The organism is Pelagibius litoralis (assembly GCF_011683915.1).
Lineage (GTDB): Bacteria > Pseudomonadota > Alphaproteobacteria > Kiloniellales > Kiloniellaceae > Pelagibius > Pelagibius litoralis.
The window spans coordinates 1-55,569 of the sequence record NZ_JAAQPH010000005.1 but is presented as its reverse complement, the minus strand read 5'-3'; the positions used below and the strand labels follow the sequence as shown (position 1 = coordinate 55,569).

The following is a 55,569-nucleotide window of genomic DNA, read 5'->3' as shown; positions in this document are numbered from 1 at the left end:
TGGTGGAGCTTGAGTATCAGGTGCCCGGCAGCTTTTATGTCAACGCCCTGGCGGTTTTCCCGCAATACAGGGGGCGGGGCATCGGCCGCGCCCTGCTGACCACTGCCGAAGAACGCGCCAGGGCCGCCGGCTGCGACAGTTTGAGCCTCCAAGTCTTCGCGGAGAATGAACGAGCCCGCCTTTTCTATCTGCGCCACGGCTATGGTGTCGTGGACCGCCGGCCGATCGTCGCCCATCCCTGCTATCCCTACAGCACCGAGGTGCTGCTGCTGACCCGCTTGATTACAGGCTAAGTCGGGCACTGCTTGACCGGGCTGGGCTTGACAGGGCCGGTCCCCAGCGCCCATTCTTCCCGCATATCTCAACGGGGTGCCCGAAAGGGGCTGAGAGGCGGTCGCACCGCCAACCCGCGGAACCTGATCCGGTTTGTACCGGCGTAGGGATTTGAGAAGCCTTCCGCGAACAGCGCCAAAAGCTTCCCGATCTTCGCCACTACGAACCGGCGGAGAAGGAAGGGCTGCAGGCGTGATGACTTCGGATTCGGTTTATTCCGGGTTTCTGGACCTCAGGGTCTATTTCGTGATCGGTCCGGGCCACGCGGGCGACCGCCCGGTCGTCGATCTGGCAGGGCAGGCGGCAGAGGGCGGCGCGACCGCCGTGCAACTGCGCGACAAGGCCGGCGATACGGCCGCGTTGGTGGCGCGGGCCCGCGCGTTGAAGGCTGTGCTGTCGCCGCTTGGCGTTCCCCTGATCGTGAACGACCGCGTCGACGTCGCCCTGGCGGCGGAGGCCGACGGCGTCCACATCGGCCAGCGCGACATGGCCGCTGCCGATGCGCGGCGCCTGCTGGGGCCGGATCGTATCCTCGGCCTCACCGTGCAGTCCGCCGCCGAGATCGCGGCGATGGACCCGGACATCCTGGACTATGTTTCCATCGGCGGCGTCTTTGCCACCGCCAGCAAACAGAACCCTCATCCGCCGATCGGCCTGGACGGCCTGGCGCGTTTGGCGGTGGCCGCCGCCGAGAAGGCCCCGGGCCTGCCGGTCTGCGCCATTGCCGGAATCACGGCGGAAACCGCGGGGGCGGTCATCGCCGCCGGTTGTGACGGGGTGGCCGTCGTTTCCGCCATTGCCGCGGCGCCCGATCCTGCGGCGGCGGCGCGGGGCCTGGGGGCTGCCGTCGACCGGGCTCTCGGGCAGCGGAGGGCGCGGGCATGACCATTCCCATCGCACTGACCATCGCCGGTTCCGATTCCGGTGGCGGGGCCGGCATTCAGGCGGACCTCAAAACCTTTTCGGCACTGGGGGTCTACGGCGCCTCGGTGATTTCCGCGCTGACCGCGCAGAACACGAAGGCGGTGACGGCCATTCATGCGCCGCCGCCCGGCTTTATCGTCGCCCAGCTCGATGCCGTCCTCGACGATCTGCGCATCGATGCCGCGAAGATCGGCATGCTCGGCGGCGCGGCGACGATCACGGCGGTCGCGGCCAAGCTTCGGCAGAAACCAACAATCCCGCTGGTGCTCGACCCGGTCATGGTGGCCAAGAGCGGCGATGTTCTGCTGGCGCCGGCGGCCATGGCGAGCCTGCGGCGGGAACTGCTGCCGCTCGCCGATGTCATCACGCCCAACCTGCCGGAAGCCGCCGCCCTGCTCGACGGCCCGGTGCCGGAGGACGAAGTCGCCATGGCTGCGGTGGTGCGGGCGCTGCACAGCCTCGGCCCCCGCGCGGTTCTGTTGAAGGGTGGGCACCTGTCGGGCGACGAGAGCATCGACCTGCTTTTTGACGGCGAGACGCTGCACCGTTTTGCGGCGCCGCGGATCGCCACCAAAAACAGTCACGGCACCGGCTGCACACTTTCCGCCGCCATCGCAGCCGGACTCGCCAAGGGCCGGCCCCTGGCGCAGGCGGTGGCGGACGCCAAGGCCTATCTGACCCGGGCCCTGGCCGCTGCCGACAGCCTGGGTGTCGGCGCCGGGCACGGGCCGGTCCATCACTTCCACGCGCTGTGGCCCGACGAGGAGCAGGCATCGTGAAACCCTTGAAGAACAGCCGGCGGCAGATCCTGACGGGGGCTGCGGGCCTGGCGGGCGCGGCTGCAGGCTTGTCGGCTGGGGGGTTGTCTGCGCCGGCTGTCGCCCGCTCGGCCCGGCTCTGGCGCATGGCGACCTCCTGGCCGAAGAACAGCCCCGGCCCGGGCAGGAGCGCCGAGCGTCTGGCCGAACGCATCACCCTGATGAGTGGCGCTGCGCTGCGGGTCGAGGTCTTCGGTGCGGGTGACCTGCTGCCGCCGCTTGAAGTTTTTGACGGCGTTGCCGGGGCAACCGTGGAGATGGGGCACAGCGCCGCCTTCTTCTGGCGCGGCAAGATGCCGGCCAGTGTGTTTTTCACCGCTGTGCCTTTCGGCCTGACACCGGATGAGCATGCCGCCTGGATTACCCAGGGCGGTGGTCAGGGGCTCTGGGACGAACTCTATGGTGCATCGGGCGTGAAGCCCTTCATGGCCGGCAATAGCGGCATCCAGATGGGCGGCTGGTTCACGCGCGAGATCGGCTCGCTCGCCGACCTTCAAGGTTTGAAGTTCCGTATTCCCGGCCTTGGCGGCGAAGTCTACCGGCGTCTTGGGGCGACCGCGGTGGTGGTGCCGCCGGGCGAGATCTTTGCCGCGCTGCAGTCGGGCCTGGTGGACGGGGCGGAGTTCCTGGGGCCGTGGAGCGACGCCGCCTTCGGTTTCTACAAGGTCGCGCCCTACTATTACTGGCCCGGATTCCACGAGCCCAACGGCACCGGGGAATGCCTGATCAACAAGGCGGCCTTTGACGCGCTGCGGCCGGACCTCCAGGCCATCGTCACGGTTGCCTGTGCGGCTGAAGCGGCCTTTGCGCTGGCCGAGGCGGACTGGCAGAACGCCCAACGCCTGAAATGGCTGGTGGAAGAAAAGGGCGTTCAGCTTCGCGCTTTCCCGCCCGATGTTGTCGACAGGGCCCGGATGGAGACGTCGGCGGTGTTGGACGATCTCGCGGCGCGCGATCTCATGTCTGCAAAGATTCTGCCGTCCTACCGTACTGCGCTGGCCCGGGCGAAAGAGTGGAGCCGGGTCGGGCGCGGTGCCTATCTGGCCGCGCGTGACGGATGAGCCAAAGACGATGACCCAAAAACGATGACGGGGCAGGCGCCATCGGTCCGGCTGCGCGGCGCGGCCTTGCGTTTCGGCGGGCGCGCGGTTTTCTCCGATCTCGACCTGGATCTGCCGGCGGGGCGCTGGACCTGTCTGCTGGGTGAAAGCGGGATCGGCAAGACGAGCCTGCTGCGGCTGATCGCCGGTCTCGGTTCGGCTGACGAGACGCGGGGGCATCTGAGCTGCAGCGACGGGCTGCCGCTCGCGGGCCGGGTGGCTTACATGGGCCAGCGCGATCTGCTGTTGCCCTGGACGACGGTGCTGCAGAACGTGGTCCTGGGTGCGCGCCTGCGCGGCGGCCGCGCGGCGGCACGGGAAACCGAAGGGCGGGCGGCGGCGCTGCTGAGGGCCGTAGGTTTGGCAGGCCGGGAGGAAGACTTGCCGGGCAGCCTTTCCGGCGGGATGCGCCAGCGCGTCGCGCTGGCCCGGACACTCTTTGAGGACTGTCCCGTTGTCCTGATGGATGAGCCGTTTTCGGCCCTCGATGCGGTGACCCGGCATCGCTTGCAGGCCTTGGCGTCAGACCTGCTGCGCGGCTGCACGGTTTTCATGGTGACCCACGATCCGCTGGAGGCGCTGCGTCTGGCCGACCGGATCGAAGTCCTGGCCGGATTGCCGCCGCAGCTTCGCCCGGTCTTTGAACCGGCGGGGCAGGCGCCGCGGCCCCTTGACGATCCTGCCCTTGCCCAGCAGGCCGGGCGGTTGATGATCGTCCTCGGCGATGGTGCGAGGGCGGCATGAAGCTGTTCCGGGTTCTCGTCGTCGCGGCAGGGTTGCTGTTGCTCTGGGAAGCGCTGGTGCGCCTGACGGCGGTGCCACCCTTCATCCTGCCCGGTCCCCTGGCCGTCGCCCTGCGGTTTCTGGCGCAGTTCGATCTGCTGTTGCATCACGGCTGGGTCACCGCCGTGGAGATCCTGCTGGGCCTCTTCTGCGGCACGTTGATGGGCATGGCCTCGGCGTTGCTGATCGTGGCCTCGCGCCCGGCGCGCGCCTGGTTGATGCCGTTGCTGGTGATCAGCCAGGCCTTGCCGGTTTTCGCTTTGGCACCGTTGCTCACGCTCTGGTTCGGTTACGGCCTGGCATCCAAGGTCGTGATGGCCAGCCTGATCATCTATTTCCCGGTCGCAGCGGCCTTTGTCGACGGACTGCGCCGTGCCGATCCCGGCCTGATCGACCTGGCGCGGGTAATGGGCGCAAGCCCTCTGGCCATCCTGCTGAACCTGCGCTTGCCCGGCGCCTTGCCGGCGCTGGCGTCCGGCCTGCGGGTCGCTGCGGCGACCGCACCGATCGGCGCGGTGGTGGGGGAGTGGGTGGGCTCCAGCCGGGGCCTTGGCTACCTCATGTTGCATGCCAACGCACGGCTGCAGGTCGATCTGATGTTTGCCGCCCTGGCGCTGCTCGCGCTCTTTTCGCTCACTCTCTACTTCACCCTCGATGCGGCCCTGCGCCGCCTCACCGCCTGGCAGCCGGAAAGCGATTCGGTTTCCGCCGCCGGCTTTTCCCTGTTGCCTGAAAAGGGGCCTTCCTGATGCGCAGATCTTTGCTTGCCGCCTTCGTTTTCCTGTTGGTCCTGGCCCGCGCCGATGCCGGCCAGGCGGCGGAGCGCATGACCGTGCTGCTCGACTGGTTCGTCAATCCGGACCATGCGACCCTGATTGTGGCGCGCGACGGCGGCTTCTTCGAGCGCCACGGCCTGGAGGTCGAACTGATCGCTCCGGCCGACCCCAACGATCCGCCCAAGCTGGTCGCCGCCGGCAAGGCCGACCTCGCCGTTTCCTACCAGCCGCAACTCCACATGCAGGTTGCTGCCGGTTTGCCGCTGCTCAGGGTCGGCACCCTGGTGGCAACGCCGCTGAATAGCCTGGTGGTGCTGCGCGACGGGCCGATCCAGGGCCTCGCCGACCTGAAGGGCCGCAAGATCGGCTTCTCCATCGGTGGCTTCGAGGAGACCCTGTTGCAGACCATGTTGGGTGGCGCCGGTGTGGCACTGGACGAGGTCGAACTGGTGAACGTGAACTTCTCCCTCTCGCCCGCCTTGATCGCCGGCCAGGTGGATGCGGTAATCGGCGCCTTCCGCAATTTCGAGCTGAACCAGATGGACATCGTCGGCCGCCCGGGCCGTGCTTTCTATCCCGAAGAAGAGGGGGTGCCGCCCTATGACGAACTGGTTCTGGTCGCCAAGGCCGACACGCTCGATCGGGCAAAGCTGGCGCGTTTCCTTCTGGCGCTGGAGGAGGCGACCACCTTTCTGCTGAACCATCCGCAATCAGCCTGGGCGCTTTTCATCGCCAGCGACAAGGCCCTGGACGATGAGTTGAACCGCCGGGCCTGGACCGACACCCTGCCGCGCTTCGCCCTGCGCCCCGCTGCCCTGGACCAGGGCCGTTACGCCCGCTTCGCCACCTTCATGGCCGAGAACGGCATGATCGGGGAGGCCGGTACCGTTGCCGACTATGCGATTGACGTGAACGCAGACTAGGGATGAGCCTTCGCAATAAGCCGGTTTTCATAGGAATTTCCTATCAAAGCGCCTGCTGCGGGTTCGTTGCAAAGCCGGCCCCCGTCGCTACCTTATGAACGCGAAGGGCGTATCTAACGATCCTGGATGAACGGAGACAATGAAATGAAGAAAACGATTATCGCCGCTTTGGTGACGGGCATGACCGTGTCGGTCGCCCAGGCCGCGACAATCACCGAAGACGAAGTGCTGGCGGTGCAGCAAACCTGGGCCGACGGCATTGTCGGGATCGGGCAGGCCTATCTGGACGAAGGCGACTACAAGGCGGCCGCCTCACAGCACATCAGGGATCTCTATGCCTACGAGCAAGGCGGGGTTCTGTTCAAACCGACCCTGGCATCAGAAGACCAGTTCCGCGAGACCTTCGATCAGGCGCTGTCCTACTTCGTCGGCGGTGATATCGCGGAGGACGGCGGCTTCGCCATCAAGCCCTGGCGGCAGGTGCGCTTCGGCGAGCGGCAGATTGTTCTTAACGGTGAAACAGCCTTCGCGATGGGCAACTATTATTTCACGCCCGCCGATTCCGATGAAGAGACCAAGGTCGAATACACCTTCGGTTACATCAAGGACGACGACGGCAAACTGCGCATCAACGTTCACCATTCTTCCCTGCCCTTCCAGCAATAGCGTCCGGGCAAAGAAAAGGGGCGGCCCCGAGGCCGCCCCGCTTCTCAGATAACCCTTGCGGGATTTCAGGCCAGACGGCGAAACAGGGCAACGAGCCTGTCTTCGATCGAGGGCCGGGCAAAGGCCGCCGGCACCGGCGCGCGCGCCGAGCGTTGAGCGAGGCCGAACTGGCCCAATACCTTGCTGATATCCTGTAGCATGTCGCTCTCCAATTCGCTTTTCAGTGTTCCGTGAGCTTGACTTGACTGTCCGCTCAACGCCCATTTGCGCCTTTATCGGACAGGCTTCAACGCCATAAAATTCAGGGCCGCCGCGCGTTTTCTGCATAGCGGAAAAGACGCGGTAGAGTGGGTCTTACGCTAGCCGCCGGTCGTCTCTTCTCCGCCGCCCACAAGGCCTTCGCTGACGTTGGTCCAGGTGCTGCCCAGGTGGCTGCGCAGGATCTTTGACAGGGCGGCGGCGTCGCGCTCGCGCAGGGCGGCGAGGATCGCCTCGTGCTCTTCGATCGCCACGTCCCATTTCGTGTTGCGGCTGTTGGAGCGATAGCGGACCCGGTAGAGCCGGGCATTGATGCGGGCATGGGTTTCGATCAGGCTGGCATTGCCGCTGATCGCAACGATGGCCTTATGGATCTGCTGGTTGACCTTGAAGTAGGTGAGGCGGTCCTTGCGCGCATAGGCGGCCAGCATCTCGTAGTGCAGGGCCTGAACCTCGTCCAGGTCCTTTTCCTTGGCCCGGGCGCAGGCCAGCTCGCCCCCCAGACCCTCCAGGACCCCCAGCACCTGGAGGAGATCCTGCACCTCCGTCGGGTCAGGGTCGGAGACCACGGCGCCGCGGTTGGGGAACAGTTCCACCAGCCCTTCGGTGGCGAGCACCTTCAAGGCCTCGCGCAGCGGCGTGCGGGAGACCTGCAACTGCTCCGCCAGCGCGCGCTCGCGAATACGCTCGCCTGCCGGCAAGGCGTCCTGGGCGATCATATCGCGCAGGCGGTTGGCGACGCTCTTGGTCAGCGGTTCGGCCGGTTCCGGCTCGCCCATAGGCAGGTCCCGGGCCGCTTCAAGGGATAGCGATTCGGCTGTGTCGTCCTCGTTCATGGTCCTCCGATTGCCAGGTTCCTCATCGCCGATTTCAGGCGTCCGTTCTAGAGGCTGGGCGCGGCGGCGTCTATCGACTTTAGAAATGGTATGCCATTTTGAGAATGATGTCAGGAAATACCTTGAAGCGCGAGTCACGTCAGTTTTTCTCAGAACGCGTTAGTCATTAATACATTGATAATAAATATAAAAATTGGCGATCGACATTGATTTTGACTCCAAGCTGTCCGCGAAAGTTGACAGAACGATCCAGATCATTTTGTATACCATCCATAAATCAATAATCCGATCACTCGGAAATATGGGAGGAAGGCTATGAAGCCGCTCAAGCTATTTGGGCCTAAGTCACTGTGTTGGGGCGCCGCCGCCCTGGCGCTGGTGACCGTTATCAACGCCGCGCCGGCGCAGGCCGAAGAAGAGATCATCTTCGGTATCTCCGCGCCCGCGGGGTCCCTACAGCAGTTGACGTCCGCGGAGTTCACCCGCCTCGCCAACAAGCGCCTGGCCGGCAAGGCGACGGTGAAGCTGTTCGATTCGGCCCAGCTCGGCAAAGACAAGGAGCTGATGCAGAAGCTGAAGCTCGGTTCGGTGCACATCGCCCTGCCGTCGTCGATCATGTCTTCGGTGGCCGACGAGTTCGCGTTGTTCGACATGCCCTTCCTGGTGAAGGACCGCGCTCATCTGGCGCGCATCGAGAACGAGGTCTTCTGGAGCGACGTTGCCCCCACGGCGGAGGCCAAGGGCTACCAGGTGCTGGCCCTGTGGGAAAACGGTATTCGCCACATCAGCAACAATCTGCGCCCGATCAATACCCCGGCCGATCTGAAAGGCGCCAAGATCCGCACGCCGAAGTCCAAGTGGCGGGTGAAGATGTTCACCGAGTGGGGCGCCAATCCGACACCGATGTCCTTCTCGGAAGTCTTCGTCGCGCTGCAGACCGGCGTGATCGAGGGGCAGGAGAATCCCTACACCAACATCTGGTCGGCCAAGCTGTCGGAGGTGCAGAAGTACCTCTCCGTGACAGGCCATGTTTATTCGCCGGCCTACCCGACCATGGGCAAGGCCGTCTATGACAAGATGGACCCCGCCATCCGCGATGTGCTGGAGCAGACCGCCAGGGACGTGGCGGTCTGGGCCCGCTTCACCGGTGCCGCCGGCGACGCTGATTTCCAGGAAAAGCTGGTCACGGCCGGCATGACCATGAATGTCGCCGACCGCGCCTCTTTCGTGTCCGCGTCGAAGCCGATCTATGCAGAGTTCGCCTCGGAAGTACCTGCCGGCCAGGATCTGATCGACGCAGCCCTGGCACTTGCCGAATAACTGAGCCTTTTCCCTGAGGTTGCCCCCGGCCCCTTAGAAAGGGCCGGGGTTTTTCTCTCGAGTGTTCTCTAAAGAGGGGCACCATGTCTCTGGCTGGCCGCGCGCTGCAGCGCTTGCTTGAAATCATTACTATCGGCCTGCTGGTTGTGCTGGCGCTGCTGGTGGTTACCGCGGTCACCTTCCGCTATGGCCTGAATTCCTCGCTGCCCTGGTATGACGAGGTGGCCTCGGTCCTGCTGGCCTGGATCACCTACTACGGCGCCGCACTGGCGGCCCTGCGCCGCGGGCACCTGGGTTTTTCCGGCCTGGTGCTGAGCCTGCCGCTGTTGCCGCGCCAACTGCTTTTCATCTTCGCCGAACTGGTCGTCTACGCCGTTTTCATCGCCATGGCCTGGGCCGGCTGGGTGGTGCTGCAGGTGATGGCCGGGGAGAACCTGGTATCCCTTGACTGGATTCCTCTGCAGTTCACCCAGTCGGTGGTACCGATCGGCTGCGTCCTGTTCGTCCTGGCACAGATCCTCTCGACCCCGGCGGCCTGGGCCCGCTGTCTCGCCGGGCGCGATACCGAGGCCGAGGAGATCGAAGCCGAAATCGCCAAAGCCGAGGAGGGGGCCCGTCAATGACCGCGCTGCTCATTTTCATCGGGCTTCTGGGCCTGATCCTCATCAACGTGCCGATCGCCGTGGCGATCTGCGCCGTGGCCCTGGTGGGCATGGTGGCGATGAGCGGCGAGCTCGGCCTTTACAATGCTGCGCTCACGCTTTTCGACGGCGCGACCTCCTTTCCGCTGATCGCCATACCGCTGTTCATCCTGGCTGGTGCTCTGATGAACACCGGCGGTATCTCCCGCCGCCTCATCGCCTTCGTCTCGGCGCTGATCGGCTTTGCCCGCGGCGGCCTGGCCATGGTGAACGTCGGGGTGTCGCTGTTCTTCGCCGAGATCTCCGGCTCTGCCGTCGCCGACGTGGCGGCGATCGGCTCGGTCCTCATTCCGGCGATGAAGGAACGCCGCTACAAGCCGGCCTTCGCGGCGGCGGTCACATCGTCCTCGGCCTCGCTGGCGATCATCATTCCGCCGTCGATCCCGATGATCCTCTACGGCGCCATGGCGGATACCTCGATCGTGCAGCTCTTCGTGGCCGGGGTCGTTCCGGGCCTGCTCGGCGGCTTTGCCATGCTCTGCCTCTGTTACTGGTTTGCCCGGCGCTACAATCTGCCGCGGGAAGAGGCTTTCTCCCTGCCGCGCCTCGGCAAGGCGGCGCGCGAAGCCTTCTGGGCCCTGCTGCTGCCGGTGATCATCCTGGGCGGCATCTTCGGCGGTATCGTGACGGCGACGGAAGGGGCGGGCCTGGCGGTGGTCGCCGCGCTGCTGATCGGCGGCCTCATCTACCGCGAACTGAAACTGAAAGAACTTTACAACGCCCTCGTCGAGGGCGTCACCCAGACCGCGGTGGTGATGCTGCTGGTCGCCACCTCCGCCGTGCTGGGGTTGCATCTGACGGAAATCGAACTGCCGCAGAATCTGGCCCGCGCGATTACCGAGGCGACGAGCAACAAGTATGTCGTCCTGATCCTGCTGAACATCCTGCTGCTGGTGATGGGCATGTTCCTGCACGGCGCGGCGGCGATCATCCTGGTCGTGCCCATCGTGCTGCCGCTGATTCACGCCGTCGGCATCGATCCCGTGCATTTCGGGATCGTCCTGACCCTGAACCTCGCCATCGGGCAGCAGACGCCGCCGGTGGCCAGCGTGCTGGTGACGGCCTGCTCCATCGCCAAGACGGACATCTGGGAGACGACCAAGACCAACCTGCCCTTCATCGGCGTTTTGCTGGTGATGGTGTTGCTGGTGACCTACGTGCCGGCCGTTCCCATGACCCTCGTTGAAATCTTTTACCGATAGGACCTGACATGAAACCCAAGATCGCCTTGGTGCAGGGAGACGCCACGGGTATCGGCCCGGAACTGATGGCCAAGCTGCTGGCCCGGCCGGAAGTGCGCGAAGCCGCCGATATCCTGGTGCTCTCGGATGTCGGGGTCTTTGCTGTCGGCTGTGCCGTGGCCGGCGAAGACATCGTCTTCCGCCGGATCACGGCGACGGAGGAGGCGGATTGGACCGAAGGCGAGATCAATCTGCTCGATCTGCCGAGTGAGGCTCTGCAGGATGTGACGCCGGGGGCGGTCTCAACCATCGCCGGACAAGCGGTGCTGAAGGGTTTCGGGCTTGCGCTCGATCTTTGCAAGGCGGGCACGGCGGATGGCCTCTGCTTCATGCCCTTCAACAAAGAGGCGATGCACCTGGCCGGCCTGGGCGAGGAGGACGAAACCCAGTGGGCCCGCACGCGCATCGGTCATCGCGGCCGGGTCAGCGAGTTCAACGTCATCGACGGGATGTGGAATGCCCGGGTGACATCGCATGTACCTTTGAACGAGGTCTCCGGGCGCCTGTCCGAGGAGGAGATCGTCGCCTCGGTGAAGCTGGCCGACCAGACCTTGAAGGCAGCCGGTTTTGCCCGCCCGAAGATCGCCGTGGCCGCGCTCAACCCCCACGCCGGCGACGGCGGCAAGATCGGGCGCGAGGAGATCGAGATCATCGCCCCGGCGGTGGAGCGGGCAAGGGCGCTGCAGATTTCCTGCGACGGGCCGTTCCCCTCCGACACGCTCTACATCAAAGTGCGCGACGGCGATTACGACTGCGCGGTCAGCATGTATCACGACCAGGGGCAGATCGCGATCAAGCTGCTCGGCTTTCACATGGGCGTGTCGGTGCTGAGCGGCCTGCCGTTTCCCATGACCACACCGGCGCATGGCACCGCCTTTGACATCGTCGGGCAGAACAAGGCCAACGTCGAGCCGGCGCGCCGCGCCTTCATGATGTGCGCCGAGATGGCCGCCAACCGCCGCGAAGACGCGGCCTGAGAGTAGATGCCCCGATGAAGATCACCAAGGTCCGCACCCGCGTGCTGCAGTGGAACGGCAAGACCGTGCCGCCGCAGGCCAACTTCTGCACCAATGCCTCGGACGCGCTCTACGAGCGCGGCGATGCCATGGGCTCCTTCCGCTTTCACGAGTGGCTGGTCTGCGAAATCGAAACCGATGACGGCCTGGTCGGCATCGGCAATGCCGCCCTGGCGCCGCAGCTGGCCAAGCAGGCCATCGATCTCTACCTGGCGCCGCTGGTGATCGGCGAAGACCCTTTCGACTACGCCTATCTCTGGGAGAAGATGTACCGCCGCACCCTGGCCTGGGGCCGCAAGGGTGTCGGCATGACGGCGATTTCCGCCGTCGACATCGCGCTCTGGGACCTGATGGGCAAGGCGACCGGCAAGCCGGTGTTCAAGCTGCTCGGCGGACGCACCAAGGAGCGGATCCCGGTCTACGCCTCCAAGCTCTATTCCGACAGGATCGAGGTGATGCAGGCCGAAGCTCAGAGCTATGTCGACCAGGGCTTTTCGATGATGAAGATGCGCTTCGGCTGGGGGCCCAAGGACGGCCCGGCAGGCATGCGCGAAAACATCAAACGCGTGGAGGCCCTGCGCGAGGTGATCGGCTACGACTGCGACCTCATGCTGGAATGCTACATGGGCTGGAGCCTGGAATACGCCAAGCGCATGATCCCGCGCCTCGCGCCCTACGATCCGCGTTGGCTGGAGGAGCCGGTGATCGCCGACGACATGCACGGCTATGCCGAGCTGAACGCCATGGGCATCCCGATCTCCGGCGGCGAGCACGAGTACACGCTGTTCGGATTTCGCCAGTTGCTCGACCTCGGCGCGGTCAGCGTGATCCAGTACGACACCAACCGGGTCGGCGGCATCACCGCGGCACAGAAGATCAACGCCCTGGCCGAGGCCTATCAGGTGCCGGTCGTTCCCCACGCCGGGCAGATGCACAACTATCACCTGACCATGGCCAACGTGAACTGCCCGATCTCGGAATTTTTCCCGGTCCATGACGTCGAGATCGGCAACGAGCTGTTCTACTATGTCTTCCGCGGCGATCCGGAGCCGGAGAACGGTTTCATCGACCTTGCCGACGACAAACCCGGTCTGGGCCTGGAGATCGCCGAGGACTCGCTCGGCGACTTTACGGTAATCGAATAAGGGAAGCGGTCATGCGGTTGGTTCAGTTTATCTCCCGGCAGGGTCAGCGCGCGGTTGCGATTGCCGACGACGCGGGCGTGCAGCTGAGGCTGCTCGACGGCGTCGGGCGAGTCTACGATCTGGCGCAGAAGGCAGCCGAAAGTGGCGAGGGCCTGGCGGCGCTGGCGGAAAGTTTAGCCGGCGACGCGCGCGAGGACTACGAGGCCGTGGTGGCGGAGCGCCGCCTGCTGTCGCCTGTCGATCATCCGGACGATGCCCACTGCCTGATCACCGGCACCGGCCTGACCCACCTCGGCAGCGCCGATGCCCGCGATTCCATGCACAAGAAGGTCGCGGCAGGCGGCGAGGCGGCGCTCTCCGATTCCATGAAGATGTTCAAGTGGGGCATCGACGGCGGCAAGCCGTCAGGCGGCGGCATCGGGGTGCCGCCGGAATGGTTCTTCAAGGGCGACGGCGGCATCGTCGCAGCGCCGGAGCAACCCTTGGCAATGGTCGACTTCGCCGAGGATGGCGGCGACGAGGTGGAACTGGTCGGGCTCTATCTGATCGACCCCAAGGGGCAGCCGCGCCGCCTCGGCTTCGCCCTGGGCAACGAGTTCTCCGACCACGTGATCGAACAGCAGAATTATCTCTATCTTGCGCACTCGAAGCTCAGGCCCTGTTCCTTCGGGCCGGAATTGCTGCTCGGCGCCGCGCCGGACGACATCCGGGGCACGGCCCGGGTCAGGCGCGGCGGCGAAGTGATCTGGGAGAAGCCCTTCGGCACCGGCGAGGCCAACATGAGCCACAGCATCGCCAACCTGGAACACCACCACTTCAAGTACCCGCAGCACCGCCGCCCCGGCGACGTCCATGTACATTACTTCGGCGCCGCGACCCTCAGCTTCAGCGACGGCATCCGCGCAGAGGCGGGTGACATTTTCGAAATCGAGTCACCGCCTTTCGGCCGCCCCCTGCGCAACCCCTTGGCTCTTACGGACAGCGGTTCGGCTGCGGTGGTGCCGCTCTAAAGGCCCATCTGGCCCTTCGGCAGTTTCACGTCGAAGGCGGCGCGGACGGCGGCGTCGATGTCTTCGGGCACATGGCGCGGGAAGACCTCTTTGAGGATGCGTTGTTTTTGCTCGATCGCGCGGGCCAGCAGCTCGGGGCGGCCGTTGGCCTCCCACTCCTTGGGGGTGGAGCGGTCGCCGAGTTCGGGATAGACGTACTCGCTCTGCATCAGGCCCAGGGTCTGGCTGTGGCCCAGGTAGTGTCCCGGGCCTTCCAGGCAGACCTGGCGCATGGTCTCGACCGAGACCGTGTCCTCGGTCACCTCGATGCCGCGCACGCAGCGCAGGCACTGGCCGATCATGTCGTTGTCGATGATCAGGCTCTCGAAACAGAACCCCAGGAGAGAGCCGTGCATGCCGACGGATTCATAGACCATGTTGAGCCCGGCGAGGCCCGCCATGACGTCGGTGATGCCCTTTTCGTAACCCGACTGCGCATCGGGCAGCTTGGCATCGGCCATGCCGGCGGCGGACCCCCCGGGCAGGTCGTAGAACTGCGCCATCTGGGCGCAGGCCGCGGTCAGCAATCCCTGTTCGCCGGAGCCCCCGCACATGGCGCCGGTGCGCAGGTCCGAGACGAAGGGCCAGGTGCCGAAGATCGCCGGATGGCCGGGCGCGATGGCATTCACGTAGACCAGGCCGGCCAGGCATTCGGCCACCGCCTGCGTCACCGCCCCGGCGATGGCGGCGGGCGCGGTCGCCCCGGCCTGCCCGGCGGAGAGCAGCAGCACCGGCATGCCGCCGCGGATGCAGACCTCCATCACTTCGCAGGATTCGGTGGCGAACTTCAGCGGCGGCACCACGAAGCAGTTGGTATTGGAGACGAAGGGCCGCTCGCGCCAGGCGTCTTCCCCGCCGGCGAAGAGATGCAGCATCTCCAGGGCCTTTTCGGCGCGCTCGACCGAGGTGAAGGAGGTGCCGATGTGTTTCGTCGTGCCCTGTACGCAGGCGTAGACGGTGTTCAGGTCCAGGTCGGTGGGGTCGGGCAGGTCGCGCGCCACCATTGGCCGCTGGAAAAAGTGGATGTTGTCCAGGCCACCGGCGATCCTTGCGGCGTCGTAGATGTCCTGCAACGTCGATTCACGGTACTCGCGTCGTTCAACGTCGACCAGATGCACGGCGGCGCCGGCGGTGCCGTAGTAGACCCGCTTGCCGCCGGGCTGGATATCCTGTTTGGGGTCCTGGGCGCAGAGGGTGACGCTGCGGTTGGCCATGGCCAGGGTGTCCTCGACCAGGGCGGCGGGAAAGCGCAGCCGCCCGTCGTCGCCCAGGCTGGCGCCGGCCAGGGTCATGACCTCGATGCCGGAGGGCGGGGCGTCGGCCAGGCCGATTTCCGCCAGAATCTGCAGCGCCGCCTTGTGGATGCGCTGCATCGCGGCGTCGTCCAGCGGTTTGAAGCGGCCGCCCTCCATGCCGCCGCGGATCGGCTGGATGTCGTCGGCCAGGGGGGCGGCGCGCAGGGCTATGCGCGCCTCGCGGCCACCGGCGCGGCGGCTGCGCCGCGGGCTCTGGGGCGTCTCGCCTGCTGATCCGGTCATGGCCGTCACTTCCTCTCGGGTTGGTTTCCTCTGCGCAGCGGCCGTTCTGGCGACGGCTTGTCCCGAAACGCGGATCTGAAATTTTAGGCAGAATTTTCACCGGAACGGAAGGCTTGAACGCGCCGAAGGTTGTCGTTTTTGGACTTATTGCCTGTCTGTGGCGGTGGCGCGTTCCACTTTGCCGGGGCGGCGGCTCAGCCGCCGTCTTTCTGTGGCGGCGCCGGAACAGAGTCGCAGGCCACCGCAAGACCGCCGTCGCAGGCCTGCCGGATCAACTGATTGGCCCGTGTCTGGTCCCGCTCGATGCCCTCGCCGAGCTGGTACTTGGCGCCGAGATCGTAGCAGCCCGCCGCGGAGCCGCCCTCGCAGGCCCGCCGATAGTAGTCGACGGCCTGCTCGAGATCCTCGTCGACGTCATAGCCGTGGTCGTAGCGCGCACCGAGGCGATAGCAGGCCTGCATGTCGCCGGCCTCGCAGTCCTGCTGAAGCTGCGAGATAGCGTCTTCGGGCGCGTCCTCGGGTTCCGGGCCACCGGCGGTGGCGGCCTGCGGACCGACAAGGGCGAAGACGGCGGCGGCGAACAGGACCTTCATGCAGATCTTTGTCATGGATTTCTTCCGATCAGTCGCGGGTTTGCGGACCCATGGCTGGGTCGGATGCCGGCGCGAAAGGGTTCATCAGCGGCCCGGGCCGCCGGCAGTCTACTGAAACGCGGTTTCGGTGAAGGAGCGCAGTTTGCGCGAATGCAGCCGCTCCGGCGCCATGGCGCGCAGCTTTTCCATGGCCCGGAGGCCGATCTGCAGGTGCTGGTCGACCTGGCGCTTGTAAAAGGCCGTCGCCATGCCCGGCAGTTTCAGTTCGCCGTGCAGCGGTTTGTCGGAAACGCAGAGCAGGGTGCCGTAGGGCACCCGGAAGCGAAACCCGTTGGCGGCGATGGTGGCGCTTTCCATGTCCAAGGCGATGGCGCGGGACTGGGAGAAGCGCTGCACCGGCTCGCGGTGGTCGCGCAGTTCCCAGTTGCGGTTGTCGATGGTGGCGACCGTACCGGTGCGCATGATGGATTTCAGTTCGTAGCCTTCCAGCCCGGTAATCTCCTCGACCGCTTCTTCCAGGGCGACCTGGACCTCGGCCAGCGGCGGGATCGGCACCCAGCTCGGCAGGTCGGCATCCAGCACGTGGTCTTCGCGTACATAGCCGTGGGCCAGAACATAGTCGCCCAGCGCCTGGGTGTTGCGCAGGCCCGCGCAGTGACCCAGCATCAGCCAGGCATGGGGCCGCAGCACGGCGATGTGGTCGGTGATGGTCTTGGCGTTGGAGGGGCCGACGCCGATGTTCACCATGGTGATGCCGCTGTTGTTGCCGGTCTTCAGGTGATAGGCGGGCATCTGGGGCAGGCGCTCCGGCGGCGTGCCGGCATCGGGTGCGGCGGCGCCGCGCGGCGTGATGACGTTGCCGGGCTCGACGAAAGCCACGTAGTCGCCGTCGCCCCTGGCCATGGCCTCGCGGCCCAGGCTGCAGAAGGCATCGACGTAGAACTGATAGTTGGTGAAGATGACGAAGTTCTGGAAGTGCGCCGGCGCCGTTGCGGTGTAGTGCGCCAGGCGGTGCAGGGAGTAGTCGACCCGCGGTGCCGTAAAGGGCGCCAGCGGCATGGGGCTGCCGGGCGCCGGTTCGAAGGTGCCGTTGACGATGGCATCGTCGGTGACCGAGAGGTCGGGCACGTCGAAGAGGTCGCGCAGGGGATGGCCCAGCCGGTCGACCAGCGCGCCTTCCACATGCATGCCGTCGGGAAAGGCGAAGTGCAGCGGGATCGGCGTATGGGAAGGCCCGATGGTGACCGGCACGCCGTGGTTCTTCATCAGCAGGCCGAGCTGCTGCGTCAGGTATTCGCGGAACAGATCCGGCCGCGTGATGGTGGCCGCGAAATGGCCCGGTGTCGGCAGATGACCGTAAGAGAGGCGCGAGTCGATATGGGCGAAGCTGGAGGTGGTGATGGCCGCCTGCGGGTAAAAGGCGCGCAGCCGCTTGCTTGGCTTGGCCCCGCCCAGCAGCGCCTCGAACTGGGTACAGAGGAAGCTGGTGGCCTCGTCATAGAGCATGGACAGCCGCTCGAAGGCGGCTTCGGGTTCGGTGAAGCTCTCCGGGGCGGCAGGCGCCGGAGTCTGGATGCTGTGCAATTCGGTCATGATGGGGGGAGAACCTAAGCCAAGGCGCAGCCGGGGTCCATGGAGATTTCCGTCTCCAGCCGTGCCCGCTTCGTTTCCCCCGCCGGAACCTTTCACAAACAGGCTTTGGCGGCTTCCCCCGCGAGGCGTTCCAGGTCGCGCAGCGCGGGCCGCAGGATGGTGTCGTCGCTGTCCATCATGGCCGCGCAGAGGTCGTCGCAGTGAAAGGCGACGCGCAGCTTGATCAGGAGCCCGCCCATCCCGGCGGGCCGCGCCCGCGCCAGGGCCTCGGCGCAGCGCAGTTCGTGGGCGCAGAGCGCTTCGTAGCGCGCGCTGTACTGCGGTTCCTCATAGGCGAAGGGGCCGTCCCGCCCCTCGGCCAGGGCGATCCAGCCGGTCAGGGCGGTGGCGGCGCGGCGGTAGTCCGCGGCCAGCCGCGCGACTTCGCGGTCGCCGCCGTCCGCCAGCGTGCGGGCCGGATGTGTGGCGGGGGAAAGCGCGGTGGCGGGAAGGGCGGCCAGCATGGTGCGGCGCGAAAAGGATGTGCTAAAGCTAAAAGCAGCCATGACCGGACTCCTCTGAAGTCGGGTTGTGGTCAGGCGCGGGGCGGGTGTTCGCGCACCCCCTCGTGCCGTTTGGGGAGCAGCTAAGTTGCTCTATAGCGGCTCGTAAACTACCTTAGCGTTTCATGATCGGCCTATCAATCACAAATTTAGACCTTTGTGTCCCCTTAGGGGAATTTTTTCCGCTATGAGCCTCAAGACGCGGGCCCAATTGCGCGCCGCCCGGGCACTGCTCGACTGGACGCAGCAAGATCTAGCCGACCGTTCTGGCATCTCGTCGCGGAGCATCAAGCGCCTGGAAACCGGTGAGGGCCTGCTGGCCATCCGCCTGGACACCCTGGAAAAACTCCAGGCGGCCCTGGAGTCCGCCGGCGTCCTCTTCATCCCCGCCAACGGCGGTGGCCCCGGCGTCCGCACAAGGGAGTAGGGGGCGGTGCGCCCCAGGGCCCGCCGCGTCACACAGCCAAAAATGAAAGGGCAGGCCGGAGCCTGCCCTTCGATTTTGTGCAATCCAATCGCCGAAGCGAAAGGCTTGTTAACGACCGGATCGCGATTCTCTCAGTGCTACCCCTGAACGTTGACACGCATCGGGCCAGCCTGCAACATCTGATTGAATAAGAAGAAAGAGTTTTTCAGGGAATGCGATAGATGGATTACCGCCTGGGCCTCGATCTTGGCACCAACTCTATCGGTTGGTGCGTCGTCGATCTGGACGGCAAGGGTCGCCCGGTGGATATCCGTGATTCCGGGGTTCGGATTTTCTCCGACGGCCGCAATCCGAAAGATAAAACCTCTCTGGCAGTGGCCCGGCGTATGGCCCGTTCCATGCGGCGCCGGCGGGACCGTTATCTGCGCCGCCAGAAGAAACTGTTGAGCGCGCTTGCCGCAGCGGGGCTGATGCCGGACGATCCGGTGGCCCGCAAGGCGCTGACCGGTCTGGACCCTTACGCGATACGCGCCGGGGCCTTGGACGCGGCGGTTCCGTTGCATCATCTGGGCCGCGCCTTGTTTCATCTGAACCAGCGCCGGGGCTTCAAGTCCAACCGCCGGACCGACGGCGCCGAGGATGACGAACGCGGCAAGATCAGGCAGGGCGTCAACAAGCTGCGCGATGCCATGACGGCGCAGGGCGCGCGCACGCTGGGCGAATTCCTGCACCGGCTGCAACAGGGCGGCGGCAGCGTCCGGGTCCGCCTCAAGCCTGAATCCACCGACAGCGGCAAGACGGTCATGGCTTACGAACTCTATCCCGACCGGGCGATGGTTCTGGAGGAGTTCGAGGCGCTGTGGGATGCCCAGGCGCCGCACCATCCGGCCATCCTGACCGCGCAGGCGCGCGAGAAACTGCGGGACATCATTTTCTTTCAGCGCCGGCTAAAACCCGTACGCCCCGGCAAGTGCACCTTCAATCCCGAGGAGGAGCGCCTGCCCCGGGCGCATCCCCTGTTCCAGCGCCGCCGGATTTTCCAGGACGCCAATACCCTGGCGGTCATCGGCCTGGACCAGACGTCGCGCGGCCTGACCCAGGACGAACGGGACAAGGTCGCGCTGGCCCTGCTGACCACCGCGAAGCGGACCTTCGGCCAGATCCGCCGTCTTTTGAAACTGCCGCCGGACAGCCGGTTCAATCTGGAATCGGAAACCCGCAAGGACCTGAAAGGCGACGAGACGGCGGCGGCGCTCGCCAAGGACGACCGCTTCGGTTCCGGCTGGCGGGCGCTGCCTCTCGAAACCCAGGCCGCCGTCGTGGAACACCTGCTGGAGGAGGAAGAGGAGGAACCCCTTCTTGCCTGGTTGACCGCCGAACAGGGCCTCTCCGCCGAACGGGCGGAAAGCGTGGTGCGCGCGGCCTTGCCGGATGGTCACGGTGAACTCGGCCTGACGGCGACCCGGAAGATCCTGACCGAACTGGAGCGCGGCGTTGTGCCCTACAGCAAGGCTGCGGAACTGGCCGGATACCACCACTCCGACTTTCGCGACGGCGTGATCCACGATGCCCTGCCTTATTACGGGCGTGTCCTGGAACGCCATGTGGCCTTCGGTTCCAGCGATCCCGGCGACAGCGAGGAGGTCCGTTGCGGAAGGATCGCCAACCCGACGGTTCATATCGCGCTCAATCAGCTCCGCCGTCTGATAAACGCTGTTATCGCACGGCATGGCCACCCGGCGGAAATCATCGTCGAGCTTGCCCGCGAACTGAAACTGAGCAGGCGCCAGCTCGACGAGGTCGAGAAAGGCATCAAGGACAACACCGCGCGCGCCGAGCGCCACCGCGAAATCCTGGCCGGCCTGAACCTGCCCGACCGGGGCGAAAGCCGGATGCGGCTGCGTCTTTGGGAGGAACTGAATTTCGACGATCCGCTTGACCGGCGCTGTCCTTATACGGGTGAGCCGATCTCGCCGCAGCGGTTGTTTTCCGCCGAGGTGGAGATCGACCACATCCTGCCGTTCTCCCGCACCCTGGACAATTCGGCGGCCAACAAGACGGTCGGCCTGCGCCGCGCCAACAGGGAAAAGCGCAACCGCACGCCCTTTGAGGCCTTCGGGCACCAGCCCGGCTGGGACGAGAACCTGGAGCGGCTCGCGGCGCTGCCGCGCAACAAGCGCTGGCGCTTCGGGCCGGACGCGATGGAGCGTTTCGAGACGCAGGAACGCGACTTCCTGGACCGTCAACTGACCGATACCCAATACCTCTCGCGGATCGCGCGGGAATACATGACGGCGGTCTGCGACCCCCGCAAGGTCTGGGCCACGCCGGGCCGTCTGACGGAACTGCTGCGGCGCAGTTGGGGCCTCAACGACCTGCTGCCCGATCACAACATCGTCGAGCGGCAGGACCGGAAGAACCGCCTGGATCACCGGCACCATGCGGTCGATGCGGCCGTCGTCGGGGTGACCGACCGCGCCCTGCTGAACGCGGTTTCGCGCGCGGCGGCGCGGGCGGAGGAACAGGACCTGACCCGTCTGGTCGATGGCATGCCGCTGCCTTTCGAGGGGTTCCGCGACCGCCTGCGCGCGACGCTGGAGCGCATGACGGTGTCGCACCGGCCCGACCGCGGCACCCCGGCGGTGCCCGGCAGCGCCAATCCGCGCGGCAGTTCCGCCGGGCGCCTGCACAACGATACGGCCTATGGCCTGGCCGGGGCGCCGGACGCGCGGGGCGCGCGGCTTGTCGTTCACCGCGTGCCCCTGGACAGCCTCAAGGACCGGGCGGCTGTGGAACGGGTCCGCGATGCCGGCCTGCGCCAGGCCCTGCTGGACGCGACCGAGGGCTTGTCCGGCAAGGACTTCGCCGCCGCCCTGGCGGCCTTTGCGGCGCGCGACGGCATCTACAAGGGGCTGCGCCGTGTGCGCGTGCTGGAACGGCTGAAGGTCATTCCCGTCTGCGACAAGGCCGGCCGGCCCTACAAGGCCTACAAGGGCGACGCCAACTATCGCTTCGATGTATGGGAGCTGCAGGACGGACGATGGAAAGGCGAGGCCGTTTCCATGTTCCAGGCGCATCAGCCGGACTGGCGCTCGACAGTGAAAGACGAGTCCCCGACGGCCCGCAAGGTTCTACGGCTGCACAAGGGCGACCTGCTGGCGACGGAGACGGGCAAGGATCGCGTGATCCGCCGGGTGGTGAAGTTTTCGGCCAACGGCTCCATCCAGTTGGCGGCCCACAACGAGGCGGGAAACCTCAAGGCCCGCGACGTCAAGCCGCCGGCGGAGGACTATTTCAAATATATTAACACTTCCGCGTCAGGGTTGAAGAAGTTGCGGGCGCGGCAAGTGCGCGTGGACGCGACCGGGCGCCTGTTCGACCCCGGTCCGCGCGGCTGAAGCCGATGCCCGCCAAGCGCGGGTGCCATGGATCGAATTGTCGATATTGCTACTGATGGCCGTCACCTATCGGCCTATCGCGGCTTTCTGAAGGTGGAGGAGGGTGGCCGGGAAGTCGGCCGCATCCCCTTGGACGATATCGCGGCTGTGGTGATCCATGCCCACGGCATTACTTATTCCAACAGTCTTCTGGTGGCATTGGCGGAAAAGAACTGCTGCCTCGTTGTCTGCGGCCGCAATCACGCACCTGTATCGGTTGCTTGGCCCTTGAATGGGCACCACCGGCAGGGCGCGCGCATGCGTGCACAGTGGCTTGCTGGCAAACCGCTGCAGAAACAACTCTGGCAGCGTATCGTAGTCGCCAAAATCGAAAATCAGGCGGCGATACTTGAAGCTGTTGGCGGCCGTTCCGGTGGCGTTGCCGCCTTGGCGGCCAAGGTCCGGTCCGGCGATCCAGAGAACGTTGAGGCCCAGGCGGCGCGACGATATTGGCCCTTGCTTCTCGGGGTTGATTTCCGGCGTGACCGGACGGGCGGGGCGCCGAACGCGATGTTGAATTACGGCTACACGGTTATACGGGCGGTTACGGCCCGTGCGGTTGTTGCTGCCGGGCTGCATCCGACTATTGGCCTGCACCACCGCAATCGGGGCAATGACATGGCCCTGGCCGACGATCTGATGGAGCCTTTCCGGCCTTTTGTCGATGTCTGTGTCAAGCGCCTTGTCGAGCAGGGGGCTTCGCAGGTTACTCCCGAAGTAAAACAGGCCCTGGTTTCACTGACGGCCTTTGATGTTCCGACCAAGGACGGGGTGAGCCCGCTTGCAGTCTGCATCCAGCGGCTCGCGACCGCCGTTGGACAATCCTTTGAGGAAGGCAAGGCCTCGCTCGAATTTCCACTGCCGCCCAAGTCGCTCGATCTCGGCTCTTTGGTGACCGGCTGGCAGGTCAAGTGACGGCCCGAACGCTTGATGGTGGATATTTGAGTGGATACCGCCTTATGTGGATAATGGTCATGTTCGATCTGCCGGTCGATACCAAGGAACGGGGCAAGGCTGCGGCTAAATTCCGCGAGTTCCTCTTGGATCAGGGGTTCGAGATGAGCCAGTTCTCGATTTATCTGCGATTTTGCAGCGGCAGGGAGCAGTTCGAAGCCTTCTCGCGCCGGATTGAGCGGAATCTGCCTGAGTTCGGCAAGGTTCACATCCTTGCCTTCACCGACAAGCAGTACGAGAATATCGTTCGATTCAACGGAAGAACCCGGGCAGCCACGCGGAAAAACCCTGGTCAGCTAGCCCTTTTCTAAGTGTAGTGGAGCATTTCGGCATGAACGATAACCGCTCAATTCCCATGAATTTCAAGGGATTGAGCGGTTATCTAGTGTAGCACTCAGAGAATCGCGATCCAGCCGCAACGACGCAGCGTCACACCAGTCTCAATCCCGTAGTGTAGCACTCAGAGAATCGCGATCCAGCCGCAACCTGTTCGCCTTGTGCCGATGCTTCGCCAAAAGTGTAGCACTCAGAGAATCGCGATCCAGCCGCAACGGCGCTTTCATGGGGCCATGAAGAACAAGGAGTGTAGCACTCAGAGAATCGCGATCCAGCCGCAACTGTATGCCCTCCCGCATAGCACCCACCAGAAAGTGTAGCACTCAGAGAATCGCGATCCAGCCGCAACTTGATACGTCAAGGCCTTTCGGATTCCAGAAAGTGTAGCACTCAGAGAATCGCGATCCAGCCGCAACCTGCCCGTCGCGTAAGTGATGTAGCCAATCAGTGTAGCACTCAGAGAATCGCGATCCAGCCGCAACCCCTTTGCGGTGCGGCCGGCATCGATATGGAGTGTAGCACTCAGAGAATCGCGATCCAGCCGCAACGGGCGAAAACCCTTCGCCAGGATCAGCCGGAGTGTAGCACTCAGAGAATCGCGATCCAGCCGCAACTCTGACGGTTCACCGTCGGGGGTGCGAGGCAGTGTAGCACTCAGAGAATCGCGATCCAGCCGCAACTTACCGGATGGTCCAGATGCGTTGCGAGAGTGTAGCACTCAGAGAATCGCGATCCAGCCGCAACACGGAAGCGTTGCTTCCGCTGACGGCGTCAAGTGTAGCACTCAGAGAATCGCGATCCAGCCGCAACGCAAGGCCTCCAAGTGCGCGCCGGTAGCCTAGTGTAGCACTCAGAGAATCGCGATCCAGCCGCAACGAACTTGATCGGGTCCGCAGACTGCGTTGAAGTGTAGCACTCAGAGAATCGCGATCCAGCCGCAACCAGTATACCCGGCAGGTTACGGGCGATATCAGTGTAGCACTCAGAGAATCGCGATCCAGCCGCAACTCAACTTCACTGCTGGCTATTCCACAGAAGAGTGTAGCACTCAGAGAATCGCGATCCAGCCGCAACGTGTTGCTCTTATGCCAGTTGAACCGCGGCAGTGTAGCACTCAGAGAATCGCGATCCAGCCGCAACCTGCACCGCTCGCACCGTCGGCGCCGGCCAGTGTAGCACTCAGAGAATCGCGATCCAGCCGCAACCGGTCATCGGGTCGGTGAAGCCGAGGATCGAGTGTAGCACTCAGAGAATCGCGATCCAGCCGCAACATGGTCTCTTCGCGGGTGTTCCCCGGCAAAGTGTAGCACTCAGAGAATCGCGATCCAGCCGCAACCAAAGATGTCTTGGCGACCCTTATTCCGGTAGTGTAGCACTCAGAGAATCGCGATCCAGCCGCAACTTTGTCATCTTTGGCTTCCAAACGCCAGCCAGTGTAGCACTCAGAGAATCGCGATCCAGCCGCAACTTGCCGGGCGGCCGCCTCGGCTTGCGACAAGTGTAGCACTCAGAGAATCGCGATCCAGCCGCATTGTGCCTCCATGTTGCCGCGCCGCCGCCCCGCATGCCAAGCTGGCGATCATGCCCGAGCTGCCTGACATCATGGTTTACATCGAGGCGCTGGAAAGCCGGGTGCTGTATCAGCGGCTGGAGAAGGTGCGTCTCGCCAGTCCCTTCCTGCTGCGCACCGCCGTGCCGCCGATCAAGTCGGCGGAGGGACGCAAGGTGGTGTCGCTCAGGCGCCTGGGCAAGCGCATCGTCTTCGGGCTGGAAGGCGATCTCTGGCTGGTGCTGCACCTGATGATCGCCGGGCGCCTGCAGTGGAAGCCGCCGGGCGCGGCGTTGCAGGGCAAGGTGGGGCTTGCCGCCTTTGACTTCGCCCACAGTGACGGATCTGGCGGCAGCCTGACCCTGACCGAGGCCGGCTCCAAGAAGCGCGCCTCCCTGCACCTGCTGGAAGGCGCGGAGGCCCTGGCGACGCTGGACCCCGGCGGGCTGGAAGTGCTGGAGGCCGATCTGGCGGCCTTCACCACGGCGCTGACGGCGCGGAACCATACCGTCAAGCGGGCGCTGACCGATCCGCGCATCTTCAGCGGGATCGGCAATGCCTATTCCGACGAGATCCTGCACCGCGCCGGCCTGTCGCCGGTGGTCATGACATCGAAGTTGGGCGCGGCGGACATCGAACGCCTGCACGCGGCGGTCTGTGCGACCCTGGATGACTGGACCCGGCGCCTGCGCGACGAGGCGGGGGCGGACTTCCCCAAAAAGGTAACCGCCTTTCGCAAGGAGATGGCGGTGCACGGACGTTACGGCCAGCCCTGCCCGGTCTGCGGCACCAAGGTGCAGCGCATCCGCCATGCCAGCAACGAGACCAACTACTGCCCGCGCTGCCAGACCGGCGGCAAGCTGCTGGCCGACCGCTCGCTCTCGGCGCTGCTGAAAAAGGACTGGCCGCGCAGCATCGAGGAACTGGAACAGCCGCGCGGTAAGGGTTAAATCCCAGTCCCGGAAACCTTGGCGTCCCGTTTCCAACGCCCGCCAACTGAAAATGTCTTCTTTGTGAAACCGCTGTGGGTGGTGTGACCCAGAAAGGACGGGAGAGGTGCCGGGCGGGAGTATGAACATGTTGAGCGTCAACCCCGGGCTAGCTCTCGCACGAGTTCGTCTGACTCCGGACGTGACGGCTGATGTCGGAACCGAATGGCAACAACCTGTCGTGCTATCCCAACGCCATCAAGTGGGCGCGATACGAGACCGGCATCGTTTGGGATCGCCGTAGCAGGCAGCACCACCGCACCAGCACCGCGCCGTGCGAGTTCAAGCAGCCAGTCCACACGGTTCGAACGATAGGCCGCGTAGAGCGCGTGTCCCCGCTCAGCGCAGGTCCCGTGCAGCACATCGCGCATTTCGCAGTTTGGCCTGTCCAGCAAGTCGGTGCCGGCAAGAAGTTCCAGCGGGACAGTCGCTCGAACGCTGAGAGGGTGATCAGCCGCTACGACTACCCGATAATTCTCGTTGTAGAGTGGATCGATCCGGTAAAGATCGGCGCTCACCTCTGCAGACATGATTGCAATATCGAAGCGCCCTTCCCGTAACCCTGCGAGCAGAGCCTGCTGATCGTCTATGATCAGCTCGATATCCGCCTGCGGTAAGCGTTCGCGATAGCGCGAAATGATTGCTGTAATCTTCCCCTGCCCAATCGTCTCTCCAATCCCTACGCTGATCGGGACGCGATCCAATCGAATATGCCGGATGGCCTCCGCTTTCGCTTCGCGCGCTTCTTCGTGCACCTTTGCCAGACGTGGACGCACAAGATTGCCCAGAGGCGTCAGTCGGCAACCTGCGCGGTCCCGAAGAAAGAGTGGACCGCCAAGTTCATCTTCCAGCTTTTTGATCGCCGTCGTAAGCGACGGCTGTGAGACGTTCGACGCCCGCGCCGCGTGAGTGAAATTGCGATGCTCACAGACGGCGAGGAAGTATCGAATCTGGTTCATCTCCATTCAAATACCTTTGCTGCGTGAAAGTCCGGACACCTGTGATGCGGCCCCGATACATCTAATAGCATAGTCTATGTCTATCGTAATATAGAGTTTCGGAATTGGTGAAGTCTTCATTTTTCAAGAAATATGGGCCTGCGCAATCTCGTGCGAAAAGGAAGAAGCTATGAAAACTTCACTCTCTGTCATCGCGGCCGGTCTCGTCACTATCGCTGCTGCCGGTACCACTGCCGTTGCCCCCGCCCATGCGCAGGAAAACTGCCTGCCGGTTTCCGGCGGCATCAATGTCACCATCGTCGACTCAGAACCGCTGCGCGTGCTTGGTCCGGTGACGGGCACACTCTCAGGTGCCACGCAAGCGACTGTTCTGTCCCAGGAGCAACAGGGCGACGGGACCATCAAGCTTGACGTCACACACGACTTCGTAACAGACGATCGATCCTCTCTCACCACAAAAGACGTCGTCATCTGGACACCTGTGCCAGGGCACGAGGGCGTGTTTCGGATGCAGACAACCTATACCGTTGTCTCGGGGACGGGCCGCTTCGCCGAAGCACATGGCTCTTTCCAAAACCACGGTGAGGTCGTCGCGGGCGAGGGCCTGGTCACGCTGTCATATGGCGGCGAAATCTGCGGCGTTAACTGACGAGGCGGTGAGGGCGGGATCGACTCGATAACGATCTCGCCCAGCCTCACTTCTCTCGCTCGCTATCAGATATTCAAAAGAGAACGCTCCCCTGCGAAAAAACGAATGCAGCCATCGGTGCGCGCAGAGGCGCCGTCAAAACGTGAAAGAGTCTAGGCTTCGCCCCGGGCGGCGATCTCTTCGACCAGGCTGCGGATCTGATCCGGCATGAAGGGTTTCTCGATGCAGGGCCGGCCGGTCTTTTTCAGGAAGCGGCCGGTGCGTTCGTTCAGCAGGTCGCCGGTGATGAAGACGAAGCGGTCGAGCAGGTGGGGCTTGGTTTCGCTGACCGCGCCATAGAGGCCCGGTCCGTCCAGATGCGGCATGCGCAGGTCGCAGATGATGGCGGCATAGTCCTGGCCGGCCAGGTTGGTCAGCGCCCCCTGGCCGCTGGATGCCACATCGACGCTGTGACCCGCCGCTTCCAGAACCTCGACCAGGAAACTGGTGATGTCGGGTTCGTCGTCGACCACCAGGATCTGGCGCTCCTGGCTGTGGAGCCGAGGCGCGGCCACCTCCGGCTCCTCTGTCTGGATCATGCCGCCGGCGGGCAGCAGCACGGTAAAGGCCGCGCCGCCGCTGGCCGCGTTCTCAACCGAAATACTGCCGCCGTGGGCGGTGACCATGCCGTGGCAGACCGAAAGCCCGACGCCGGTACCGTGGCCCACCGGTTTGGTGGTGAAGAAAGGATCGAAAATGCGGGAGCGGATTTCCTCGGGGATGCCGGGACCGCTGTCGCGCACCAGAATCCGGATCTGCCGGCTGGCGGCCAGATAGGAGGTGGTGATGACGAGGCGGTGTGGCAGCGGCGTGTTGAGCATCGCCTGCTGCGCGTTGATGAAGAGGTTGACCAGGATGTGGCTCAACTGGTCCGAGTCGCCGGCGACCAACGGCAGGTCGGGGGCCAGATCGCAGGTGATCGTCACATCCGTGGTGTTCAACTGATAGGTCACCAGGTCCAGGACGTCGGCGATCAAGTCGTTGATCTGGATCGCCGAGCGCGCCGCCGGCCGCTGGCGCGCCATGGACAGGAAGGTCTTCACGATCTTGGCGCAGCGGTCGGCGGCGTTGCGCACCTTCATGGCCCGCTCGGCCAGGGCGCTGTCGGGGGCCATGCTTTCCAACAGGGCCGCCTGGCCGATGACCACGGAGAGCGGATTGTTCAACTCATGGGAAACGCCGGCCAGCAGGCCGCCCAGGGCGGTCAGCTTTTCATTCTGATAGATTTTCTCACGCTGGCGCTGCAGCTCGCGTTCGGTATGAACCCGGTCGGTGATGTTGTTGTAGGTCGACACGATGCAGCCGTCGGGCAGGCGCTGCTGGCGTATTTCGATCACCCGGCCGTCCGCCAGGGTGCGTTGGTCCACGCTGCGGGTGACCCGCGCGATAACGGCCAGCCGTTGCTCGACGAAGGCGTCTTCGCCACCGGCCGCTTCCACCTCGGCACGGGGATAGTGCTCGTTGCGCAGACCCTGGCGCACGAACTCGGAAACATGAACGCCGGGGCGGCCGAGTTCCCCGGGAATACTGAAGATGTCGAGGAAGCCCTGATTGACCAGCAGGACCCTCATGTCGGGTGCGGTCACGGTAACGCCCTGGGCAATGTTGGCGAGAATGCCCTTCAGCTGGGCCGAGCGCTCGGCAAGCGCCTGCTCCAGCCGGCTTTCCTGGTCGCGCAGGGCAAACTCGGCGCGCTTGCGCTCTGTGATGTCGCTGCGCACGCTGACGAAACCGCCGGAGCGGGTGTGCTGTTCCTTCACCGTGTCCCAGCGCCCGTCGGGCCAGGCATCCTCGCTGACGCAGGCTTCGTTGCTCAGCCGGTCGGCGATGAAGTCGGCAATGAATTGCTCCCGGTCGCGCCAGACGCGCGGGTCGGTCACGACGTTGTTGGCGACACTGGCCTCCACCAGTTCCTGCATCGGTTTGCCGGCGATGGCCTGCTGGGTCGGCAGAAAGGGGAACAGCTCGTGAAAGCGTCGGTTGGTCAGCACCACCTTCAGGTCGGAATCATAGAGAACGAAGCTATCCGACAGATTGTCGACCGCTTCGCGCAGCATCAGTTCCGAGCGGCGCATCTGCACCTGTTCGGTCACGTCGCTCAAGGAAACCAGAACCGCCGCCTCACCGCGCCAGAGGATGCGCTTTTCCGCGGCTTCGACCCAGAAGGGCTCGCCCTTGGCGGTCAGGCAGCGCAGCACCCTGGCCGGGCCGGCTGCGCCCTCCGCCAGGATGCGCCGCTGTCGCCGCAGGGCGCGGTTGTGCAACTCGACGGGCAGGAAGGGCAGCAGTGTCGGTTCCGCCAGCAGGCCCGCGCTGCCGTCAAAGCCGATCCGCCGGGCACAGGCTTCGTTGGCATAGAGCGGTTTGAAATCGCGGTGGACAAGGACGCCATTGGGGAAGCCTTCGACCAAGGCCCTGAAGTCGGCCTCTTCTCCGGTATCCGGTTCTTTTATGCCCAGCCCCTTGGTACCCGGTCGACCGGGGCTCGTCTTACGACGACGCTTCCCGGGTTTTTCCGAGGCGGTGTCTTGAGGCGCTGCTTGATGGATCACCAGCCAATGTTGCTGCTGCCCTTTCCGGTCGAACAGCGGGCGGATGTCGATGCGCTCGCTGTTGCAGTCCGACAGGCGCTTGCCTTTCACATCCGCCTTGGCCCAGCCGCTGGCCAGGACAAAGGCCTGGTTGGCGCCCAGCAGGGTCGGCTCGGCCGTATCGTCAGCAGCGGTGGCGATGGCGACGGCCCCCTGAAGCGCCTCCAGGATGGCGTCAAGGTTCCGCGCAAAGCGGTTGTTTGGGCGCAGAGGGTTGGACATCACGGCAACTTGCTTGAACCAGTCGATAGAGTGACCCCGCCCGGACGGCGGGCGCAAGCCCGGATCCTGCGCCGTCCGCAGGCCGATTTCGCGGCTGTCTTCGGCTGGCATGACCCTGCTATGGGATTGTTTCAATCGCATGTGGCGGCGGCGGGAAATTGGTTTCGATTGTTCACACTGCTGACCTACGTAAAAAACCGGCTTCGGGTTGCGGCGTCATGCTTAGGTGCTGAAAAGCATTGCTTTTTCAAGACGGTCGAGGTGTCGTCGGCTCTTTCGGCGGCGCGGTTTAGGCTGTCGCAGACTTGTAATAAATCTGTCATAGTTAAGGCATCATGCTGTTGTAGGGTCTCGCAACCCGCCAGCCAAAAACAGCCGCGAAAGCGGTGTCCACCCGCATTAGGAGAGGCACCTGAAATGCAGAAAAACGACGAATTTGCTTCGAAGGGAGCAGCCTTCGAAGCTTCCGAGGACGTCCCCACCAATACCAATCTGGCCAATACCTTCGGCAAGATCGCAGAGCGGCGCTACGGCCGCCGCGACGTGATGCGCGGGGCCCTCGGGCTGGCCGCGACCACGGCGCTGAGCGGTACGCTGGGGACCCTGGGTGGGATCAAGACGGCAGAAGCCGCCGACGGCCGCTATGTCTGGACCGAAATCGAGCATGGTGTCGACGAGACCCATCATGTCGCGCCGGGCCATACGGCGGACATTCTGATTCGCTGGGGCGATCCGATTTTCGCGGATTCCCCGGAATTCGATCCGATGAAGCAGACCGCCGCGGCCCAGGCCAGGCAGTTCGGCTACAACAACGATTTTCTCGGCTATGTCGGCCTGCCCTTCGGCTCGGACAACCCGGACAACGGCCTGCTCTGCGTGAACCACGAATACACCAGTGAGGAGGTCATGTTCCCCGGCATCGGGCGCCAGGACAACAAGGGCTTCCCGGACATGACCGCAGAGCTGGTCGACATCGAGATGGCGGCCCACGGCGGCTCGGTCATCGAAGTGAAGCGTGAAGGCGAAAAGTGGTCGGTCGTGAAGGACAGCCAGTACAACCGCCGCATCACCGCCAATACCACCTATATGGAGCTGACAGGCCCTGCGGCCGGCCACGATCGGCTGAAGACCTCGGTCGATCAAAACGGGACCACTTGTATCGGTACCTTCAACAACTGCGCCGGCGGGATCACGCCCTGGGGCACCTATCTGATGGCGGAAGAGAACTTCCACGGCTACTTCGGCGGTGCCGTCGATGGCCATCCGGAAGAACGCAACTACAAGCGTTATGGCGTGCCCGGCGGCTGGTACGCCTGGTCGAAATACCACAAGCGTTTCGACATCAATGCCGAGCCGAATGAGGCCAACCGCTTCGGCTGGGTGGTCGAAGTGGACGCCATGGACCCGACCTCCACGCCCAAGAAGCGCACCGCCATGGGCCGCTTCAAGCACGAGGGCGCAGAGCCGATCGTGAACGGCGACGGCCGGGTGGTGGTCTACATGGGCGACGACCAGCGCTTCGACTACGTCTACAAGTTCGTCTCCGAGCGCCGCTACAATCCGGACGACCGCGCAGCGAACATGGATATCCTCGATGACGGCACGCTTTTCGTCGCGCGCTTCAACGAGGACGGCAAGCTCGACTGGTTGCCGCTGATCTACGGCAGCGGCCCCCTGACCGCCGAAAACGGCTTCCACAGCCAGGCCGACGTTGTCATCGAGGCGCGCATTGCCGCCGACCTTCTGGGCGCGACCCCGATGGACAGGCCGGAGGACATCGATCCCAATCCGCAGACCAACAAGGTCTACGTGATGCTGACCAACAACTCCAAGCGCAAGGCCGATGCGGTCGACGCGGCCAACCCGCGCGGGCCCAACGACTTTGGCCAGATCGTTGAGATGGTCCCGCCCAATGGCGACCACGATGCCCTGCAGTACACCTGGGACCTGCTGGTGGTCGCCGGCGATCCCAGCAAGCCGGAGGTCGGCGCGAAGTACCATCAGGCCACCTCGGAAAACGGCTGGTTCGGTTCGCCGGACAACTGCACCGTCGATGCGGCGGGGCGGCTGTGGATTTCCACCGACCAGGGCTCCGGCTGGTCGAAGACCGGCAATGCCGACGGTCTCTACGGGCTGGAGACCGAGGGTGAGATGCGCGGCTACAGCAAGATGTTCTTCCGCACGCCGATCGGTGCGGAACTCTGCGGTCCGCGCTTCACCCCGGATGTGAAGTCGCTGTTTCTGGCGGTCCAGCATCCGGCGACCGACGGAACGAAGGACTTCCCCGGCTTCGAGCGCAACTCGACCTTCGAGGACCCCGCCACCCGCTGGCCGGACTTCACCGAAGGTATGCCGCCCCGGCCCTCGGTCGTGGTGGTTCGAAAGGACGACGGCGGCGAGATCGGCACCTGACCACCGACGATCGTTTGGATGACATGGGGGGCGGCTTCGGCCGCCCCTTTCTTTTGGTCCGAATGGTTGTTCTGGCGTTTCGGTTTCGACCGCAGAGCGCTGTCCGCAGGCCCCTGGGAAGACCGGATTACCCCTGAATCGCGATCTTTCTCCGCCGGTGTGATTTTCCTCACAGAGCCGGATCAGGCGCCCGGGGCATCTTGCCAGCATGCAATGTGCAGTGAGGGGAGCATGATGGCTGGCCGGCAAGATGGTGCGAAAGCTGAAAGTGATTTGCGGCATTCCGTGAATTTTCCTTGTGATTTATTTCCCACAGATGTGCCGTTGGACGGCCGTTCGCGGCGCCTGATCGGCTTGGAGGGCTTTACCCTGCTGGATGCCGAGAACCTGCACCCCTCCAACGACCCCGCTGACGGGCAGTGTGCGGAAGCCGGAGCCATGGACATGGCCGAGGACTGCGAATTCCAGAACCGTCAGCTTGCCGCTGATCTCGGGTCTCTGGGGGCCTCGCCCGCTGCCGGCCAAGATGCCGGCCGGCAACAGCATGAAGACGCGGAGGACTGTTTCCACCGTGGCCTCGCCCGGGCCGAAGCCGGGGACCATCAGGGGGCGGTCGTGGAGTTTTCCGCGGCCCTGGCCGGCGATCCGCACCGGGGTCAGTACTTCCTGGAGCGTGCCTACAGCTATCGCCACCTGGGCTACACCTACCTGGCCATCGACGACTTCGAGCAGGCCGGTATTCATGGCGCCAGCTGGGCCGCCGCCCACAACGGCAAGGGCATGGTGCGCCGGGAGAAGGGCGATCTCACGGGCGCGCTCTGCGATTTCGACGCTGCCATTCGCAGCGATGCCCGCTTCGCCGCCGCCTATTCCAATCGCGGGCTGTGCCATCTGGAACGGCATGACTATCTGAAAGCCATTGCCGATCTCACCATGTCGATCGATCTGGCGGGCGAGCAGGTTGTCACGCTCTATCATCGGGCTGCAGCGCTTTGCCGCCTGAAGCGCTATGCCGAGGCTGAGGCGGATCTGACCCGTGCCGAAGCCCAGGCCCCCGATGAGGCGAGTATCCTGAACCGTCGTGGCGTTGCGCGCGAAGGCCAGGGCAAGCTTGAACTGGCGCTGGAAGACTACGACAGATCCATCGCGCTCGATCCGACACTCGCGCCGGGCTACGCCAACCGTGCCCGCCTGCGACAGCGCCGGGCGGACTATCGCGGTGCCATCGACGACTACACCCGTGAACTGGAGTTCGAGCCCGGCTCCTGGCAGGCGCATGGACGCCGGGGGCAGTGCTACGCCCGCCTTGGCGAACCGCGCCGGGCGGTGCTCGACCTCAACGCCGCCCTGGCGCGAGAGGACGGGAAGGCCTTTCTTTTCGTTGAGCGGGCCCAGTGCTACGGCGCCCTGAAGAATTTCTCCCGGGCCGTTGCCGACTGCGATGAGGCTTTGGAGCGCGCGCCGCGCTGCATCGCGGCCCTGCTGGAACGCGCCCGTTGGCGTGAGCGGCTGCGTGACACCAAGGGTGCCCTGACCGATCTTGACCGGGTGGTGGATCTGGACGGCGACCATCCCCGGGTTTTCAACCTTCGTGGCCGCTATCTGCTGCGTCAGGGCAGCCTCGACGCGGCGCAGCGCGACTTCGAAAAGGATATCGCCCTGAACCCGACGGAGCCCTGGGCCTATATGGGGCGCGGTGACTGCCGGGCGCGTCTCGGTGAGGTGATGGCGGCAGCGGATGACTATCGCCGGGCGGCGGCGCTCTTTGCGGAGACCGGGCGTGAGGGCGACCGGGCTTCGGCCCTGCAGCGGATGCACCAGGTGCTGGTTGCCTGAACACGGCGCGCGTAGGGGGCACACAGGCTTCTCACAGCGCGTTCGGGGCCTTCCGGGCTTTCTAGAGCAGATTCACCCGGTCGATGGATCGCCTCCGGCGATTCCATCCGACCAGGATCTGCTCTAACTGTTTGATGGTGATCGGATTCACATGTTTTGGCGCAACCACGAAGTGGTTCCGTCAAAACATGATCCGATCTAGCCTTCCAGAACGAATCACGTTTGGCCGGAACCACTTTGTGGTCCCGGCCAAACGCATGAATCGGCACCCGTCGTTTTGAATCCGAACTTTGCTTCACCGGACTCCGGGCCCGGATCGCTGCGACCTTAACACGGCGTTGGCGGGTTCCCGAAGCCATCGACAGGATACGCTGCAGATCGGTCGAAGGGGGCTTTGAGGGCGTTGTGCCAGAAACAATCAATACAATTTCCCCTGCTTTGCGAAAACAGCCTGAAACATAACGCTGCCACAGTCCCTCCTGCGTGCGGTGCTGGGAACCAGGTTTGTAGTGGGTTCCATGCTCCTGCGGCGGTTCATGCGGCGACTCCGTCGTGGGGATATGACCAGGATTCACTGCTGTCCTGTATCCTGCACTGCACGCGCAAGTTCCTTGCATCCATTGCCGCCCGGCGCGGCGGAGTCTGCAGGAGTCCTGTCATGAAGCGTGACGTGCCTCACATTCGCGTGGCGAAACGCGACGACATTGCCGCCATCGAGGCCATGCACCTGCTCTCGGTTCAGAAGCTGGTCAGCCGCGACTACAGCCCCGACCAAATCGACGCTTTTGTCAGCCACCTCGGCACCTACGACCCCTCCTTGATCAATGACGGCACTTACTTCGTGATCGAGCAGGAGGGCGCCGTTATTGCCAGTGGGGGCTGGTCCTGGCGCCTGCCTCAGTTCGAAGCGGCGGGCGCCGGCAAAGGTGACGGGGGTAAAGGCGAAGGGGGCTTCGGCTTATCGCCGGACTCGGCGAAGATCCGCTCGATATTCGTCCACCCGCAGCACACCCGCCGGGGGCTGGCGTCGCGCCTTGTCCGGTTGTCGGAGGAGCAGGCGGCGGTTGCCGGCTGTTGCCTTCTGGAGCTCTGGGCGACCCTCACCGGGGTGCCGCTCTATCTCAGTCTTGGCTATGAGGAGGTCGGGCGTGTGGCTCTGGAGGCGCCGGATGTTGCGCCCCTGGTTTCCGTGCATATGGCCAAGCCGCTGTCCGTCGACGCGCCAGAGATAAGCGCCGCCTGACGTTTGGCGTCACTGCCTATCGCGCCGGACAGGTCCCCGCGCGGCTCGCCCTTAGCAAAGCCGGTCGGCAATGATCCCTGGGATTCTTCAGAAAGCAATAAAGCGGGCAGGACGCCCGCTTTTTCGGCGCGACGGCGATGCCGTCCGCGCTCTACGTTCCCCCCGCAGGCGCGCTGTTTTCAACACAAGCGCGCCGCGGGCAACCGCTTTCTAGAAGCCTTCGCGCTCCATCCGCTTGCGCAGAAGCTTGCGGTAACGGCGCACGGCTTCGGCGCGCTCGCGCTTCTTGCGGGCGGAGGGCTTTTCAAAATTGCGGCGGAGTTTCATCTCGCGGAAGACACCCTCGCGCTGCAACTTCTTCTTCAGCGCACGAAGGGCTTGATCAACGTTGTTGTCTCGAACCTGAACTTGCACAGACGCTCAGTGCTCCTATCTGAAGCCGCGAAAAGCTCGCATCCCGGCGAACCTTCGGGCTGATTTTCTTGGATATTGAGGCAAAACTAACTCTCTCGCGGCATCTGTGCTGCGAGTGATGAGCGGTTGGTATCATAGGGAAGCGCGAAAAGGAAGGCTTTTCTCAAGGGTTTTGGCCCTTTTTTCTGCCGAAACCGTCCGGAACTCTCCCGGGAGTCCTTCCTGGTGGATATTTGGGAAAAGTGCCGGAATTTCCTACTTTCCCGGCTAGGGCGCGGCGCGCCTTTACCCCTTCGTGTGCTGTGCCATATTAGCCTCATGGCCATTTTGAAGATTGCCCGCATGGGGCACCCGATCCTACGCCGCCGGGCCAAGCCCGTAGGCGATCCGACGGCGCCGGAAATTCACCGCCTGGTGCGCGATATGCTGGAAACCATGGACGATGCCGGCGGTACCGGCCTGGCTGCGCCGCAGGTCCATGCACCGCTCAGGGTGGTCGTGTTTTTCGTCACCGGCACCCGTGCCGCCCGGGAGGGCGACGACAGCCCGGACGAGCGTGCGGTGCCTCTGACAATCCTGGTCAATCCGGAGATTGAGGTTCTCGATGACACCCCATTTCTGGGGCCGGAGGCCTGCCTCTCGGTGCCCGGCCTGATCGGCCAGGTGCCAAGGCCGAGATGGATTCGCTACCGCGGCTATGATCTGGAGGGTGAGCCGGTTGAACGCGAAGCCACGGGTTTCCATGCCCGGGTCGTCCAGCACGAGTGCGACCATTTGGACGGTATTCTCTATCCCCAGCGGATGACAGACTTGTCGCTCCTGGCCTTCACCAGCGAGGGATCGCGGCGCCAGCCCGGTGAAAACCTGCCGGAGACCTCCGGCGGAGAACCCCCAAGCGAAGATGAGGTTTTGCAAAGCCATGACCGATGACAAGCAAAGACTGGCGCTGCTCGATCAGACGCTGCGCCATGTGCCTTTCGACGGTTGGACGTGGCAGGCCATCGATGCTGCCGCCCGCGACCTGGAAATGGATCTTGCGGAAGCCCGGCGGCTTTATCCCGGCGGCCCGGAGGAGATGATCAGGACCTTCAGCAACGAGGCGGATCGCCAGATGATGGCCGGGTTGGAGCGCCTGGATCTGGCCTCCATGAAGGTGCGCGAGAAAGTGACGGCCGGTGTGCGGCTGCGCCTGGAAGCTCTGGCCGCCCATCGCGAGGCGGCGCGCCGCGCCCTGGCCTTCTTTGCCATGCCCCAGAATGCGGCGGGCGGTCTGCGCTGTCTCTATCGCACCGTGGATGCCATCTGGTATGCGGCCGGTGACACCGCGACCGACTACAACTTCTATACCAAGCGGGCACTGCTCTCCGGGGTCTACACCTCGACCCTCCTGTACTGGCTGAACGACAAGTCGGACGACTACACCGCCAGCTGGGCCTTTCTGGACCGCCGCATCGCTGAGGTGCTGAAGGTCGCCGGCCGCCTCGGCAAGGGGGTGAGCGCCGCCATGAACCTGCCGGACCGCCTGTTTGAGCGCTTTGCCGAAGCGGGGGGCGGCCTCACCCGCAGCAGGAGCGGTCGCCTGCGCAGCACCCGGCGCTGAATCCAGCACTGAAGCCAAGGGCGCGCCACGCGCCCGGCAAGCAAAGCCGCGGTAACCAAGGGCGGGATTCGGCGACTTTTCCGCCATCGCTCCGGCGGATACATTCTTGCCTAGAGCAGATCCCGATCGGATGGAATCGCCGGAGGCGATCCATCGACGGGGTGAATCTGCTCTAACTGTTTGATGGCGATCGGATTCACATGTTTTGGCGCAACCACGAAGTGGTTCCGTCAAAACATGATCCGATCTAGACGAAGACGGCTTTCCCCAGACGGGGCGGCAGGAGAGGCCGCTGTTTACATGAATTGCAAGATTTCTTGCATTTGTGTCATCTTCATGCAATATAACCCGCATAAGATAGCTCTCGTGCCAAACGGGACTGGGGAGGAAGCACCGCGATGTCCATTGTCGTCCGCATGAAAGATGCGGCCGGCCGGCTGACGCCGTCCGAGCGCAAGATGGTCCAGGAAATCGTTGCCAAACCGCGCGATGCGGCTCTGGGAACGGCTGCTGACCTGGCCCAATCGATCGGGGTACACGAAGCCACCGCATCGCGGCTGGCCCGCAAGCTGGGGTTCGACAGCTATGCCGGTTTCCGCGCTGCCCTGCGCGACGAATTCATCGCCCGCACCGATCCGGCCGTTCGGGTGCGCAACACCCTTGAAGAGACCCGTGGCGCCGACCTGATTGCCGAACTGGTGGCCCAGGAAACGGCGGCCCTGGGGGCCTTGCCGGAGTACCTGTCGATCGAGCGCATCGCGCAGATTGCCGATGCCCTTCACAGCGCCCGAAAGATCTTTATCTTCGCCCGCGGCAATGCCGAGACGCTTGCCGTGATGATGGAGCGTCGCCTGCGCCGTTTCGGCATGAGTGTTGTGCGCCTGCGCGGCGACGGCCGCGACCTTGCCGAACAGATGGTCGAACTGACATCGGCCGATACCGTGCTCGCCTTTGCCTTCCGCCGCCAGCCGCGCCACTACGGCGCCGTTGTCGAATACGCGCAGCTTCGCGGGGCGGCGACCATCGCGATTGCCGGGACTGTCGGGCCGACTTTGAGCCCGGCCGTGGACCACCTTTTGTCCGCGCCGCGCAGCGGCGGCCGCGAAGGATTTCAATCGCTGATCGTTCCCATGACGATCTGCAACGCCTTGGTTCTGCAACTGGCGCGGCGCGACGAGAATCGCTCGCTCCGCGTCTTGGAATCTCTTGGTGAGCTGATCAAACGCTTTGACGCCTGATGATGACAGAGGCACTGAGCCTCAAACCAATAGGGGAGACCGGAACATGAAGAGACTGTTTCAAGCGGCCGCTTTTTTGACGGCCGGTACGCTCGCATTGCCGGCACTGGCCGACGATATGAACACGAAGTCGCCGGAAGAATTGCTGGCGACCGCCAAGGCTGAGGGCCAGGTGGTTGTCTATTCCTTCACCAGCCGGATCAAGAAGGTCGAGGCGGCCTTCGAAGCCGCCTATCCGGGCATCGACCTTGTCGGCTACGACATTTCCTCCACCGAACAGATCACCCGCCTTCAGGCCGAACACCAGGCCGGTGTGGTCAACGCCGATGTGATCTACGTTTCCGACGCGCCGGTCGTGTTCGACAAACTTCTCGGCGCCGGCATCGTGACGCCCTACATCCCGCCAAGGGTTGCGGACCGGGTGCCGGCCGAGTTCAAGTCGCCGTTGCTGGCACAACGCCTTTCGACCAAGGTGTTGATGTATAACGAGGAAGCCAATCCGGACGGCCCGCCTATCGACAATCTCTGGGAATTGACGACGGTGGCCTGGAACGGGCGTGTTGTCATGGTCGATCCGCTGCAGCGTGGCGACTACCTCGATCTCATGACCGAGATCGTCCTGCAGTCGGACGCGATGGCCGCAGCCTATGAAGCGCAATTCGGCAAGAAGATCCAACTCTCTTCCGGTGTCCGGAACGCCGGTGAGCAGTTCATCACTGATCTCTTCGCCAACGACCTTATCCTCGTTGGTTCGACGGACGATGTGAATGCGGCGGTCGGCAAGCTCGGGCAGGCCAATCCGCCGCTCGGCTTCACCAGCTATTCCGACAGGCGCGACAACGCGGAAGAGGGTTGGGCGCTGCAGCTTGCCAATTCTGTGACGCCCTCGCCGGGCATTGTCTTCCCGGCTGTTATCGGGATTGCCGAGGGGGCCAAGAACCCGGCCGCGGCGCGTCTGGTCATCGACTTTCTGATGGGTGACGAGACGGCCACCGGCGGCGCGGGCTTCAAGCCCTTCTACGTGCCCGGCGACTACGCCACGCGGACCGACATCGTGCCGCATCCCGACGCCGTGCCGCTTTCGGAGTTTGCGGCCTGGCGGGTGAATCCCGAGAAGACTGCCGGTATCCGCGCCGAGATCGCCGATCTGGTTCTGACGTTGCAGTAGTCACGCGAAATCTCGGGAAAAGACCTAAAACTCATGGCTGATTTCGCCATCGGCCGGTCGGGGCGGCGTTTCTTCGCCGCCCCTGGGCGGCCCCTCATGCTCTTCGTTCTGGCGATCACGGTGATCCTGATTGCGGCGCCGCTGTTCAAGATCACCTTGATCACCCTGGCGCCGGAGACGATCGTTGCCTGGCGCGACGTCTTGTGGAGCCGGCTGTCGCCCAATCTGTTCTACAAGCCGCTCGGCAACACCATGACCATCGGCGCCAGCGTTGCCGGCGGCTGCGTTCTCATCGGCGGTTTCCTGGCCTGGCTCGTCGTGATGACGGATGTGCCCTTCCGCCGCACCATCGCCGTGCTGTCGACGCTGCCGTTCATGATCCCCAGCTTTGCCGCGGCGCTGGCCTGGGGCGTTCTGTTTCGCAACGACCGCATCGGCGGACAGGTCGGCTATCTCGAGGGCCTCGGCTTTGATATTCCGAACTGGCTGGCCTGGGGCATGGTGCCCTCGCTGATCGTGCTCATCACCCACTACTATTCCCTGACCTTCACGGTGATCGCCGCCGCCCTGGCAACGGTCAACTCCGACCTTGTCGAGGCGGCGCAGATGGCTGGCGCCAAACGCCGTAAGATCTTTTTCGGTATTATCCTTCCGGTTACGCTGCCAGCGGTGATCGCGGGCGGCTCGCTGTCTTTCGCGGGCGGGGTGTCGAACTTCGCGGTGCCGGCGCTGCTCGGCCTTCCGGTACGCATGCAGACCCTCTCGACGCGCATCTACGGGATGATGGAGGTCGGTCAGACCGCGCGCGGATATGTCATCGCCATCCTGTTGGTGCTGATCTCCGCGTTCTTCCTCTGGCTCGGCAACCGGCTGATCACCGGCCGGCGTTCCTATGCCACCATCACCGGCAAGGGCGGCCGCGCCAAACGCTTCGATCTCGGCGGTCTGCGCTGGCCGCTCTGTGTGCTCGCCATTGCGGTCAGCGTGTTCTCCACCATCGTACCGGTGCTGGTGTTGATCGCCTCCAGCTTCGCACCCTCGTCCGCCGAGTTGTTCTCGAACTGGACGCTGCACTATTGGTCCGGCGAATCGACGCCGACCATTGCCCAGGGTCTCGCCGGTGTCGCCCACAACCCGGATATCCTGTCGGCGATCGGCATTACCGTTGGGCTTGGGTTGACCGTGGCGGTCTGCGGCACTGCGCTCGGGCTGTTGATTTCCTACAGCCTTGTCCGGGCCAAACGCGGTGTCGTGCCGACCGTGGTCAGCCAGCTTTGCTTCCTGCCGCTGTTTGTGCCCGGCATTGCCTTTGGTGCCGCCTATATCGCGCTCTACGGCGCGCCCATCGGTCCTTTGCCGGCGCTTTACGGCACCTTTGCCCTGCTGGTGCTGGCGGCCACGGCCTTTCTCATTCCGTTTGCCGTGCAGACCGGGCGTGCGGTCATCCAGCAGGTCAGTGGCGACCTCGAGGAAAGCGCGCGCCTTACCGGTGCCGGTTTTCTGCGCCGCTTGATGGCGATCACGGTTCCGCTTTCGCTGCGCGGGCTGACGGCGGGGGGGCTGCTGGTTTTCGTCAAGATCGTGCGCGACCTCTCGCTGGTGGTCCTGCTGTTCACCCCGACCATGCCGGTCTTGAGTGTCGTTGCTTTTCGTTATGCATCGGAGGGTTTCGCCCAGTTCGCCAACGCGATTACGGTGGTGATCCTGTTGATTTCGATCACCATGTCGCTGTTGGCGAACAAGCTTCAGGCGAAATCCCAGCCCTGGCTGAAGAATTGAGGAAGGCCTGCCAACGATGATCAGAATATCCGATCTCACAAAGCGCTTCGGTGCCGTGGAAGCGGTCCGCGGCGTCAGCCTGGAGGTTCCCCAGGGCGCCTTTCTGGTTCTTGTCGGGCCGTCGGGCTGCGGCAAGTCGACCATGCTGCGGATGCTTGCCGGCCTCGAGGCGCCGAGCGGCGGCACCATCGAATTCGACGGCAAGATGGTTTCCGACGGCAGCCGCGAATGGACCGTCGAGGCGTCCCGGCGCAACGCCGGCCTGGTGTTTCAGTCCTATGCCCTCTGGCCGCACATGACCGTCGCCGGCAATGTCGAATGGCCGCTGAAGGTGGGGAAGTGGGCAACGGCCGAGCGCGCCGCACGGGTGGCCGAGGTGCTCTCGCTGCTGGCCATCGACGACCTTGCCAACCGCTTCCCGAACGAGATCTCCGGCGGCCAGCAGCAGCGTGTCGCCATCGCCCGCATGATCGCGCCGAAGCCCGGCATCCTGCTGTTCGACGAACCGCTTTCGAACCTGGATGCCAAGCTGCGGGTGGAGATGCGCACGGAGCTGTTGAAGATCCACCGGGCAACCGCGGCAACCTCGGTCTACGTGACCCACGATCAGGTGGAGGCGATGACCATGGCCAGCCATGTCGCCGTCATGAACCACGGCCTTGTCGAGCAGTTCGGTGCGCCGGAGGATCTGGTTGCGGAGCCGGCGACATCCTTCGTCGCCACCTTCCTGGGGACACCGCCCAACAACATGATCGCCGTGGAACCCTGGGAGGGCGGTGCGCGCCTGGCGGGCGGGAGCCTGCTGCCGGGCTTCGCCCTGGAGCGGCCGGTCAATTTCATGTACCGGGCGGAGGACCTGAGCCTTGCCGAGGCCGCCAACGGCCGAACCCTGGCCCTGGAGTTCGCCGAGGCCAGCCCGATTGCCGGCCGCTACATGGTCACCGGCATCGTCGGGGACCTGCGTTTGACGGCGATTGTCGACCGGGCCCCCCATCTGGCCCCGGGCGATACCCTGCACTTCAAAATCCCGGACAAGCCGGCGGCGGTCTTTGCCACCAGCGGGGAACGGCTCTCATGATGCGGTTGTTGCTGGTGCGTCACGGACAGTCGGTATGGAACGCTGGCCGCATCCTGCAGGGGCAGGCGGACATACCGCTGAGCGACCTCGGCCGCGAACAGGCCGCGGCCCTTTCGGACACGGTTCAGGGGCTTCGCCCGCAGCGGATTCTGGTGTCGGATCTCAAGCGCACGCGCGAAACAGCCGAACTGCTGGGTTTCCCCGAGCATGAAGTGGAAAGCGGCCTGCGCGAGATCGACGTCGGCGACTGGACGGGGCAGTACATCGACGATCTGGTCGCTGCCGATGTCGAGGCCTATCAAGGCTGGCGCGCGGGAACCTATACGCCGCCCGGCGGCGAAAGCTGGGGTCTGTTCAAGGACCGCACCGCCGGTGTGGTCTCCAAACTGCAACGGCCCGCTGCGGGAACGGTGCTGATGGTTGCCCATGGCGGGGTCATTCGTGCCTTGCTGGAAAGCCTGCTGGATCTCAGTCCCGCGCGCATCGTACCGGTCGGCCCGGCCAGCATGACCGTGCTGCGCCTCGGCCCGCCCAACGGCAAGGCCGACGTGCGCCTGGAGGTTTTCAACTACACACCCAAGGCACCGGTGTTCGACGCGCCTGATTAGTTTTTTGGAACTTACAGCGGGCTGGAACCGCCTCGACGTAAGTCGAGAAAGACCTAACGCCGGATGAGGCGGGTGACGTGGCCCATCTTGCGGCCCGGGCGCGGGGCTGCCTTGCCGTAGAGATGAAGCTTGTTGCCGGGGTCGGCCAGGATCTTGCGCCAGTCCGCCACCTCGTCGCCCAACAGGTTCTTCATCACTGCGTCGCAGAGCCGCTCGGTCGAACCCAGGGGCAGGCCGGCGACGGCGCGGATGAACTGCTCGAACTGTGAGGTGATGCAGGCGTCGATGCTCCAGTGGCCGGAGTTGTGCGGCCGCGGCGCCATCTCGTTGACCAGCACCTTACCGTCGTGGGTGACGAACATCTCCACCGCCAGCAGGCCGACCAGCGCCATTTCCTGCGCCAGGTGGCGGGCGATGGCTTCGGCCCGGTCGGAGACGTCCTGGGGCAGGTTCGCCGGCACGATGGTTTCGTCAAGAATGTGGTCACGGTGACGGTTCTCCACCGGCACGTAGGTCCGCATGGTCCCGTCGCTGCCACGCGCCACGATGACCGAGATCTCCATGCGGAACTGGACCAGGGCCTCGACGATGCCGGCGGCTTCTGCGGCATGGCCGCGCATGGCGGCCCAGGCTGCGTCAAGGTCGCTGTCGGCTTCGATCCGCACCTGGCCTTTGCCGTCGTAGCCCAGCTCGGCGGATTTCAGGATGCAGGGCGTACCGATCTCGGCCACCGCCTGTTTCAGCCCGGCCAGGTCGTTCGCCGGGCGATAGTCGGCGGTGGGCACTGAAACGCTGCGGCAGAAATCCTTCTCGCGCTGGCGATGCTGGCAGATGCTCAGCACCTTCGTTCCCGGCCGCAGCGGCACCAGGCCCTCCAGCAGTTCGACGGTCGCCAGGGGAATGTTCTCGAATTCGAAGGTGACGACATCGACCGCGCCGGCAAAGCGGGTCAGCGCCTCGCGGTCGTCGTAGGCGGCCACGGTTGCCGCATCGCAGACCTGGTTGGCGGGTGCATTCTCGTCCGGCCCGTAAGCGTGACAGCGATAGCCCAGGCGCGCGGCGGCAAGCGCCGCCATCCGGCCGAGCTGGCCGGAGCCGAGAATGCCGATGCTGCCACCCGGGGCGAGCGGTCCGTCAAGGTCGGGCAAGGGGGGCTTCCTTCGGTTTGGTTGATCAGGCTTCGTCTTTGGGAATCTCGGCAACCGCCGCTGTCTGTTTGGCCCGCCAGTCGTCCAGGGCGGCGGCAAGCACGGGGTTTGAAAGGGCCAGCACCGCGGCAGCCAGCAGGCCGGCGTTGGTCGCTCCGGCCTTGCCGATGGCAAGGGTACCCACCGGGATGCCGCCGGGCATCTGGACAATCGACAGCAGGGAATCCTGGCCGCTCAAGGCCCGGCTTTCGACCGGTACGCCAAAGACCGGCAGGGGGGTCATCGCGGCGGCCATGCCCGGCAGATGGGCGGCGCCGCCGGCGCCGGCGATGATGACCTTCAGGCCGCGCTCACGCGCGCCGGCGGCATAGTCGTAGAGCCGCTGAGGGGTTCTGTGCGCGGAAACGATCCGCTTCTCGTAGGACACGCCCAAGAGGTCCAGAACCTCTGCCGCGTGCTTCATGGTGGGCCAGTCCGACTGGCTGCCCATGATGATCCCGACCTCTGCAATCCCGGCCTCTGCCGCAGTTTCGGCCATTGTCTCGACTGTCCCCCGTCTTCTGATGCGGCAGCGCTGCCACGACTGTCCTGCTGCCTGAACGCCCCGAAAGGCCGGGCATTATCCGGGCTCTCCCCCGGTGAGGCAAGCGATCCCGGCCACCGCAGAGGGCTGAAATCCGCCAAAAGCCCCTTATGAAGGAAGCGTTTACCATCACAGGATAAGCTTCGTGCTAGAATCAGGTGTCGGGCTGCCTTCAGGGGCCTGACCAGCAGTATTGGAAGGCGTGATGAAGGTCCGTAACACAGGTTCTCCGGCCCCCGTGGCCGGCGCCTCGGCGGTGCAGGCGGAGAACGCCTATCGCAAGGCCGATGCGGCCGCCGTGCGCCCTGCGGCGGCGCCTGAGGACGTGGCGACCGTCATGGGCATACCGGAAGCCGAGCTGACGCCCAAAGTTCGCCAGGCGCTCCAGCAGTTGATGGTCGAGGTCTATCAGTTGCGCCAGGATTTGGACGAGGCCAAGCAGCGCGTCGGCTATCTGGAACAGCTTGCCGATCAGGATACCCTGGCGCCGGTCCTGAACCGCCGCGCCTTTATCCGCGAGTTGACCCGCATGTCGGCCTTTGCCGAACGCTATGGCGCCGCCGGCAGCGTGCTCTATTTCGACGTCAACGGCATGAAACAGATCAACGACGGCCACGGCCACGCCGCCGGAGACGCTGCCCTGAAGCGGATTGCCGAGGTTTTGCTGCGCAACGTCCGGGCCTCCGATGTGGTAGGGCGTCTGGGGGGCGACGAGTTCGGCGTCATCCTGGCCCAATCCGATCTGGAGGTTTCCAATGCAAAGGCCGAGAGCCTGGCCCAGGCGATTGCCGCCGAGGAGATCGAATGGAACGGCGGCACCCTCAGCCTGTCGGCGGCCTATGGCGTCCATCCCCTGAGCGCGGGTCAGAAGGTTGACGAGGCCCTGGAAGCCGCGGATCGGGCGATGTACGTCAACAAGCGCAGCAACCCGCGGGATTGAACGGTCCCCAACACCGCCGTCGCGGCCTACGCGATGATGTCCGGCAGCAGGGCGTCTTCCAGTTTCAGGATCTGATCTTTCAGCGAGAGTTTGCGCTTCTTCAGCCGCTGCAGCTGCAACTGGTCGAAGGGCAGCGTATCCGAAAGATGGGCGATGACGTCGTCGAGGTCGCGGTGCTCGGTCTTGAGCTCCGACAGCTTGCGGCGCATCTGTTCGAAATCGGGTTGATCCATGGCGATCTAAGGCGTTCTACCAGCCGTGACTATAGCGCTTCGGAGAGGTTTGGGGGAGTCCCAGACGACGCATCCGGCCGGGCGATCGGGTTTTTAGGGGGCGGGCCTGGGCCAAATACCTTGTGAACCTCCCCGGATTGCCTTCCGGCCAAGCCGCTGCAAGCTGCTATAGTCTATCAGGAAAGGCAAGGACCTACAGTGTCTGATGGGCTTGAATTCAGTTAAAACGAAGCCCGAATCAGGCATTCTATCGGAAGGCTTAGGGGGCACTTCACGGTCTTGATTACTTTGGCCGGAAAGGATCGCCCCCTTTTGGGGTGACGGGGACAGCAAAGATGGTAAAGCCGAGGCGGATCGGGGTTCTGACCAGCGGTGGCGACTGTGCCGGGTTGAACGCGGTGCTGCGCGCGGTGGTCCACCGGGCGGTGGAGGGTTTCGGCTGGCAGGTGGTCGGTATTCATAACGGCACCGCCGGCCTGCTGGCCCGGCCGGTGGAGGCCGAGACCCTGGAGCTCAATGTTTTCGACGGCAATCTGCTGCGCCGCGGCGGCACCATCCTGGGCACCACCAACAAGGGCGATCCTTTCGACTATCCCATGCCGGACGGCAGCCGGGTGGATCGCTCCAACGAGGTGATCGAGGGCTACCGTGCCCTCGACCTGGATGCCCTGATCGGCATCGGCGGCGACGGCAGCCAGGCCATCCTGCAGCGCCTGGCCCAGCAGGGCGGCATCGACCTGATCACCATCCCCAAGACCATCGACAACGATCTTGGCCATACCGAAGTTTCCGTGGGTTACGACACGGCGGTGAAGGTTGCGACCGATGCCATGGATCAGCTGCAGCCGACCGCGGCCAGCCATTCCCGCGTCATGGTGCTGGAGGTCATGGGCCGCGACGCCGGCCATATCGCCATCGCGGCGGGTATCGCCGGCGGCGCCGATGTGATTCTGATCCCGGAGATCGGCTACAGCCTGGAGGGCATCGCCGCCAAGATCGAAAGCCTGAAGGCGCGCGGACGCAACTTCGCCCTGGTGATCGTCGCCGAGGCGGTGAAGACCGAAACCGGCGAGGCGGTGCGCCAGCGCCAGGGTGACGGCAGCTTCACCTATGGCGGCATCGGCCATTACCTGGCCGAGCGCATTGCCGCCGTGACCGGCTCTGAAACCCGCATCACCGTGTTGGGCCACCTGCAGCGCGGCGGCCCGCCGACCGACCGTGACCGCCTGATGGGATCGGTCTTTGGGGTCTATGCGGTGGACCTGATCGCCGCCGGGCGCTTCGACCGCATGGTCGCCTGGAACAACCGCCAAGTGGTCGACATCCCCATCGCCGATGCCATTGCCGGTTATCAGGCCGTCGATGTCGACGGGCCCCTGGTGCATACGGCCCGGGGGCTGGGTGTTTATCTCGGTGAGGGGATAGGGGAATGATCGCGACTGCGCCGGAGAACCCGTTCTGGGATTTCTCCCTCAAGGCCTATGACAGGACGGGCGTGGCGGCGGCCTGCCTGGCGCTGCAGGAACGCTATGGCATCGACGTCAATCTGCTGCTTTTCGCGGCTTGGGCGGGGCACTGCGGGCGCGGCCTCAGCGCCAACGAAATGGCCGGGGTTATTACCGCTGCCGCGGCCTGGCAGGTTGAGGTGGTGCGCCCGTTGCGCGCGGTCAGAGGCTGGCTGAAGCAGCAGGCCGAGGTGCCGGAGGATCTGGGGCAGGACCTGCGCGGACAAGTGAAGGCGCTGGAGCTGCAGGCCGAGATGCTGGAACAGCTCCTGTTGCACCAGACGCTGGCCATCGAGCCAGGCGAACCCGATCCGCGCCTCGCCGCCGCCAACATGCGTCTCTATCTTGCGAGTTTCGTCTCCAAACCCAGCGACGCCGATACCGCCGACCTCGCCGTCATCCTGCGCGGTGCCTGTCCAGAAGTCACGCCGCTGGAGGCGATTTGGTCGCTGGGGAACTGAAGCGGCACATCCGGAATAGGATTGGTCCTTGGAGTTTGACCGCAGCCCTGGCCGCATCTTGTGGGCGGTTCATGTTCAACCCAGCAGGAAATCCAGCCTCGCATCCGTCTTCGATGGTGTGATCTCCAGTATCTCCGCTTCCACTATCTTTTCGGCCACAAAGGGATCGGCCGCCACTCTGCTTTGCAGATCCGACCGCGATGTATTGTGCGCCACGATCCCACCGCCCAGACTGGGCTGCAGGCTGCCGGTCAGCGCGAACACGCCATCGTCAAATCCGCGCTTGATCCAGTCGTTGTGACCTTCCATGAACCGGCTGGCTTCACTTTTGTTGTCCGAAAACTTGAGTACTACGACAAACATCTGATGTGGGTCTCCCTCTGTGGAATGTTTTACTGGTTGTGGCGGACGGGAATTGCCAGGGGCCGCTTCATCTGGGGTTCTCCCGGCTTCGAGCAGTTAATGTTCTTAGCTGTATTTTTCATACATGTAGTATTTGGCAAAAAATCGGGCTACTTGACCGCCGCGAGTGCACGCTGAAGCGTAGCGTGGTCCATGCCGCTCAAGGTCTTTGCCAGCTCGGCCTGTACCTTCGTGACTTCTTTCGCCCCAGCCGCCTGGCGCTCGGCCCCAAGCGGCGTCACTTCGGCCCTGATCGCCCGGCGGTCCTGCGGGTCTTCCACGCGTTGCACCAGGCCATCGGCCTCGAGACGGTCCATGAGCTGCGTGATGTTGGAGCGCACGCAACTCATTTTCTTGGCACATTCGCTCAAGCTGAGCGGTTCGCCCGCCTCGACCAGATGCAACAGCATCCCGAACTTCGTAAGTGTCAGGCTGACCGGCGCCAAAGCCTCCTCCAGGCGCTGCTCGACGGCGCGCCCGGCATTGACGATGGAAAACATGAGCTGGCGATCCTTGTCTTTCTGGCCGCCGCGCTTGGGTCGAGTTTGTTTCATATATGAACTATATAGGCATGATGCAAATTACAGTCAAGCGGCAGCTTCAAACCCTGGCTTTCTAAGTTCTCTTAGGAGGTGCTGCGCCAAACAGAGCCCTGAAGCGCCGACTAGATCGGATCATGTTTTGACGGAACCACTTCGTGGTTGCGCCAAAACATGTGAATCCGATCGCCATCAAACAGTTAGAGCAGATTCACCCGGTCGCCAGATATCCCAGGGGATCGCTTCCGGCGATTCCATCCGACCGGGATCTGCTCTAGCCTCTGATCGGCCGCACCTTGCCGGAGTCCTCGCCCCAGCGTTTCACCTTGCCGCTTTCCAGGCCGAAGAGGTCGAGCACCCGACCGACGGTGTGGTCCACCATCTCGTCCAGCGACTGCGGGTTGGCGTAGAAGCCCGGCACCGGCGGTGCGATCACGGCGCCCATTTCCGACACGGCGAGCATGGAGCGCAGGTGCCCCGTGTGCAGCGGTGTTTCGCGCAGCATGAGCACCAGGCGGCGGCGTTCCTTCAGCACCACGTCGGCGGCGCGGGTCAGCAGGTTCGAGGTGACGCCGGAGGCGATCTCCGACATCGAGCGCACGGAGCAGGGGGCCACCACCATTCCCAGGGTTTGGAACGAGCCGCTGGAAATCGCCGCGCCGACATCGCCGACGGGATAACTGACGTCGGCCAGGGCGGTGACGTCGGCCACCTTCAGGTCGGTCTCGTAGGCGATGGTCAGTTCCGCCGCCTTGGACAGCACCAGATGACTCTCCACCGGCAGATCGCGCAGGGTTTCCAGCAGGCGGATACCGTAGCGCACGCCGCTTGCACCGGAAATTCCAACAATCAACCTAGAGGTGTTGTGCATAAGTTAACTGACCCTTTGGGTTGTCGATATTTGCAAAATTACACTTTTGCGTCTAATATGGAGTCGTACCTTTGGCTCATTGGAGGTCCGAATGACAGCGGATGAGCGTGTCTCGTCATTGCTTACAAAGCATGCGGCTATCGATCACGCAATTGACGAGGAAAACCAACGGCCGCATCCCGACGACCTGCGTATTCATGAACTTAAACGCGAGAAGCTCCGGATCAAGGACGAAATCGCGGGTCACGACAGCCATGTCTAGCGAAACGCCCACACAAAGCCTCAGTCACGAATACTAACATCAAGGCGCTGATAGAACGGCCGCCAGGCAGGCGCGTGCCGGGGGAATAGCCCCTTCGGGAGCGATAAGCAGCGATCCCAGGCGCGACCCAGAAAGCCGGACAAATCTGGGACAAGCAGGCTAAATCGGGAAAGACCGCGTCCCCCGCCCTCGACACGAGGCACCGGGGGGCGCGGTTTTTGTTTCTGGGTGGAGGAAGATGCCGGCCAGTGTAGCGGGTGCCGTCGGCGGACTCGGTCGGAAGTGCTGGAGCGTGATCCTTATTGACTGAAACAATCGGGAACGGGGAGTGTCTCTCCAACTTGCCGAAGCACGGGCTGCCTCACGTTCAATCCTCGACCTAAATTGAAGCGGTTCCGCCCAAGGGCGGATCGTGTTTAATCGGAACCACTTTCGTGATTCCGACTAAGCATGTGAATCGACTCTGCATCAAATGGCCAGAACGGATCCACCGGGTTAATCGATCGCCACGGGTGATTCCATCTAACCCGGGTCTGCTCTAGAGAACGCCCAGAAGCGCCAAAGCGACGGCAATCTGGCAAATCCATCCAGCGGTGAAGGTCAGGGTGAAAGGGCCAGGTTGTCGGACGAGGGATTCCCCAGTGTTTTCATCAGGCCGAGGACGGCCATGCGGTTCAGTACATAGGGTGCCCAGAACAATGCCGTCATCAAAGCCGTAAGCGTAAGCCAGAAAAGTTCGCTGGTCGTTGCTGCTTCCTTCAAAGGTTATGACGGTGGAGAGGTCTTCTCCACCGCCGCTGCTGTATGTTCGATGACTACTTGAGGTTCGCGACACCCAAGGGGACAGTGAAATCCGCGCACCAGACATAGAACTCGCTGAAATCTGCCGGGTTGATGCCGGCGGGGATCGCGTAAACCTGCAGGCCGGTGTTGGCGTCCAGTTTGGTGAATTCCGTCGCCTTGTCGAAGGTCGCGTTGTTACCGAAGCCGAGCGACGGGGCCGGCGCACCGTCGAGACTGAAGTCGGTTTCCAGCACGGCAATGTAACCCGACGCCGTCTCGATGATGGAAACGCCACCGGTTGTGACGTGATCGCTGAGGCCCGAGAACTTGCCGGACTTTAGCACCTCGGTGTGCGACGCGGCCTGCGCGGGGCCCGCCGCTGTGCCGAGATAAACCGTTCCGACACCGGCGATGACGGCGAGCGCGAGCATGAAATTCCTGAGCATGGTGGGTCCTCCTTAGGGGGGTGAGAGCGAAAACCTTTATTCTTGACCAATCGGTCCTTAATGATGATATAAATGTCTAATGTGGACTGATTGGTCAAGAATAAAGCTGTCACGAAGTCGAGAGGAGAGACCTTCATGGCAAGGTCGCGGGAGTTCGATGATCAGGCGGCGGTCAGCGCGGTCGAGGATGTCTTCTGGCGCTGCGGTTACGAGAGGACGTCCTATGCCGATCTGATGAAGGTGACCGGCCTTGGTAAAGGCAGTTTGTATGCTGCCTTCGGGAACAAACACGCGCTCTATTTAAGGGCCCTCGATACATACATTGCGCGTGAGGTCGCGGCAGTTGCGCTCGTTCTGACGGCGGAAGAAGAGGAAAGCCCTCTCTCGGGAATCGATCGGATCAGAATGTTCCTCGACGTGGTCATTGCGGCGGTTGAAAAACGGGGTGATCGCCGGGGGTGTTTTCTGTGCAATGCCGCAGTCGACATGGCGCCTCATGACAAGGGTGTCGAAGCGGTCGTTAAAGTCGCGATGGATAAAATGCGTGACGCCTTGCAAGAGGCTCTGAGGGAAGTGTTGGACGAAGAGCACAGAAAAGCTGCGGCCGAGCATCTCCTGGCAGTGTATCTGGGCATGCGTGTTCTGGCGAAAGCAGGAACGCCTGTTCCGCGGCTTCGGCTTGTCCGGGACACGGCCCTAAAGGATCTTGCTGGATAGACCGATGCCATCGGTAGGACGCCGTGCCTTCAGCGTCGGCAACGCCCCATCCATCAACGGCAGAATGGAGAGAAGCTTCTCCCTTGGTATCGTGGCGGCGTTACAGTTCCCGGGCCTGATCGCGCAGCACGAACTTCTGGATCTTGCCGGTGGAGGTTTTGGGCAGGGGGCCGAAGATCACCGTCTTGGGGGCCTTGAAGCCGGCCATGTTCTCGCGGCAGAAGGCGATGATCTCGCTTTCACCGGCTGAGGCCCCGGGCTTCAGCTCCACGAAGGCGCAGGGGGTCTCGCCCCATTTTTCGTCGGGCCGCGCCACCACGGCGGCGGCGGCCACCGCCGGATGGCGGTAGAGCGTGTTCTCGATCTCGATGGAGGAGATGTTCTCGCCGCCGGAGATGATGATGTCCTTGGAGCGGTCCTTCAGTTCGATGTAGCCGTCGGGATGCCAGACCGCCAGGTCGCCGGAATGGAACCAGCCGCCGGCGAAGGCGGCCTCCGTCGCGCTGGGGTTTTTCAGGTAGCCCTTCATCACGATGTTGCCGCGCATGAAGACCTCGCCCAGGGTTTCGCCGTCGCGCGGCACCGGCGCCAGGGTTTCGGCATCGGCGACCATCAGGCCCTCCAGAACCGGGTAGTTCACCCCCTGGCGTGACTTCAGCGCCGCCTGCTGCTCCATATTCAGCCCGTCCCACTCCGGATGCCAGGCGCAGACCACGGCGGGCCCGTAGACCTCGGTCAGGCCGTAGACGTGGGTGACCTCGATGCCTTCGTCGGCCATGGCCGCCAGCACCGCGGCGGGCGGCGGCGCGGCGGCGGTCATGAACTTCACCTGATGATCGAAGCTGCGCCGCTCGTCGCCGCCTGCGTTCAGCAGCAACTGCATGACGATGGGCGCGCCGCAGAGGTGGGTGACGCCGTGATCGGCGATGGCGTCGTAGATCGCATCGGCGCGCACCTGGCGCAGGCAGACATGGGTGCCGCCGAGCGCGGTGATGGTCCAGGGGAAGCACCAGCCGTTGCAGTGGAACATCGGCAGGGTCCAGAGGTAGACCGGCTGCGGGCCCATGCCCCAGACCTGGATGTTGCCCAGGGCGTTCAGATAGGCGCCGCGGTGGTGGTAGACCACGCCTTTGGGGTTGCCGGTGGTGCCGGAGGTATAGAGCAGGGAGAGCGAATCCCACTCGTCGCCCGGCAGGTGCCAGGGAAAGTCCGGGTCGCCGGAGGCGAGAAAGCTTTCATAGTCGGTTTCACCCAGCAGCTCGCCCCCTGCGCCAAGCGGGTCGTCGATGTCGATCACCAGGATATCGTGTTCAACCTGGGCCAGGGCGGTTTTGATGGTGGCTGAGAATTCCCGGTCGGTGATCAGTACCTTGGCTTCGCCGTGGTTCAGGATGAAGGCGATGGTCGCCGCGTCCAGGCGCACGTTGAGCGCGTTCAGCACCGCCCCGGCGGCGGGCACGCCGAAGTGCGCCTCCAGCACCGGCGGGGTGTTGGGCGCCATCACGGCGACGCAGTCGCCCTTGCCGATGCCGCGCTTGGCGAGGGCGGAGGCGAGGCGGCGGCAGCGTTCGTAAACCTCTTTCCAGGTGTAGCGGCGCTCGCCGTGGATCACGCCGATGCGGTCGGGATAGACCGCCGCCGTGCGCGGCAGGAAGCTTAAGGGCGAAAGCGCCTCATGGTTCGGCGGCCCCCGGTCGAGGCCCGCTTCGAAGGGATTGCCGAGGCTGTTCATGGTGTCGCGGAGCCGTTTTCCCTGATCCCCGCGTCATTGCGGTCGTCCGTTCTACACCGCCAAGCCGATGGCCGACAACCCCGCCCGGCCCGGAACCCCGTTCCACAGACAACCGTCCCGCGCGGGCTTGACCGGCACGTCCATGCTTCGGCTGATCTCGAATCGTCTCCGCGCAGGCCATCCCCTTCACCCTCCCTCTCCCGCAAGGGACGAGGGGTTTGGAGCAGCTTTGTTGTTTCCCCCTCTCCCCAGCGCGGGAGAGGGCCGGGGTGAGGGGGGTCGTCTCGGCTCCGACGGCGCTACCGGGGCGGCATGGCGAGGCAGACGCCGGGGCCGCCGCTGCTGTCGCCGTCGATCAGCAGCACGCCGGCGGAAATGAAGGTGAGGCGCAGCAGCCGGGCCATGACTGGCTTCACTGCGCAGTGGCAGAGTTCGAAATTGCAGAGCGTGATGTAGTGGATGCCGCAGCGCTCGGCGAGTTCCTCGCGGCTCCATCCCAACATCGCCCGGGCCGCCCGGCACTGCTGGCCGGTGATCCGGGCGGGCTCCGGCGGCGGGGTGCCGGTCTTGTGAATGTCGGCGGTGGTGTGGTCCGGGGTGTCGTTTTGGAGGGCGCTGTTTTCTGGCGAATCCATGATAAAGCTGTGCTCAGCCATGCCTGACTCCTAGTGTAGTCGGGTTGTGGTCAGGCGCGGGCGGGTGTTTATACCACCCGTTCGCGCCGCTTAATTCGATACCTGAGGTTCATCCTAATACCTTAGGTTCTTCTTTCCAACTCAAATCCTCAACGCCCGGTTTGTTTTTTGAGGCGATATTTTTGATACAGCCTTGAAGGTTTGGTATCGCTTCCTACAATCCGCCTCATGACTCCTCGACAGTGCCGTGCGGCGCGCAGCCTCCTGGGTTGGACCCAACAAGAACTGGTAGAAGCCTCCGGTGTTTCCATGACGTCGGTGCGCAATTTCGAACGCGGCGCCAGCCAGCCGATCCGCGCCAACTTGGCGGCGCTGAAGGCCGCCCTCGAATCCGGCGGCATCGTCTTCATCGAGGCCAATGGCGGCGGTATCGGCGTGCGTCTGAAGGACTAGCCGCTACACGGCCCCGCGCCACACCCTCCACCGTCATACTCGGGCTTGACCCACTGGTGTCCGGTTAAGACTAGGCCCACTGGAGGACCATCTGATCGGGGTTGATCGGAGGCTCTGGATCGGACTGGATCAGGCGGTCGATGCGCTTTCGGTGCATGAGATTGGCGCGGACGAGG

The 55,569-nt window shown here is 64.1% G+C and carries 54 protein-coding genes, 1 CRISPR repeat array and 1 riboswitch (1 of these 56 only partly in view); of the genes, 36 read left to right on the top strand and 18 right to left on the bottom strand.

The genetic code is table 11. The features are described 5' to 3' along the window. The 8 genes from HBA54_RS07890 to HBA54_RS07855 form a co-directional block, all read left to right on the top strand. Window positions 1–293: the end of a GNAT family N-acetyltransferase gene (locus tag HBA54_RS07890; protein WP_167223196.1), read on the top strand. It extends 310 nt beyond the left edge of the window; only the last 293 of its 603 coding nucleotides appear in the window; the start codon falls outside the window, past its left edge; the stop codon is at window positions 291–293. Between the two features lie 62 nt (window positions 294–355). Then, window positions 356–461: riboswitch (TPP riboswitch) on the top strand. A gap of 67 nt (window positions 462–528) precedes the next feature. Further along, a complete protein-coding gene (gene thiE / locus HBA54_RS07885) occupies window positions 529–1,218 on the top strand; it encodes a thiamine phosphate synthase (protein ID WP_167223630.1) in 690 nt (229 codons plus the stop codon). After that, window positions 1,215–2,036, top strand: coding sequence for a bifunctional hydroxymethylpyrimidine kinase/phosphomethylpyrimidine kinase (thiD, locus tag HBA54_RS07880; protein ID WP_167223194.1), 822 nt, complete (start codon window positions 1,215–1,217; stop codon window positions 2,034–2,036). Before thiE ends, thiD begins: the two co-directional genes overlap by 4 nt. Continuing rightward, window positions 2,033–3,136 (top strand): TRAP transporter substrate-binding protein, encoded by a 1,104-nt coding sequence (locus HBA54_RS07875; RefSeq protein WP_205944491.1) that lies wholly within the window; start codon window positions 2,033–2,035, stop codon window positions 3,134–3,136. Before thiD ends, HBA54_RS07875 begins: the two co-directional genes overlap by 4 nt. A 24-nt stretch (window positions 3,137–3,160) precedes the next feature. Continuing rightward, on the top strand, window positions 3,161–3,919 hold the full coding sequence (locus tag HBA54_RS07870; RefSeq protein WP_167223192.1) for an ABC transporter ATP-binding protein: 759 nt from the start codon (window positions 3,161–3,163) through the stop codon (window positions 3,917–3,919). Beyond that, window positions 3,916–4,707 (top strand): ABC transporter permease, encoded by a 792-nt coding sequence (locus tag HBA54_RS07865; RefSeq protein WP_167223190.1) that lies wholly within the window; start codon window positions 3,916–3,918, stop codon window positions 4,705–4,707. The genes HBA54_RS07870 and HBA54_RS07865 overlap by 4 nt, the downstream gene beginning before the upstream one ends. Next, window positions 4,707–5,657, top strand: coding sequence for an ABC transporter substrate-binding protein (locus tag HBA54_RS07860; protein WP_167223188.1), 951 nt, complete (start codon window positions 4,707–4,709; stop codon window positions 5,655–5,657). Before HBA54_RS07865 ends, HBA54_RS07860 begins: the two co-directional genes overlap by 1 nt. Before the next feature lie 144 nt (window positions 5,658–5,801). Continuing rightward, complete coding sequence (locus tag HBA54_RS07855) at window positions 5,802–6,323, top strand: metal-independent carbonic anhydrase family protein (RefSeq protein WP_167223186.1); 522 nt, start codon at window positions 5,802–5,804, stop codon at window positions 6,321–6,323. Between the two features lie 65 nt (window positions 6,324–6,388). Here HBA54_RS07855 and HBA54_RS29415 read toward each other — a convergent pair whose 3' ends face one another. Together HBA54_RS29415 and HBA54_RS07850 are read right to left on the bottom strand one after the other, a co-directional pair. After that, on the bottom strand, window positions 6,389–6,523 hold the full coding sequence (locus HBA54_RS29415; RefSeq protein ID WP_277345341.1) for a hypothetical protein: 135 nt from the start codon (window positions 6,521–6,523) through the stop codon (window positions 6,389–6,391). Window positions 6,524–6,682: 159 nt separating this feature from the next. Beyond that, window positions 6,683–7,417 carry a GntR family transcriptional regulator gene (locus HBA54_RS07850; protein WP_205944489.1) on the bottom strand — a complete coding sequence of 245 codons (735 nt, stop codon included), beginning with the start codon at window positions 7,415–7,417 and terminating at the stop codon, window positions 6,683–6,685. A gap of 315 nt (window positions 7,418–7,732) precedes the next feature. On the opposite strand from HBA54_RS07850, the gene HBA54_RS07845 reads away from it, so the two are divergent. The 6 genes from HBA54_RS07845 to araD1 all read left to right on the top strand — a co-directional run bounded on the left by HBA54_RS07845 (window position 7,733) and on the right by araD1 (window position 13,850). Beyond that, complete coding sequence (locus HBA54_RS07845) at window positions 7,733–8,737, top strand: TRAP transporter substrate-binding protein (RefSeq protein WP_167223184.1); 1,005 nt, start codon at window positions 7,733–7,735, stop codon at window positions 8,735–8,737. An 83-nt stretch (window positions 8,738–8,820) separates the two neighbouring features. Continuing rightward, entirely contained in the window at window positions 8,821–9,360 is a 540-nt protein-coding gene (locus HBA54_RS07840) for a TRAP transporter small permease (protein WP_167223182.1), read from the top strand. After that, window positions 9,357–10,640 (top strand): TRAP transporter large permease, encoded by a 1,284-nt coding sequence (locus tag HBA54_RS07835; protein WP_167223180.1) that lies wholly within the window; start codon window positions 9,357–9,359, stop codon window positions 10,638–10,640. Before HBA54_RS07840 ends, HBA54_RS07835 begins: the two co-directional genes overlap by 4 nt. A gap of 8 nt (window positions 10,641–10,648) precedes the next feature. Next, complete coding sequence (locus HBA54_RS07830; RefSeq protein WP_167223178.1) at window positions 10,649–11,656, top strand: PdxA family dehydrogenase; 1,008 nt, start codon at window positions 10,649–10,651, stop codon at window positions 11,654–11,656. Window positions 11,657–11,670: 14 nt separating this feature from the next. Beyond that, window positions 11,671–12,840, top strand: coding sequence for an L-rhamnonate dehydratase (locus HBA54_RS07825; RefSeq protein ID WP_167223176.1), 1,170 nt, complete (start codon window positions 11,671–11,673; stop codon window positions 12,838–12,840). Window positions 12,841–12,851: 11 nt separating this feature from the next. Further along, window positions 12,852–13,850 carry an AraD1 family protein gene (gene araD1 / locus HBA54_RS07820; RefSeq protein WP_167223174.1) on the top strand — a complete coding sequence of 333 codons (999 nt, stop codon included), beginning with the start codon at window positions 12,852–12,854 and terminating at the stop codon, window positions 13,848–13,850. Here the strand turns inward: araD1 and HBA54_RS07815 are convergent. From HBA54_RS07815 to HBA54_RS07800, 4 genes are all read right to left on the bottom strand, one after another. Then, entirely contained in the window at window positions 13,847–15,427 is a 1,581-nt protein-coding gene (locus tag HBA54_RS07815; RefSeq protein ID WP_167223172.1) for a trimethylamine methyltransferase family protein, read from the bottom strand. The two genes, araD1 and HBA54_RS07815, sit on opposite strands and share 4 nt — an antisense overlap. A gap of 194 nt (window positions 15,428–15,621) precedes the next feature. Further along, entirely contained in the window at window positions 15,622–16,035 is a 414-nt protein-coding gene (locus tag HBA54_RS07810) for a tetratricopeptide repeat protein (RefSeq protein ID WP_167223170.1), read from the bottom strand. A gap of 93 nt (window positions 16,036–16,128) precedes the next feature. Further along, window positions 16,129–17,613, bottom strand: coding sequence for an AMP nucleosidase (locus HBA54_RS07805; RefSeq protein WP_167223168.1), 1,485 nt, complete (start codon window positions 17,611–17,613; stop codon window positions 16,129–16,131). A 92-nt stretch (window positions 17,614–17,705) separates the two neighbouring features. Then, window positions 17,706–18,158, bottom strand: coding sequence for a hypothetical protein (locus HBA54_RS07800; RefSeq protein WP_167223166.1), 453 nt, complete (start codon window positions 18,156–18,158; stop codon window positions 17,706–17,708). A 184-nt stretch (window positions 18,159–18,342) separates the two neighbouring features. On the opposite strand from HBA54_RS07800, the gene HBA54_RS07795 reads away from it, so the two are divergent. From HBA54_RS07795 to HBA54_RS07775, 5 genes are all read left to right on the top strand, one after another. Next, complete coding sequence (locus HBA54_RS07795; protein ID WP_167223164.1) at window positions 18,343–18,582, top strand: helix-turn-helix transcriptional regulator; 240 nt, start codon at window positions 18,343–18,345, stop codon at window positions 18,580–18,582. A gap of 221 nt (window positions 18,583–18,803) precedes the next feature. Continuing rightward, window positions 18,804–21,980, top strand: a complete 3,177-nt coding sequence (gene cas9, locus HBA54_RS07790; protein WP_167223162.1) for a type II CRISPR RNA-guided endonuclease Cas9 — start codon at window positions 18,804–18,806, stop codon at window positions 21,978–21,980. A gap of 27 nt (window positions 21,981–22,007) precedes the next feature. Next, entirely contained in the window at window positions 22,008–22,934 is a 927-nt protein-coding gene (gene cas1 / locus HBA54_RS07785) for a type II CRISPR-associated endonuclease Cas1 (RefSeq protein WP_167223160.1), read from the top strand. A gap of 44 nt (window positions 22,935–22,978) precedes the next feature. Continuing rightward, complete coding sequence (gene cas2 / locus HBA54_RS07780) at window positions 22,979–23,284, top strand: CRISPR-associated endonuclease Cas2 (RefSeq protein ID WP_167223158.1); 306 nt, start codon at window positions 22,979–22,981, stop codon at window positions 23,282–23,284. A gap of 73 nt (window positions 23,285–23,357) precedes the next feature. Beyond that, window positions 23,358–24,842: direct repeats of the CRISPR family, unit length 36 nt; unit sequence AGTGTAGCACTCAGAGAATCGCGATCCAGCCGCAAC. 48 nt (window positions 24,843–24,890) lie between these two features. After that, window positions 24,891–25,808, top strand: coding sequence for an Fpg/Nei family DNA glycosylase (locus HBA54_RS07775; protein WP_167223156.1), 918 nt, complete (start codon window positions 24,891–24,893; stop codon window positions 25,806–25,808). A gap of 137 nt (window positions 25,809–25,945) precedes the next feature. Here HBA54_RS07775 and HBA54_RS07770 read toward each other — a convergent pair whose 3' ends face one another. After that, window positions 25,946–26,812, bottom strand: a complete 867-nt coding sequence (locus HBA54_RS07770) for a LysR family transcriptional regulator (RefSeq protein WP_167223154.1) — start codon at window positions 26,810–26,812, stop codon at window positions 25,946–25,948. 163 nt (window positions 26,813–26,975) lie between these two features. On the opposite strand from HBA54_RS07770, the gene HBA54_RS07765 reads away from it, so the two are divergent. Next, entirely contained in the window at window positions 26,976–27,455 is a 480-nt protein-coding gene (locus tag HBA54_RS07765; protein ID WP_167223152.1) for a hypothetical protein, read from the top strand. Window positions 27,456–27,607: 152 nt separating this feature from the next. Here the strand turns inward: HBA54_RS07765 and HBA54_RS07760 are convergent, their stop codons facing one another. Then, window positions 27,608–30,418 (bottom strand): hybrid sensor histidine kinase/response regulator, encoded by a 2,811-nt coding sequence (locus HBA54_RS07760; protein WP_167223150.1) that lies wholly within the window; start codon window positions 30,416–30,418, stop codon window positions 27,608–27,610. A 306-nt stretch (window positions 30,419–30,724) separates the two neighbouring features. Here HBA54_RS07760 and HBA54_RS07755 point away from each other — a divergent pair, with 306 nt between their 5' ends. From HBA54_RS07755 to HBA54_RS07745, 3 genes are all read left to right on the top strand, one after another. Then, window positions 30,725–32,719, top strand: a complete 1,995-nt coding sequence (locus HBA54_RS07755) for a PhoX family protein (protein ID WP_167223148.1) — start codon at window positions 30,725–30,727, stop codon at window positions 32,717–32,719. 324 nt (window positions 32,720–33,043) lie between these two features. Then, window positions 33,044–34,555, top strand: coding sequence for a tetratricopeptide repeat protein (locus HBA54_RS07750; RefSeq protein WP_167223146.1), 1,512 nt, complete (start codon window positions 33,044–33,046; stop codon window positions 34,553–34,555). 658 nt (window positions 34,556–35,213) lie between these two features. Further along, window positions 35,214–35,798 carry a GNAT family N-acetyltransferase gene (locus HBA54_RS07745; RefSeq protein WP_167223144.1) on the top strand — a complete coding sequence of 195 codons (585 nt, stop codon included), beginning with the start codon at window positions 35,214–35,216 and terminating at the stop codon, window positions 35,796–35,798. 210 nt (window positions 35,799–36,008) lie between these two features. Here the strand turns inward: HBA54_RS07745 and rpsU are convergent, their stop codons facing one another. Continuing rightward, window positions 36,009–36,212 (bottom strand): 30S ribosomal protein S21, encoded by a 204-nt coding sequence (gene rpsU, locus HBA54_RS07740; protein WP_167223142.1) that lies wholly within the window; start codon window positions 36,210–36,212, stop codon window positions 36,009–36,011. 318 nt (window positions 36,213–36,530) lie between these two features. On the opposite strand from rpsU, the gene def reads away from it, so the two are divergent. The 7 genes from def (at window position 36,531) to HBA54_RS07710 (ending at window position 43,683) form a co-directional block, all read left to right on the top strand. Continuing rightward, window positions 36,531–37,142 (top strand): peptide deformylase, encoded by a 612-nt coding sequence (gene def / locus HBA54_RS07735; protein ID WP_167223140.1) that lies wholly within the window; start codon window positions 36,531–36,533, stop codon window positions 37,140–37,142. Beyond that, window positions 37,132–37,812, top strand: a complete 681-nt coding sequence (locus tag HBA54_RS07730; RefSeq protein WP_167223138.1) for a COQ9 family protein — start codon at window positions 37,132–37,134, stop codon at window positions 37,810–37,812. Before def ends, HBA54_RS07730 begins: the two co-directional genes overlap by 11 nt. 398 nt (window positions 37,813–38,210) lie before the next feature. After that, on the top strand, window positions 38,211–39,050 hold the full coding sequence (locus tag HBA54_RS07725; protein WP_167223136.1) for a MurR/RpiR family transcriptional regulator: 840 nt from the start codon (window positions 38,211–38,213) through the stop codon (window positions 39,048–39,050). Window positions 39,051–39,096: 46 nt separating this feature from the next. Then, on the top strand, window positions 39,097–40,218 hold the full coding sequence (locus HBA54_RS28665; RefSeq protein ID WP_205944488.1) for an extracellular solute-binding protein: 1,122 nt from the start codon (window positions 39,097–39,099) through the stop codon (window positions 40,216–40,218). A gap of 33 nt (window positions 40,219–40,251) precedes the next feature. Next, a complete protein-coding gene (locus HBA54_RS28660; protein ID WP_205944487.1) occupies window positions 40,252–41,997 on the top strand; it encodes an ABC transporter permease in 1,746 nt (581 codons plus the stop codon). A 16-nt stretch (window positions 41,998–42,013) separates the two neighbouring features. Then, window positions 42,014–43,075: an ABC transporter ATP-binding protein gene (locus tag HBA54_RS07715; RefSeq protein ID WP_167223134.1), complete on the top strand. Its 1,062-nt coding sequence runs from the start codon at window positions 42,014–42,016 to the stop codon at window positions 43,073–43,075. Then, a complete protein-coding gene (locus HBA54_RS07710; protein ID WP_167223131.1) occupies window positions 43,072–43,683 on the top strand; it encodes a histidine phosphatase family protein in 612 nt (203 codons plus the stop codon). Before HBA54_RS07715 ends, HBA54_RS07710 begins: the two co-directional genes overlap by 4 nt. Before the next feature lie 53 nt (window positions 43,684–43,736). Here HBA54_RS07710 and HBA54_RS07705 read toward each other — a convergent pair whose 3' ends face one another. Beyond that, window positions 43,737–44,831, bottom strand: coding sequence for a 5-(carboxyamino)imidazole ribonucleotide synthase (locus tag HBA54_RS07705; protein WP_167223129.1), 1,095 nt, complete (start codon window positions 44,829–44,831; stop codon window positions 43,737–43,739). Window positions 44,832–44,856: 25 nt separating this feature from the next. Continuing rightward, window positions 44,857–45,369 (bottom strand): 5-(carboxyamino)imidazole ribonucleotide mutase, encoded by a 513-nt coding sequence (purE, locus tag HBA54_RS07700; protein WP_167223127.1) that lies wholly within the window; start codon window positions 45,367–45,369, stop codon window positions 44,857–44,859. Window positions 45,370–45,619: 250 nt separating this feature from the next. On the opposite strand from purE, the gene HBA54_RS07695 reads away from it, so the two are divergent. Further along, complete coding sequence (locus HBA54_RS07695) at window positions 45,620–46,354, top strand: GGDEF domain-containing protein (RefSeq protein ID WP_205944486.1); 735 nt, start codon at window positions 45,620–45,622, stop codon at window positions 46,352–46,354. Between the two features lie 26 nt (window positions 46,355–46,380). Here the strand turns inward: HBA54_RS07695 and HBA54_RS07690 are convergent, their stop codons facing one another. Beyond that, window positions 46,381–46,587: a YdcH family protein gene (locus HBA54_RS07690; RefSeq protein ID WP_167223125.1), complete on the bottom strand. Its 207-nt coding sequence runs from the start codon at window positions 46,585–46,587 to the stop codon at window positions 46,381–46,383. 335 nt (window positions 46,588–46,922) lie between these two features. Here HBA54_RS07690 and HBA54_RS07685 point away from each other — a divergent pair, with 335 nt between their 5' ends. Together HBA54_RS07685 and HBA54_RS07680 are read left to right on the top strand one after the other, a co-directional pair. Next, window positions 46,923–48,020, top strand: coding sequence for an ATP-dependent 6-phosphofructokinase (locus tag HBA54_RS07685; RefSeq protein ID WP_167223123.1), 1,098 nt, complete (start codon window positions 46,923–46,925; stop codon window positions 48,018–48,020). Beyond that, window positions 48,017–48,553, top strand: coding sequence for a TIGR02444 family protein (locus HBA54_RS07680; protein WP_167223121.1), 537 nt, complete (start codon window positions 48,017–48,019; stop codon window positions 48,551–48,553). The genes HBA54_RS07685 and HBA54_RS07680 overlap by 4 nt, the downstream gene beginning before the upstream one ends. 75 nt (window positions 48,554–48,628) lie before the next feature. On the opposite strand, the gene HBA54_RS07675 is transcribed toward HBA54_RS07680, so the two are convergent. From HBA54_RS07675 to HBA54_RS07665, 3 genes are all read right to left on the bottom strand, one after another. Next, complete coding sequence (locus tag HBA54_RS07675; protein ID WP_167223119.1) at window positions 48,629–48,916, bottom strand: YciI family protein; 288 nt, start codon at window positions 48,914–48,916, stop codon at window positions 48,629–48,631. Between the two features lie 149 nt (window positions 48,917–49,065). Next, window positions 49,066–49,509, bottom strand: coding sequence for a MarR family winged helix-turn-helix transcriptional regulator (locus HBA54_RS07670; protein WP_167223117.1), 444 nt, complete (start codon window positions 49,507–49,509; stop codon window positions 49,066–49,068). A gap of 259 nt (window positions 49,510–49,768) precedes the next feature. Then, on the bottom strand, window positions 49,769–50,365 hold the full coding sequence (locus HBA54_RS07665; protein WP_167223115.1) for a UbiX family flavin prenyltransferase: 597 nt from the start codon (window positions 50,363–50,365) through the stop codon (window positions 49,769–49,771). Between the two features lie 91 nt (window positions 50,366–50,456). Here HBA54_RS07665 and HBA54_RS07660 point away from each other — a divergent pair, with 91 nt between their 5' ends. Next, window positions 50,457–50,627 (top strand): YdcH family protein, encoded by a 171-nt coding sequence (locus HBA54_RS07660; protein WP_167223113.1) that lies wholly within the window; start codon window positions 50,457–50,459, stop codon window positions 50,625–50,627. An 815-nt stretch (window positions 50,628–51,442) separates the two neighbouring features. On the opposite strand, the gene HBA54_RS07655 is transcribed toward HBA54_RS07660, so the two are convergent. After that, window positions 51,443–51,856: a DM13 domain-containing protein gene (locus tag HBA54_RS07655; RefSeq protein ID WP_167223111.1), complete on the bottom strand. Its 414-nt coding sequence runs from the start codon at window positions 51,854–51,856 to the stop codon at window positions 51,443–51,445. 135 nt (window positions 51,857–51,991) lie between these two features. Here HBA54_RS07655 and HBA54_RS07650 point away from each other — a divergent pair, with 135 nt between their 5' ends. After that, on the top strand, window positions 51,992–52,573 hold the full coding sequence (locus HBA54_RS07650; RefSeq protein ID WP_167223109.1) for a TetR/AcrR family transcriptional regulator: 582 nt from the start codon (window positions 51,992–51,994) through the stop codon (window positions 52,571–52,573). A gap of 100 nt (window positions 52,574–52,673) precedes the next feature. Here the strand turns inward: HBA54_RS07650 and HBA54_RS07645 are convergent, their stop codons facing one another. Beyond that, on the bottom strand, window positions 52,674–54,305 hold the full coding sequence (locus tag HBA54_RS07645; protein WP_167223107.1) for an acyl-CoA synthetase: 1,632 nt from the start codon (window positions 54,303–54,305) through the stop codon (window positions 52,674–52,676). 299 nt (window positions 54,306–54,604) lie between these two features. Next, complete coding sequence (locus HBA54_RS28655; RefSeq protein WP_205944485.1) at window positions 54,605–54,961, bottom strand: helix-turn-helix domain-containing protein; 357 nt, start codon at window positions 54,959–54,961, stop codon at window positions 54,605–54,607. A gap of 207 nt (window positions 54,962–55,168) precedes the next feature. Between HBA54_RS28655 and HBA54_RS07635 the strand changes: the two genes are divergently transcribed. Continuing rightward, complete coding sequence (locus HBA54_RS07635) at window positions 55,169–55,393, top strand: helix-turn-helix domain-containing protein (protein ID WP_167223105.1); 225 nt, start codon at window positions 55,169–55,171, stop codon at window positions 55,391–55,393. The last annotated feature ends 176 nt before the right edge of the window (window positions 55,394–55,569 follow it).

Coding starts and splice junctions, on each gene's coding strand:
- HBA54_RS07870 (WP_167223192.1), top strand. CDS start 3,161: ATGACGGGGCAGGCGCCATCGGTCCGGCTGCGCGGCGCGGCCTTGCGT.
- HBA54_RS07670 (WP_167223117.1), bottom strand. CDS start 49,509: ATGAAACAAACTCGACCCAAGCGCGGCGGCCAGAAAGACAAGGATCGC.
- HBA54_RS07850 (WP_205944489.1), bottom strand. CDS start 7,417: ATGAACGAGGACGACACAGCCGAATCGCTATCCCTTGAAGCGGCCCGG.
- cas1 (WP_167223160.1), top strand. CDS start 22,008: ATGGATCGAATTGTCGATATTGCTACTGATGGCCGTCACCTATCGGCC.
- HBA54_RS07865 (WP_167223190.1), top strand. CDS start 3,916: ATGAAGCTGTTCCGGGTTCTCGTCGTCGCGGCAGGGTTGCTGTTGCTC.
- thiE (WP_167223630.1), top strand. CDS start 529: ATGACTTCGGATTCGGTTTATTCCGGGTTTCTGGACCTCAGGGTCTAT.
- araD1 (WP_167223174.1), top strand. CDS start 12,852: ATGCGGTTGGTTCAGTTTATCTCCCGGCAGGGTCAGCGCGCGGTTGCG.
- HBA54_RS07725 (WP_167223136.1), top strand. CDS start 38,211: ATGTCCATTGTCGTCCGCATGAAAGATGCGGCCGGCCGGCTGACGCCG.
- HBA54_RS07745 (WP_167223144.1), top strand. CDS start 35,214: ATGAAGCGTGACGTGCCTCACATTCGCGTGGCGAAACGCGACGACATT.
- HBA54_RS07800 (WP_167223166.1), bottom strand. CDS start 18,158: ATGGCTGCTTTTAGCTTTAGCACATCCTTTTCGCGCCGCACCATGCTG.
- thiD (WP_167223194.1), top strand. CDS start 1,215: ATGACCATTCCCATCGCACTGACCATCGCCGGTTCCGATTCCGGTGGC.
- HBA54_RS07840 (WP_167223182.1), top strand. CDS start 8,821: ATGTCTCTGGCTGGCCGCGCGCTGCAGCGCTTGCTTGAAATCATTACT.
- HBA54_RS07830 (WP_167223178.1), top strand. CDS start 10,649: ATGAAACCCAAGATCGCCTTGGTGCAGGGAGACGCCACGGGTATCGGC.
- HBA54_RS07650 (WP_167223109.1), top strand. CDS start 51,992: ATGGCAAGGTCGCGGGAGTTCGATGATCAGGCGGCGGTCAGCGCGGTC.
- HBA54_RS29415 (WP_277345341.1), bottom strand. CDS start 6,523: ATGCTACAGGATATCAGCAAGGTATTGGGCCAGTTCGGCCTCGCTCAA.
- HBA54_RS07810 (WP_167223170.1), bottom strand. CDS start 16,035: ATGACAAAGATCTGCATGAAGGTCCTGTTCGCCGCCGCCGTCTTCGCC.
- HBA54_RS28660 (WP_205944487.1), top strand. CDS start 40,252: ATGGCTGATTTCGCCATCGGCCGGTCGGGGCGGCGTTTCTTCGCCGCC.
- HBA54_RS07755 (WP_167223148.1), top strand. CDS start 30,725: ATGCAGAAAAACGACGAATTTGCTTCGAAGGGAGCAGCCTTCGAAGCT.
- HBA54_RS07795 (WP_167223164.1), top strand. CDS start 18,343: ATGAGCCTCAAGACGCGGGCCCAATTGCGCGCCGCCCGGGCACTGCTC.
- HBA54_RS07675 (WP_167223119.1), bottom strand. CDS start 48,916: ATGTTTGTCGTAGTACTCAAGTTTTCGGACAACAAAAGTGAAGCCAGC.
- HBA54_RS07860 (WP_167223188.1), top strand. CDS start 4,707: ATGCGCAGATCTTTGCTTGCCGCCTTCGTTTTCCTGTTGGTCCTGGCC.
- HBA54_RS28655 (WP_205944485.1), bottom strand. CDS start 54,961: ATGGCTGAGCACAGCTTTATCATGGATTCGCCAGAAAACAGCGCCCTC.
- HBA54_RS07695 (WP_205944486.1), top strand. CDS start 45,620: ATGAAGGTCCGTAACACAGGTTCTCCGGCCCCCGTGGCCGGCGCCTCG.
- HBA54_RS07835 (WP_167223180.1), top strand. CDS start 9,357: ATGACCGCGCTGCTCATTTTCATCGGGCTTCTGGGCCTGATCCTCATC.
- HBA54_RS07680 (WP_167223121.1), top strand. CDS start 48,017: ATGATCGCGACTGCGCCGGAGAACCCGTTCTGGGATTTCTCCCTCAAG.
- HBA54_RS07685 (WP_167223123.1), top strand. CDS start 46,923: ATGGTAAAGCCGAGGCGGATCGGGGTTCTGACCAGCGGTGGCGACTGT.
- HBA54_RS07825 (WP_167223176.1), top strand. CDS start 11,671: ATGAAGATCACCAAGGTCCGCACCCGCGTGCTGCAGTGGAACGGCAAG.
- HBA54_RS07665 (WP_167223115.1), bottom strand. CDS start 50,365: ATGCACAACACCTCTAGGTTGATTGTTGGAATTTCCGGTGCAAGCGGC.
- HBA54_RS07815 (WP_167223172.1), bottom strand. CDS start 15,427: ATGACCGGATCAGCAGGCGAGACGCCCCAGAGCCCGCGGCGCAGCCGC.
- cas9 (WP_167223162.1), top strand. CDS start 18,804: ATGGATTACCGCCTGGGCCTCGATCTTGGCACCAACTCTATCGGTTGG.
- HBA54_RS07760 (WP_167223150.1), bottom strand. CDS start 30,418: ATGCCAGCCGAAGACAGCCGCGAAATCGGCCTGCGGACGGCGCAGGAT.
- HBA54_RS07805 (WP_167223168.1), bottom strand. CDS start 17,613: ATGACCGAATTGCACAGCATCCAGACTCCGGCGCCTGCCGCCCCGGAG.
- HBA54_RS07845 (WP_167223184.1), top strand. CDS start 7,733: ATGAAGCCGCTCAAGCTATTTGGGCCTAAGTCACTGTGTTGGGGCGCC.
- HBA54_RS07635 (WP_167223105.1), top strand. CDS start 55,169: ATGACTCCTCGACAGTGCCGTGCGGCGCGCAGCCTCCTGGGTTGGACC.
- cas2 (WP_167223158.1), top strand. CDS start 22,979: ATGTGGATAATGGTCATGTTCGATCTGCCGGTCGATACCAAGGAACGG.
- HBA54_RS07655 (WP_167223111.1), bottom strand. CDS start 51,856: ATGCTCAGGAATTTCATGCTCGCGCTCGCCGTCATCGCCGGTGTCGGA.
- HBA54_RS07660 (WP_167223113.1), top strand. CDS start 50,457: ATGACAGCGGATGAGCGTGTCTCGTCATTGCTTACAAAGCATGCGGCT.
- def (WP_167223140.1), top strand. CDS start 36,531: ATGGCCATTTTGAAGATTGCCCGCATGGGGCACCCGATCCTACGCCGC.
- HBA54_RS07770 (WP_167223154.1), bottom strand. CDS start 26,812: ATGGAGATGAACCAGATTCGATACTTCCTCGCCGTCTGTGAGCATCGC.
- purE (WP_167223127.1), bottom strand. CDS start 45,369: ATGGCCGAAACTGCGGCAGAGGCCGGGATTGCAGAGGTCGGGATCATC.
- HBA54_RS07730 (WP_167223138.1), top strand. CDS start 37,132: ATGACCGATGACAAGCAAAGACTGGCGCTGCTCGATCAGACGCTGCGC.
- HBA54_RS28665 (WP_205944488.1), top strand. CDS start 39,097: ATGAAGAGACTGTTTCAAGCGGCCGCTTTTTTGACGGCCGGTACGCTC.
- HBA54_RS07645 (WP_167223107.1), bottom strand. CDS start 54,305: ATGAACAGCCTCGGCAATCCCTTCGAAGCGGGCCTCGACCGGGGGCCG.
- HBA54_RS07710 (WP_167223131.1), top strand. CDS start 43,072: ATGATGCGGTTGTTGCTGGTGCGTCACGGACAGTCGGTATGGAACGCT.
- HBA54_RS07855 (WP_167223186.1), top strand. CDS start 5,802: ATGAAGAAAACGATTATCGCCGCTTTGGTGACGGGCATGACCGTGTCG.
- HBA54_RS07775 (WP_167223156.1), top strand. CDS start 24,891: ATGCCCGAGCTGCCTGACATCATGGTTTACATCGAGGCGCTGGAAAGC.
- HBA54_RS07765 (WP_167223152.1), top strand. CDS start 26,976: ATGAAAACTTCACTCTCTGTCATCGCGGCCGGTCTCGTCACTATCGCT.
- HBA54_RS07690 (WP_167223125.1), bottom strand. CDS start 46,587: ATGGATCAACCCGATTTCGAACAGATGCGCCGCAAGCTGTCGGAGCTC.
- HBA54_RS07715 (WP_167223134.1), top strand. CDS start 42,014: ATGATCAGAATATCCGATCTCACAAAGCGCTTCGGTGCCGTGGAAGCG.